This window comes from Sulfurimonas sp. (assembly GCF_023229025.1).
GTDB lineage: Bacteria > Campylobacterota > Campylobacteria > Campylobacterales > Sulfurimonadaceae > Sulfurimonas.
In genome coordinates, this window is sequence record NZ_JALOAA010000007.1 from 1 (window position 1) to 56,856 (window position 56,856).

The following is a 56,856-nucleotide window of genomic DNA, read 5'->3' on the forward strand; positions in this document are numbered from 1 at the left end:
AAGCTAAAATCGATATGTTAATCCAAAAAAGAGATGAAGCAAAAAAAGCAAAAGATTTCGCAAGTTCGGACAAACTCCGTGATGAGATTTTAGCCTTTGGTGTTAGCATAATGGATACTGCGCAGGGGACTTTTTGGGAGAAGGTGTAGCCTCACCTCTCCTTTTTTATTCTATTTTTATATCCCGCGTTTATGCGAAGGCGAAGTCCAAAATAGTAAACCTTCGTAATAGCCTTTTTTAGAAGATATGCCACGTATCCACTCACTTTTATAAAACCAAACAACTCGCCAACAGAGTATTTTCCACCTAAGGCTATAAAAATCCCAAGCATACTTGCATCAAACGGCTTGACTCTCTTTTTGTTTATTTTACTTATTATAGCTTCTGCCGCATACTCTGCACTTCTCTCAGCACTCTGCGCCGTAGGAGGAAGTATCTCTCCTTTTGCATCTTTTATTTCAACGCAATCCCCTACTGCAAAGACATTTCCTCGTGTATCTATACTTAGATCTCTATTTGGAATAAACTGAGAGATGCTGTTTTTCTCTACATCCAGCGAGTCGTTTAAATCTGATGCTTTTATACCGCCTGTAAAAATCATAGAGTGATATTTTAGTTTTTGAGAGTCTTTAAAGTAGATATAACTCTCATCCATCCTATCTATAAAAGTCTCAGTTAAGATATTTACATCTAAAGACTCTAACCTTTTTTGGGTATTTTTTATAATAAACTCGCTCATGCCGGGTAAAATAGTTTTACTCGCATCTATGAGATAGATTTTTATGCTTTTTACCCTATCTCCGATAGTTTTTTTATACTCCTCTATCACATGTGCCATCTCAGCTGCAACTTCTACACCGCTTAATCCTGCCCCGCCTATGACTAAGTTTATATCTTCGCTCTCTTTTGTATTTTGCAGTTTTTTATATATTAGATTTTCAAATTCAACTCTAAAATTAAAAGCTCTATGAAGATTTTTTACTCCATAGCTGTGCTCTTTTAACCCCTCTATAAAGGAAAAAAAGTTTGTTTTCGCACCTGTTGCTATGATTAGGTAATCATAATCTATTACAGAAGAAGCGCTCTTTACTAACTCTTTGTCAAAATCAACACTTACTACTTTGTCATGAATAAACTTGACCCTACCTTCAAAGCCGTCACACCACTCTTTTAAGTCAATTGCCAAGTCATGCATATCAAATTTGCCTGCAATATATCCATAAGCTTCAGTTTGAAGATAGTGATATGGGTTTTCATCAATTAGAACGATGTCTATACCGGCATCTTTAGATAAAAACTCAACAGCCCTAAGCCCTCCGTAACCTCCGCCGATAACAACTACTTTTGTATTCAAGTTTTGCCTTTTAGTGCATTAATAGCTAAAATTATACAAAAAAAATCAGGCATAAAATGGATATAGATAAATTAAAAACTCTTCTTGAGAAAAACTCGGATGGATTAACAGATGAGTTTAAGAGAATTTTTCATGGCAGAGGCGGTTTATATGAAGGTTGGAGGCATCTAACAATAGACTCGGTAGATAAGATACTCAGCGTGGCTATATATTTTAAAGAAGCAAATGAAGATGCGCTTTTAGAGATGCTAAAGGATTTTGTAAAAACTTCAAGACACACAACTTTAGTAGTACAACGAAGATACATAAAAGGATCTCTAAGTGAAGTTTTAATCGGGGAGCTTCAAGAGAATCTTTTTGCTCTTGAAAACGGTATAAAGTTTAAACTAAATCTTCTATCAAACCAAAACAGCCTCTACTTTCCTGACATGAAAAACGGCAGAGATTTCGTAAGAGAAAACGCCAAAGATAAAAATGTTCTAAACCTCTTCTCTTACACTTGCGCTTTTAGCGTTGCGGCAAAACTTGGAGGTGCACAGAGTGTCTCAAACATAGATATGAGCAAAAGCGCACTCTCGGTAGGACGCTCAAACCATCATCTAAATGACATTGATACAAAAGGTGTCAGTTTTTTACCATACAACATATTAAAATCGTTCTCTCGCATCAAAAAAAAGGGACCTTTTGATTTGATTATCATCGACCCGCCGACCTTTCAAAAAGGGAGCTTTGAGGCAACAAAAGATTATGAGAAGATTATAAAAAAATTACCGGATATTGCGTCTGATGATTGCATACTCCTAGCTTGCCTAAACTCGCCTGATTTAGACTCAACTTTTTTGATAGAGCTTATACAAGAGTTTGCTCCCGATTTTAGACTTATAGAGCGTCTTGAAAATCCAAAAGAGTTTGCAAGCCAAGATGAAGAGAGGAGTCTTAAAAACCTAGTTTTTAAAAAAACTCTCTAAAGCATAAAAGAGTTAGTTACAGTACTCAGCCAAAAGAGCAGATTTAACATCAAGATACTTCTGATTCCCCTTTAGCTTTTTAACAATCTCAAGCGCAAAACAAATAGCCGTTGCGGGTCCGCGTGATGTCATAACATTGCCATCCTCAACTACCATCTTCTTATCACTAAAACCATCCTCTCTAATCTGCTCCTCTATGCTCGGATAGCATGTATAGTTATGTTTAAGCACGCCCGCTTTATGTAGAGCAAGCGGCGCGGCGCAGATAGCTCCTATATTTTTGCCTTTTTCATCCATCTCTTTGAGTATAGCCTGTACACGCTTATCATCACGAAGAGCAACCGTTCCATCCCATCCTCCGGGTAGGACTATCATATCAAGAGAATCTACATCAACGTCTTCTATCTTAGCATCTGCCAAAACAGTGACGTTGTGTGCACCTTTAACTGCACTTTTATCATCCAAAGAAGCTATAATGACCTCTATTTCTGCCCTTCTTAATACATCTATAATATTTATCGCCTCTATCTCTTCAAACCCATTTGCCAACGGCACTAAAACTTTGCTCATATCTCTCTCCATATATGTAATATTTCCTTTTATTTTATACTTATAATGTTATAATCGGCTTAAAAAGTTAAGGTTGTCTTTTTGGGTCAAATTTTCAAGCTGCTAAGAGTCCATCAATATATAAAAAATCTATTTATTTTTCTGCCTCTACTCTTTTCACTCTCATTCTTTGATGCTCAAAACTGCATAAACACCCTCTTTGCCTTCTTACTCTTTAGTGCTACTGCAAGCAGCATATATATATTTAACGACCTCTTAGATATAGAAGAAGATAGGGTTCATCCAACTAAAAAAAACAGACCGCTAGCAAATGGAAGCATCTCTAAAAAGAGTGCAATAATTTTGATGTTTCTACTCTCATCAACATCGCTCTTTTTATCCTTTATCTTCAATATAGAACTATTTGGAGTTTTATTAATATATTTTTTCTTAAACATTCTATACAGCATAAAGCTAAAACACATCTCGATTTTAGATATTTTTATAATCGCAACGGGTTTTGTGCTAAGACTCTTTGCAGGCTCGGTAGTTACTGACGTTGAGCTATCTATGTGGATAATCCTGCTAACTTTTCTTTTAGCGATATTTTTAGCTTTGGCAAAAAGAAGAGACGATGTTTTACTATCACTTGGCGGTCAAGAGACAAGAAAAAATATAGATGGCTATAACCTTGAGTTTGTAAACGCTTCGATGGTACTTATGGCAGGAGTCGTCATCCTTAGCTACATAATGTACACTATCTCCCCAGAAGTCACCCAGAGACTCAACAGTAACTACCTCTATTTGACATCTTTTTTTGTTATCCTCGGAGTTCTCAGGTATATGCAGATAACCTTTGTGGAGCAAGATAGCGCAAGTCCTACAAAGATTTTAATAAAAGATAGGTTTTTAAAAGTGACAATTATTCTGTGGCTCATTAGTTTTATAGGGATTACAAAGTTTATATGATTGCCTTTAAATATACCGTTTTTGCGCTGATATCGACTGTCGTCAATATCATGTTTCAATATCTTAGTTTTTTGATTTATGATGGTATATTGTCGCTATATGTTGCTATGTTTATGGGAACTGTTGCAGGTTTAGTGTTAAAATATATCTTGGATAAAAAATATATCTTTTTTCACACTCCAAAGAGCAAAAAAGATGACGGTAAGAAGTTCTTTCTCTACTCACTCATGGGAGTTTTCACAACTTTTATCTTCTGGGGCTTTGAGATTGGATTTGACTACATGTATGAGAGCGAAAATGCCAAATATGTCGGCGCGGTAGTGGGTCTTAGCATCGGTTATGTCGTGAAGTATTTTTTAGATAAAAAATTTGTATTTAAGGATTAAATTATGAGTTTAATTAGCTGGGGAATGTACCCAAAAATCAAAAATCAAAAATTTTCTCTAAGAGATACGAAGAGCTTACATGAGTATATTGACAACACTAGTGAGTTTATACCATTTGGAAACGGCAGAAGTTACGGAGATAGCGCCATAAACGAAAATATACTCTACTGCAAGAACTACAACAATTTTTTAGAGTTTGATGAGCAAAACGGCATCTTGACATGTCAAGCAGGCGTGCTTCTTAGCGAAATAGTTGACTCGGTTGTTAAGAGAGGCTGGTTTTTAAAGGTTACTCCTGGAACTAAACTAATAACTGTCGGCGGAGCGATTGCAAGTGATGTGCATGGAAAAAACCATCATATCGAGGGGTGTTTTAGCGAGTCTGTAGAAGAGTTTACAATTATGTTGCCAAACGGAGATACAAAAGTTTGTAAAAAAGGGGATGAGCTCTTTTATGCAACTTGCGGAGGAATGGGGCTAACCGGCGTAATACTCAGTGCAAAACTATCGCTAAAGAAGATAAACTCACAGTTTATAAAACAGACAACCATAAAGACAAAAAACCTCAAAGAGACTTTTGAGGCTTTTGAAAATCACAAAGAGATGCCCTACTCCGTTGCATGGATAGATTGTCTGGCAAAAGATGAGGAGTTAGGGAAGTGTCTGCTTATGGTAGGTGATTTTGCTGATGACGGAAACCTTGAGTACAGAAGCAAAATGAAGCTTGGCATACCCTTTAATTTTCCCTCCTTTGCCCTAAACAAGCTCACTGTAAAAGCCTTTAACTGGCTCTACTACGCAAAAGCAAAAGATGGCATCTCTAAACAAAAAGTAGGTATTGATACATTTTTCTATCCGCTTGATGCCATAGGAAATTGGAACCGCATCTACGGCAAAGGCGGTTTTACGCAGTACCAATTTATACTGCCAAAAGAGCATAGTTATGAGGGTTTAAAAGAGATACTTACTAAGATTTCTGCCTCAGGAAAAGGCTCATTTTTAGCAGTTTTAAAACTCTACGGTAAGGAGAACAAAAATTACCTATCTTTCCCAATAGAGGGCTACTCTTTAGCACTTGACTTTAAGATAGAAGATGGACTTTTTGAACTTCTTAGCGCTCTTGATGAGGTAGTAGTCAAATTCGGCGGTCGTATATATCTCACAAAAGATGTGCGAGTAAGCAAAGAGACGTTTGAGAAGGGTTATCCTCAAATAGAGAAATTTAGAGAGTACAGAAGAGAGAACAACATGGATAAGAAACTACATTCATTACAATCAAAAAGGGTGCAAATATGAGTTATGTTCTAATAATAGGCGCTAAGAGCGACATTGCAAAAGAGGTGGCTAGAACTTATGCCAAAAATGGCTACAACCTCTATCTAGCGGCAAGAGAGAGTGAGTCTTTAGGGGATTTAAAACAAGATATTGAAGTCAGAAGCGGTGTAAAAGTAGAGCTAAAAGAGTTTGATATAACAGCTTACGACACTCATGAAGATTTTTATACAAAGCTTGAGGAGAAACCTCTTGGCGTTATCGTAGTCTCAGGTTACATGACAGAGCAAAAAACAGCACAAAAAAATTGGAACGAGACTCTAAATACCATCAACGTGAACTATACAGGTGCGGTAAGTATCTTAAACATAGTAGCAAATGATTTTGAGAGTCACAGAAGAGGTTTTATAGTAGGTGTCAGTTCTGTTGCAGGAGATAGAGGTAGAAAAGCTAACTATATTTATGGAAGTGCTAAAGCTGCTTTTTCAACATATCTAAGCGGTCTTAGAAACAGACTATATGAGTGCGGCGTACAAGTCCTCACTGTAAAACCCGGCTTTGTAAACACTAAAATGACTGAAAATCTTGATCTGCCGGAAAAACTTACAGCACAGCCTCAAGATATTGCAGAAGATATATTTAACGCGCAACAAAAAGGCAGAAATATTCTCTATACAAAAAGCATCTGGATGCTTATAATGCTAGTCATAAAACATATCCCAGAGTTCATATTTAAGAAAATGAGCATATGATAAAGAGTTATCAAAAAGAGATTAACACCCTCTTTGCAATCTTTGCTCTTAAGATTTTAATTCTTATACTTCTGCCATTAACGGGCGATGAAGCCTATTTTATTAAGTGGGCAGACAACTTAAGTATGGGCTACTACGATCACCCTCCAATGGTCGGTTGGGTTATTTATCTTATGAGTTATATCAGCGATTCTCATATGTTTTTCAGGCTATTTGCCGTCATCACCACATTTGTTACCGCTTTTGTCATCTACAAAATCGCCCTTCTTTATAAAGTTGAAAAAAAGAGTGCTTTTTATGCAGCGCTTATTTTCTTGGCTTCCCCTGTTGACATACTGCTTGTGCTTATGACAAATGATGTCGCCCTGCTCTTTTTTAGCTCGCTAGGAACTCTCTTTCTACTCTATTCGCTTGAGAAAAAGGAGTGGCTGAGATACGCTCTTCTTGCGGGTATATTTTTAGGTTCTGCATTTTTAAGTAAATATTTTGCACTCTTTTTAATGTTATCGCTGCTTATATTTTCACTCTATATCTACAAGTTAAAAGCTATAAAAACTGTACTTGTTGTTACTGTCCTTGCATCACTCTTTATCGCCCAAAATCTTTACTTCAACTACAACAGTTGCTGGAACAACATACTCTTTAACTTCTTTGCAAGAACAGAAGATAGCAGCTACTCCATCGGTACAGTTCTTGGCTATTTTGGACTTATTTTATATATATTAACTCCTTGGGGAGCCTACTATTTACTAAAATCTAGATTCCAGAGAACGCAACTACTTAAACTACTTATCTCCATCCTCAGCCTTGCTTTTTTTATCTTTTTGGTAGTCTCGCTAAAAAACAAAATAGGACTTCACTGGTTTTTAATTTTTATACCGTATATATTTTTACTCTTTGTATTTTTAGAGAGTAAAAAATCTGCCAAGCTTTTTAAATACAACGCTATTTTTACATTTGCTCATGCAGCAATTGTTCTTATTATTTTACTTCTTCCTACGTCACTGCTAAAGGAGCATAAAAAATATTCCGATATCATCATGTACACAAAGCCGCAAGCTATATGCAATGAGCTTGATGCTTTTGACGATGAGAGAATTTTTACATACAGCTACTCAACTGCCTCAGTTCTCTCACACTACTGCAAAAAAGAGATAACGGTTCTATTTAACAACTCAAAATATGGCAGATTTGATGACAAACTATTGGATGTTAGAACTCTAGATAAGAGCGATATAACTCTGTTTAACAAAAGAGAGATTAATGAGAAGCAGCTCCAAGAGGTCTGCAGCTCCTACACACTAAATAGTTTTAAAGTTGAAGGTGCAGATTTTTTTGCAGCCTCATGCCAAAAGTTTAACTATGAAAACTACAAAATGCTATATCTTGATTTTCAAAATGAGAAGTTCTATAATATCCCCAAATGGCTTCCGATTGGCAGATGTTACTTTAAAGAGAGATACTACAGCGGTGAGAGTAGATGAATTTAGCACTCTTTGATTTTGACGGCACACTTACTACAAAAGACTCTCTTGATGAGTTTTTAAAATATAGCGTAGGCAAAAAAGAGTACTTCATTAAGATGTTTAAGTTTCTTCCCTATTTGGTTCTTTGGCAAACAAAAATCATGAGTAATAGTGCAGCAAAAGAGCATCTTTTTAGAATCTTTTTCAAAGGTGTAAGTGAGGAGCTTTTTAAAAAAAGAGCTAGAGATTTCTCTCATGAAAAGCTTGATTTGATTATAAATCAAGAGAGGTTAAATATCTTAAGAGAGCATCAAAGTAACGGCGATAGAGTCGTTATAGTCTCCGCTTCAATGCAGTGTTGGCTACAGCCATGGTGTGATAAAAACAACATAGAACTTCTCTCAACTCGGCTTGAGTTTAAAGAGGGAGAATTTACCGGCAGGTTTTTAACTAAAAACTGCCACGGTAAAGAGAAAGAGAGTCGCATAAAAGAGTTTTTAAAAGTAGAAGATTATAAAGTAGTTTACGCTTACGGAGACAGCTCAGGAGACAAAGAGATGTTAGAACTTGCACATAAAAGCATCTTATATTAGGCAAGAAAGATAAAAGGTGTATCTTTGTATTATTCTATTTTTATATGTAAAATAAAGGAAAACAACTATGAACAGTAACAGCAGTTATGCTATACAAAAAGATGAGATAGATTTAAGAGAACTTTTTAAAACTCTAATAAAACATAAAACAAAAATAATTTTAATAACTTTAGTGGTTACTCTTGTTGCTACTGTTTATGCTTTAATGAAAAACCCAACACCAATTTATCAAGGTAAAGTTTTAGTAGAGATAGGTGAAATTCAGAGTGAGAATTTTGGAACTAGCTATTTTGATAATCCTAATAATTTATCCGCTGTAATATCTACTCAATTTAAAAACTTATCTGCTTCCACTCCCAGAAGTACAAATAAGTTACTCGAACTTGCTACTTCAAACAGCAACAAAGATTTAATAAAAAGAGATTTAAATAAAGCTGTCTCTTTTATACTAGACAGACATAAAGAAAAAGCTAATTTTTATAGTAACTACATAATGACAAAACAGATTGGCGATATAAATATAGATGATTCTCCAATAAATGCACCAAAGAAAAAACTTATCATAGCTGTTGCTTTTATAACAGGGCTAATTCTCTCAATATTTTTGGTATTTTTTCTTGAATTTTTAAGAAATGAGAAAGAACACTTAGTATAATAGCCAAGAGCATCAACTCTCCTTTACCTTTTTTGAGTATAATCACTAAATTTTAATAAAGCTAAAGAGGCAACTTCATGATAGATTACCGGACTATAAAACCTTGGCTATTTAAGCTCGAACCTGAGAGTGCGCATCATCTTGCGGAGTTTGCACTTAGATTGCCAAATATCTGTCAGATACCTTTTAACCCCTTTTTACAATCCCACTTTATAACAAATAATATCCTAAAGCAAGAGCTATTTGGGCGTACATTTTTAAATCCGGTGGGTCTTGGTGCAGGGTTTGATAAAAATGCGACCATGATTCGCGGTATGCAGATTTTAGGATTTGGTTTTACAGAGATAGGCACCGTTACGCCAAAGCCTCAAGAGGGAAATCCAAAACCTAGAATGTTTAGACATATTGAGGAGCAAACTATTCAAAATGCGATGGGCTTTAATAATGACGGACTTCTAAAAGTTCAAAAAAGATTAAAAACAAGATTTCCTTTTACTACTCCTATTGGTATAAATATAGGGAAGAATAAAGTCACCCCCGATGCTGAAGCTATAAACGACTACACAACTCTCATAAAAGCTCTACATGAACTAGGTGATTATCTGGTAATAAACATCTCTTCACCAAACACTCCCGGTCTTAGAGATTTACAAAATGAGGAGTTTATAAAAAGACTCTTTTCTGAGACAAAAACCATAACAAGCAAGCCTATACTACTAAAAATTGCACCCGACATGAGCAAAGAAGATGCGGTGTCATTAACAAAACTAGCAGTAGAGTGCGGTGCTAATGGTATAATAGCTACAAATACAACTATTGACTACTCACTTGTAAAAAACCCAAAAGATATAGGCGGACTTAGCGGTGCAGTGCTTAAGGAAAAGAGCTTTGAGATATTTGAAGCTGTGGCAAAAGAACTCTTTGGCAAAACCACACTTATCTCCGTCGGCGGAATTGACTCTGCTAAAGAGGCATACAGACGCATAAAAGCCGGTGCTTCTCTTGTTCAAATATATAGCGGACTTATTTTTGGCGGACCAGATTTGATAAAAAATATAAATATTGAGCTCACAGAGCTAATAAGAGCTGATGGATATACTAATATCACACAAGCAATAGGCGCGGATAGAAAATAGCATGAAAATTTTTTTAGCACTCACACTAATCTTAGGAACACTAATGTCATCTTCACTACCAAAATATGAAACAAAAACTCTTAAAAACGGACTGCAAATCGTTGTTATTCCACTAAAGAACAACACAAATGTTATCAGTACCGATATTTTTTACAAGGTCGGAAGCAGAAACGAAGTTATGGGCAAAACGGGAATAGCTCACATGTTAGAGCACATGAACTTCAAATCTACAAAAAATCTAGATGCCGGTGAATTTGACAAAGAGGTCAAAAGCGTAGGCGGTATTAATAATGCTTCTACAAGCTTTGACTACACACACTACTACATAAAATCAAGTACAAAAAATCTTGATAAATCACTTGAGCTCTATGCAGAACTTATGCAAAATCTAAATCTCAAAGATAAAGAGTTTCAGCCTGAACGCGACGTAGTGGCAGAAGAGAGACGCTGGAGAACAGAAAACTCTCCGCTTGGCTATCTCTACTTTGCAATGTTTAACAACGCTTACGTTTACCATCCGTACCACTGGACACCGATTGGTTTTATGAACGATATTCAGACATGGGCACTTCAAGATATTAAAGATTTTCACAAAACTTACTACCAGCCAAACAATGCCATTTTAATGGTAACGGGCGATGTTGATCCAAAAGAGGTCTTTAAAAAAGCCAAAAAAGAGTTCGGAGATATTAAAAACGGAACTACAATCCCTGAGTTTAAGTTTGTAGAGCCAGAGCAAGATGGTCCAAAAAGAGTCATAATTAAAAAAGAGAGTGAAGTTGAAATGATTGCTATTACATTTCATATTCCTAACTTTAAACATAAAGACCAAGTGACACTTAGTGCAATTTCTGAAATACTATTTTCGGGAAAAAGCTCTAGACTCTATAAAGAACTCATAGACAAAAAACATCTTGTTAATAGTGTTTATGCTTACAATATGGAAAATATAGATCCGGGGCTTTTTATATTTTTAGCTACTTGTAACCCGGGAGTAAAAGCTGAGGATGTTGAACATGAGCTTATAAAACAGATAGAACTTATAAAAAATAAGCCTGTGTCACAAAAAGAGCTTGAGAAGGTAAAAATAAACTCAAAAGCGGACTTCATCTACTCACTAGAGAGCTCAACCTCGGTAGCAAACCTTTTTGGAAGCTACCTTGTACGTGGAGATTTGACACCACTCTTAACATATGAAGAGAATATTGAAAAAATCAGACAAGAAGATGTACAAGAAGTTGCACAAAAGTACTTTGATTTTGACAAATCAACAACACTAATTTTAAAAAAGGAAACTAGATGAATATAGTAACAGGTTCAACGACTGCGCTAATTACTCCATTTAAAAATGGAAAACTGGATGAACAGACTTATGCGGATCTGATAAAAAGACAGATTAAAAACGGCATAAATGCAGTATGTCCGGTTGGAACTACCGGTGAGAGTGCTACTCTTACTTACGAAGAGGATAAAAGATGCATGGAGATAGCCGTAGAGGTCTGCAAAGGAACTGATACAAAAGTTCTTGCGGGCGCAGGAAGCAACTCAACCGCAGAAGCAATAGAAGCCGCAAAAACAGCACAAAAGTGTGGAGTTGATGCAATATTTTCTGTTGCACCCTACTATGTTAAACCGTCTCAAGAGGGACTGTACCAACACTACAAGGCTGTTGCCGAATCTGTTAGCGAACTCCCTTTTATGCTATATAATGTACCGGGGCGTACCGTTGTTGACATAACTGCCGATACCGTTATAAGGTTATTTGATGATGTTAAAAACATATACGGCATTAAAGAAGCGACAGGAAGCCTTGAGAGAAGCGTGGAACTTCTCTCGCGCAGACCTGAACTTAAAGTTTTCTCAGGTGATGATGCTATTGACTACCCTATGCTTGCTAACGGCGGAGCAGGCATAACTTCTGTTTCAGCAAATCTACTTCCCGATTTAAAAAGTGAGTTGGTACGCCTTGCTCTTAGTGGTGATTTTAAAGCCTCAAAGGCTATAAATGACAAGCTTTTTTCAATCAACAAAGCTCTATTTATAGAATCAAACCCTATCATGATAAAAGCCGCTATGTATATTGCAGGATTACTCAAGACTCTAGAGTACAGACTTCCTCTTGTTGCTCCTAGTGCGCAAAATATGAAAAAACTAGAGAGTGCTATGAAAAATTATGAAATTAAAGGATTATGAAATGAGAGGAAAAACTCTATTTGTTAGTGGCGGAACTCGTGGAATCGGCAAAGCAATCGTATATGCTTTTGCTCAAGAAGGGTGTGATGTGGCATTTACTTATGCAACAAAAGCGGATACTGCAAATGAGATAATTGCTGACATAGAATCAAAATATGGCGTTAAAGCCCGTGCTTACAAACTAGATATTTTAGAACCGTTAACTTACCAAGATGTATATAAACTTTTTGATGAAGATTTTGACAGACTAGACTTTTTTATATCAAACGCTATTATCTCCGGTCGTGCAGTAGTCGGTGGATTTGGTCCTTTTATGAGGCTTAAGCCAAAAGGTTTAAACAACATCTACACTGCAACTGTTGATGCTTTTGTAGTCGGTGCACAAGAGGCTGCTAAAAGAATGGAAAAAACAGGTGGCGGAAGCATTATAAGCATGAGCTCTACCGGTAATCTTGTATATACCCCAAACTATGCAGGGCATGGAGCAAATAAGGCGGCTGTTGAAGCTATGGTTCGTTATGCAGCTGCAGAGTTAGGTGAAAAAAATATACGCGTAAATGCGGTAAGCGGTGGACCGATTGACACTGATGCGCTAAAGGCTTTTCCAAATTATGAAGAGGTCAAGAGTGAAGTGATACGTCGCTCCCCACTATCTAGAATGGGGGTTGCAGAAGATTTGACGGGCGCATGTCTGTTTCTTTGCAAAGATGGCTCATCTTGGCTTACCGGACAGACTATCGTAGTTGACGGTGGAACTACATTTCAGTAAAAATATTTACTAAGATGATGTTATTATCTCTACCATGAAAAACATAGAAAAACTTATTGAGCCTTTAAATCTTATCTATTATGAGTATGAAAAGAGCAGTAACTCTTTTATACTCGATAGAACCTATTCAAATGATCACATATTTGAAGAACTTATCAAAATAACATACTTGTTAAGTAAACATAATATAAATTTTTTTGTGGATGAGAAAAAATCACTTGTACTAAATGCAAAAGATAATGTTTTTTCAAAAATTAAAAGGTACATTAGCTCTTTTGTTGAAAACATACGAAATAGCACTTTAAATATATATGTACTAAATGATAAAAAAGTAAAATGGGCGAAAAACCTCCCTGTTATTAAGATTGAAACTATAAAAACTGAAATCAACTTTTCAAAATATGATGCTATTATCTTTACCTCTAAAAATGCTATTTTGTCTCTAAACTCATACAATAAGTCGTGGAAAACAAAACCCATTTATGCTATTGCTCCTCAAACTGCTAAGGTTGCAAGCAACTTAGGTGCAAAAATAAAATTTGTAAGCAAAGAAAAACATGGAAACGAGTTTGCAGATGAGTTAGTTCCTCTTTTGAAAAATAAAAAAGTACTCTACATAAGAGGTTCAAAAGTTGTTTCAAATCTAGTAAATACGCTTAATACAAGCGGCGTACTCTGTGATGAGGCAATTGTTTATCAAACAGTCTGTGTAGATATTAAAAAAAAGATAAAACTTCCAAAAAACTCCGTAATTATCTTCTCCTCCCCCTCTACCATAGAGTGTTTTTTAAAAAATGCACTATGGGATGAGAGCTATAAAGCGGTCTCAATCGGGCACACTACAAAAAAATATTTTCCACCCAATATAATTCCCTATGTCTCTGAGACTACATCTTTAGACTCTTGTGTAAAAAAAGCGATTGAACTAAGCCGATAATTTTAAACTATTTAGTTTTCATTGGATATAGGGCTGTATAATGAAGGCACCACATCTAAAGGGGAACATATATGAAAACAGTAACAAAAGTTGCATTACTTTCTTTAATGCTAAGCGTGTCAGCAGTAGCAGAGCCAAATCTTCCTGCTCCTATACAAGACGTAGTTAAAATGGAGAAAATAGCTGGTCCTGCAGGGGCGTTTGTAGGAAAAGAGAATTTTCCAAAAGACTACTTTTTAATACCAAAAAACCTTCCTTACCTAGTTGGAATGACGCTTTATGACCCATCTAGCTCTAACTTGGAGTTATCACAAGAACAAATTGACGCCATACTTAAAATAAAAACCGAGTTGATGGCAGAGGCTGCAAAAAAAGCTCTTGTTATTAAAAAACTTGAACTTGATTTAATGCAAAAAGTCTCTTTTGAGCATAAGAGTCAAAATGTAACAGCGCTATATCCTGCTGTCGATGAAATAGCAAAGCTAAGAGCTGAGCTGACAAAATTACATCTAGGCTGCATTGAAAAAGTAAAAGCCGTTCTTACTCCTGAACAGTTTGAAGAGATGCTTGATTATGGTGTAGTAAATATGTTTTAAAGTTTCTTGCCTTACGGCAAGAAGCTAACAAGATGCTATTTTACATCGGTTTTTCTGCTTCTTTAGATTCCAATACCTCATTTTTCAAGTCATTAAGAAGTAGTTTATAAGTGTGTCTTTTAAAAATATACTCTTTTGCATTAAAAAAAGTCTCAAACATTATATTCCAAACACTTGAGAAGTTTTCATCAGTTCTTGCTTCACATAGTTGAAGTTTTATAAGATGATCAAGTTTACTTAGTTTGTTTGCATGTAAGGCATAAGATTTTAAGATTTCATAACTAACACCAACTTTTTGATAATTCATAACTAACTCTACAATAGAGAACTCTTTTTCTGTAAAAGAATCACTTGAGGTTGGTACTAAAATAGAGTCTTTTAGGAGTTTTTCTACTAAGTCTTTGTCTAAATCAAATTTTTTTATAAATTGTTCTTTAGTAAAATATTCTACGTATGAGGGCAGCCCGCTTAAAGTATTCATTAGCGGCTCTAACATTTGAAATGAGCTAGAAAAAGATTTATTTCTATTTTGTATAGAGTAGCGTATCTGCTCGATTGAGCGCCCTAGTTGTTTTTGCATATACTGAATATATTTTATAAGCTCAATATGTTCATCACTATAACGGTGCACATTTGATTTAATCTTTTTTGCTTGAGGAAGTAAACCCTCTCGAATATAATAGAGAATAGTTGATTTTGGCACATCTGTTTTTGCAACTAATTCAGACATTTTATACTCCATTATTACCTCTTTAAATCTTTTTTTAGTACTACAAATTATACCCTATCGTTTTGTAAAGTTCAGTTTAATACCCATTGTCATAGTTCAAGATAAAACATACAATCCTATTTATTTTCATTTAAGCCTAGTTAGATTAAAATTAACGTTAACCTTCACTTAACGTTTTGAATCAAAATCTGTTTTCTATAAGGCAAATTTAAAAAAGGAAGTAGCATGAGCGCTAAAGCAAATATAAAAAATGGGGTCAATGTTGAGAACTTAATAGGAACAATTGAGGCAATTAAAGAAGATCCTGAAATAGCAAAATTTCAATTTCGTTCTCAGACAAATTGGATTAGCGGTGGTCATTGTCAAACTAAAATCAAAGATTTTTATGGAGCTAAAACAGAAAACACCTCCCGCAAAAAAGCATTAATCATAGAGGGAGATGAACCGGCTATTTTACTTGGTTCAGACAATGGAGCAAATGCGGTAGAAGCCTTGCTGCATGCTCTGGCTTCTTGCTTATGTACAGGGTTTGTTTATAATGCTTCGGCTCAAAATATAACTATTAAATCTTTACAATTTAATCTAGAAGGCGACATTAATCTAGAAGCCTTTCTTGGACTCTCAGATGCAAATAGAGCAGGCTATGAAAATATCTCAGTAACTTGCATTGTAGATGCGGATGCTTCCAAAGAGGAGCTAGAAAAATTATTTGAATATGTCAAGAAAACATCTCCTGTTTTAGATATGATTAGTAATCCTGTACCTGTTTGGCTAAAAATGGTATAGATAGATTTAGTACTAAAATGTGGAAGCATAAAAGCTATTTAAAATTCTCAAACATCCATGAGTATGCCCACAAAAATAATTAGGAGAAAATAAAATGGTTACTATAGTATTAAACTATCAGCCCTATGATGGGAGTGATATTACTTGGAATGCCTTGCGTTTGGCAGATACGCTTCATAAAAATGGAGAAGATGTTAATATATTTTTGATGAATGATGCAGTCGATTTGGCAAGAGATAAGAGCATGAAGCCGCAGAGTTATGATTATGACTTAGTCGATATGCTAAAAAAAATGTATGCTGATGGTGTTAAGCTTCAAGCATGCGGTACATGCAATGCGCGATGTGGTATTTTTAAAAATGAGCCTTACTTTGATGAGAATATCTCTTCAACTATGCAAATTTTAGCTGAGTGGGTAATTAAAAGTGATAAGGTACTTACATTTTGAATAAGACAGTATTATTAATATTTTTCGCCATTGTAGGTATCTCAACAGTTAGTTTTGCCGAGCAAAAAACAAAAGATGGCGTTACATTTACGATAAATCAGATAAATGCGACTGCTGTTGGTGCCTTTTATATTGCTAGGGGATTTAGTTTAGAAGAGATTGAACCTTACTCTGAGACTTGTGTCTATACAACTACTTTAAAAAATAACAATGAAATAGATACTATTCATTATCTTCGCAAAAATTGGTTTGCTACAAAAGATGGCATTTCATACCCTATAAGAACAAATGATTATTGGCTAGAAGCAACTAAAGCAAATCCATCTGCATGGATAGCTTTTAGATTAGCCCAAATGCCGGAGGAGCAGGTGTATGAGCCAAAAGGTGATTGGAATCAAGGGATGTTGTCTGTAGATTTACCATTAGGAAGCAGCTTTGATATAACGGTAGTTTGGGATGTAAAAGGTAAACATCATGAACTTACAATAGAAGGAATTAATTGTGTTAAATAATATATATAAATCACTAATAATTTTAGCTTTATTGGGTGCATTAAACTTAAAAGCTAATCAAGCAGGATTAACAAAACACTTTACGGAAGTCTCTCCATCAAAAGTTGCTCCAAGTTTAAAACTAGAAGATACAGAAGAAGAGATTATAAATATAGAAGATTTAAAAGGTAAAGTTGTCATAGTAAACTTTTGGGCGACTTGGTGTCCGCCTTGCAGAAAAGAGATGGGTTCACTTGAGAGATTATACTCAGGTTTAAAGGACAAAGGCGTAGTTGTCTTAGCTGTAAATGTCGGGGAAGATGAAGATCCTGTGCTCTCATTTATGAACGACGTAGAACCACCCCTAACCTTTAATGTTCTCTATGATAAAGATTCAAAAACTATGCAAAAGTGGGGAGCAATTGGACTGCCAAGCACATTTGTAGTAGATAAAAAAGGAGATATTGTTTATAAAGCCATAGGCGGAAGAGATTTTGATGATAAGAATATTTTAGATAAAATCATCTCTTTATTGAAGTAAAAAGTATAAAATCCCGCTGCCAATCTTAATATTATTTTATTAGATTGAGGCGGAATTTTCAACACTATTTTATATCGATTTTTTTCGCTTTTTTAGACTCTGCTTTTTCAAGGGTTATATATAACCTACCGTTTTCATACTTTGCATCTATGTTATCTTTGTTTATATTCTCAGATACTGCAAAGCTTCTAGAGAACATTCCGAAACTTGACTCACAAAGGTAATAATCATCCTCTTTTACTTCGTTTTTATATTTTCTTTGCGCACTTATAGTCAAGTATCCATCTTCTACTTTTATGTCAATATCCTCTTTTTTAACACCCGGTAAATCAACCTCTATGCTAAAAGTATCATCTGAGTGCTTTGCCAAGTTAGCAAAAGGTAGATGTCTAGCCACATTGTCAAATGTATCTTTTACGACATCCATCCCTTTTTCAACCTTCTCTTCAACTTTATTCATAAGCTTTTTTGAACTTTTTACAATATCCATAATTTGCTCCTATTACTTAATCTCTATTTTTTTAGCAGAGTTTTTTATAACTTTAAGTTTTGGGATTATAACTTCAAGTACACCATCTTCACAAGCTGCTCTTATGTTTTCTGCATCTATATTCTCAGGAAGAGTAAAGCTTCTTTGAAACTTACCGTAGCTACTCTCTACTCTGTAATAATCCTCCTCTTTAACCTCTTCTTTTGTCTCTCTTTTTCCGGATATACAAAGAGTATTATCTTCAACGCTTATATCTATATCCTCTTTTTTAACACCCGGTAAATCAACATCTACATGATAAGCCTCTTTGCCTTCTCTTGTATTTACCGAAGGTTTAAAGTCAGCCAAAGCGTCACTCTTGCTCACATCTTCTAGGGAGTTTAAAAAATCATTAAAAAAGTCAACTCCTACTCTTCTTTTATATGACTCTGTGGGAGTTAAATATCTTGAAATCAACATTGCTATCTCCTTGATAAATAATATATTTACTCAAACTCTTTCGTTTAAGTTAGAGATATTATATACCATTTAAAAAATAAGTTATGCTACTTATGTAGCATTTTAGTTGTTTTTTCAAGAAGTTTTTCAACATTTATAACTGTTATGTTTTTTCTGCTTGTTTTTATTACTTTTTCCTGTTTTAACTCTTTGATTGCTCTCTCGATTACATGCCTAACAGTTCCAAGCAGTTTAGATATCTCGCCGTTTGATAGGTTGTTTAGTAGTTTATACTTAAAATGGCTATTTGGATTAATACTCTCGACAAGCAGATGCATTAATCTCTCCTTTACGCTATATAAAGAGAGCTCTGTAGCCAAATTCTCAGTATATCTTATTTTAGAAGCTACATACGGGAAAAAAAAATTCTTAAAAGATGTACTACCGTTGACCCAAAATCTAACTTTTTCTATTGGCAGTCGTAAAACTATGCAATCTTGTAAAACTTCATATATAACCTCATGCGGCTCTTTATCTAGAAGAGATACGATATCAAACATATCCCCTCTTTGATAAATAAAAAGGGTTTGTTCTTTAGAGTTCTCAAAATTTATCTGATATGTTTTTATCTTCCCGTCTAGGACTATATAAAAATATTTCAACAAATCATTGCTTAGAAAGGGAGATGTGCCTTTTGCATACTCCAGAGTTTCTGAATAGTTATAAAACTCCTCTTCAAACTCCTTATCTATGTTATCAAAAATCTCAATTTCTAATGATTTTTTTTTATCCATATCAAGCCCTTTGCTACTAAATAATTAAAGAAATATATATTTTACCATTGTTTGATATAATTAAAAAATCCAACAAAGGAGACCCCCTTGACAAGCGTATTATTAGAGTTTAGCATGTTCCCCACATCAGATGAGTGCAGATACGGCTCATCAGTTTCTAAGCAAGTCGCAAAAGTTATAGACGCAATAGACAAATCAGGCGTGGCATATCAGCTAACTCCTATGGGAACCGTAATTGAAACACAGAGCATGAAAGAAGCTCTTGCTATCATTGAGTTAGCGTATGAACAACTCCAAGAGTGTGATAGAGTCTACTCATCTTTGAAGTTTGACATTAGAAAAAATACAAAAAATAGACTAAAAACCAAGATTGTTTCTGTTGAAAAAACTCTAAATAGAAAAATAAACCACTAAAGGAGCAGCTAAAGCTAGCTACTCCTTTATACTGCTTCTAAAAAACCTACTAAAGTCTGTAGGAAACGGAAAAACTATAGTGTTTGTCTTATCGCTTGAAATATCACTCATAGTCTGGAGATAACGAAGCTGTATTCCCAAATCATTTTGACTAAGTTTATTTGCAGCTTCAAGAAGATTCTCGCTCGCTTCAACCTCTCCTTTTGCATTGATGACTTTTGCACGACGCTCACGCTCTGCTTCTGCCTGCTTTGCAATTGCACGAACCATACTCTCATCAAGGTCAATATGTTTAATCTCGACATTGGAGATTTTAATCCCCCACGCATCGGTCTGTTTATCTAAAATCTCCTGTATATCGTGGTTAAGGCGTTCTCTCTCAGCTAGCATCTCATCAAGCTCATGTCCACCCAAAACAGAGCGAAGAGTAGTTTGTGCTAACTGGCTTGTAGCCATATTAAAATCCTCGACCTGAATGATTGCTTTTTGCGGATCAATGACACGATAATACACAACTGCGTTTACATGCACTGAGACATTATCTTGGGAGATAACATCTTGAGAAGGAACATCCAGAACAATTGTCCGTAAATCTACTCTAACCATCTGCTGAATAAACGGAACTAAAATAATAAGTCCCGGTCCTTTTATGCCCGTAAAACGCCCAAGTGTAAAGATTACACCTCTTTGATATTCACGCAAAATACGAATAGCAACTGCTAAAAAAGCAACTACAAAAAATAGCACATATATTATTGCTATATTAAAATCAAAAAACATTACTTACTCCTTTACTGGTTTGACACTTAAAACAAGTCCATTAAGTTCTACAATCTTAACTCTCTGACCAACAGTTAGTTTATTTTTACTCACGGCACTCCATATCTCTCCTTGATAACGTACTGTATAACCTCTTTCATTAGATTTTATTACCTCAACTTCTGCGCCAATCATATCCTCTGCACCGCTTACTAATTTAACTTTTCTTGAGCTTAAAAAAAGTTTTATTATAAATATAAAAAAAGCAAGGCTTGATATTGCAAAAGCTATAACTAGCGGTATTGAGATAGTATGTCCAAGCGTATCTGCATCAAAAAGCAGAAGTGAACCAAATGTAAAAGCGATAACTCCTCCAATACCAAGCACACCAAAGCCAGCAACAAAAACCTCTGCTATCATAAAGGATATCCCTAATAGTATAAGCAACAATCCTGCATAGTTAAAAGGTATCATATTTAGTGCATATAGTGCGATTACACCCGAAATAGCCCCTACGACTCCAGGAAAAATAGAACCGGGATTCATCAACTCAAAAAATATACCGTATATTGCTATAAGTATAAGAATATAGGCAATATTTGGGTTTGTCACAGTAGATAAGAACTTGATTTTCCAATTAGCTTCAAAATTTTCTATCAGAGCACCTTTACTCCTAAGAACTATGCTTTTGCCCGAGATAATTAGCACTCTGCCATCAAGTTTATCTAGTAACTCATTTGTATCTTGGGCAATTAAATCAATAACACCATACTTTAGAGCATCATTTGCAGATAGACTTTCTGACTCCTCTACCGCCGAGAGTGCCCATGAGATATTTCTATCATTTAGCTGCGCTAAACTTTTAATATATGCCAAGGAGTCATTTATTGCTTTTTTCTCAAGCGTTGAGGTGGAACTACTATTTAAATCATTTGGCTTTTGCGTAGGCATTAAGTTAACCGGAGTTGCAGCTCCCAAGTTAGTAGCAGGCGACATAGCCGCAACATGAGAAGCATAAAGAAGATATGTACCGGCACTTGCAGCTCTAGCACCTTTTGGAGAGACATAAGTGATAACGGGTATGGGGCTATTTGTAATATCTTGAATCATTTGACGCATAGATGAAGAGAGACCACCGGGAGTATCTAGCTCTATTAAAATCATGTCGGCACTTTTTTCTTTTGCAAAAACCATGCTATCTTTTAGATACTCACTACTAGCCGGTCCTATTGCACCTTTTATCTCTAGTTTTACTACAAGAGAGCTAGTTGCAAAAAGCGGTAAAAGAGTTAATAGAAATAAAAAAAATAAACGTACCATATTTCAACCCTTTACAAGTTCAAAATAACACTTAACACTACTCAATCATAACCAATAAGAGTTAACCAAACTAAAAAGAGTACTTTAGTGCCACACTCCCTCTAACATGTAGCTACAATATGGGCACTTACCGTTTTCATCAAGTTCATTTGTTACAAACTGTCCAATATTTCCGCTTCTATTAATTACCCTGTTTTTACAGCTTGGACAATATGTAGATTCAAAATCTCCATTATCTACATTACCGACATAAAGATATTTCAGCCCCTCCTCTTGACCTATCTTATAAGCACGAAGGAGAGTTGATTCTGGAGTGCGAGAGACATCAAGCATCTTGTAAGTTGGATGAAACGCCGAGAGATGCCACGGTATAGCCGTATCAAGCTCTGCTATAAATTTTGCTATGCTTCGTATCTCTTCATCAGAATCATTTTTGCCGGGAATGAGAAGCGTTGTTATCTCTATCCAAATTCCCTTCTCATGAGCATATTTTACAGCTTCAAGTACGGGCTTTAGTCTTGCACCGCAAATCTCTTTGTAAAACTCATCTGAAAAACTCTTGATGTCGATATTCATTCCATCTATATAAGGTTCAAGTAGATCAATTGCTTTTCTTGTCTCATAACCGCTTGTTACATAGATATTTTTTATCCCTTTTGCATGGGCGAGTTTTGCCGTGTCATAAGTGTACTCAAAAAAGACTATCGGCTCATTGTAGGTGTATGCAATTGACTTGCAATCGCTCTCAACTGCCGCTTCAACAATTTTTTGGGGAGGAAATTCACGACCGACTATTTTATGTCCATGCTCCTTTGGATATTGCGATATATCGAAGTTTTGACAAAACTGACATGAGAGATTGCACCCAACCGTTCCTACCGAAAATACTCTGCTCTTTGGCAAAAAATGGAACATCGGTTTTTTCTCTACCGGATCAATATTTACTGCAGCTGCTAGTCCGTAAACAAGGAGTTTAAGCTCCCCATCTTCAACTTTTCTAACCCCGCATATACCGTACTCACCATCATCAAGCTTACATGCATGCGCACATGCCTGACACAAAATCTTACCACTATCGAGCTTTTTACTAAGCCATGCTGTTTGTGACATCTTTTGCTCCTTAATTTTACTTCATAAATTGAAACTGAGGCTTGGCACTTTCGTGTCAGACTCAATAAGTTATCAATAAATCAGCGGAACGAATCTGAAGCCGTAATGCTCGTTACTATAAAAGCTTCCATCCGCTTTTTTTATAATTTCAAAAACTGAATTTTGAATCGGAATAACAAGTTTTCCGCCGACTTCTAACTGCTTAATAAGCTCAAGCGGAAGTTCATCCGCCGCCGCTGAGACTAAAATACGATCAAACTTCTCTCCGACTACGCCTAACTCCTCTTTAGCTTCTACTATCTTAGCATTTTTAAATTTATACTTCTTTAAGTTGCCGCTTCCAAATTTCACAAGCTCACCAACTCTCTCAACTCCTACAACAGAGCCACCCTCTCCTGCAATATAAGCTAAAAGCGCTGTTGTCCATCCTGAGCCGCTTCCTATATCTAAAATTCTATCTCCCTCATTTGGCAAGAGCATCTCAAGCATCATAGCTACAGTTCTTGGCTGAGAGATTGTTTGTCCATTACCTATACTAAGAGGATAATCTGCATAAACATCAATAGAATCTCTATCTGATACAAAATCTGCTCTATCTATATTTCTAAAAGCTTCTATAATCCTACTTGACTTAAGTGCACCGACATCGACAAGATAATCAACCATTTTGTTGTTTGCCTCTTTAAAATATCCATCAATCATGCTTGCTCCTTAAAAGTTATAAAACCAATCTTTTGATTTTCTTGAAAAAGGGTTTTGCGTATAAAACTCATCCTCGTCAAAAGAGAATCTATAGTTTTGCATATACTCATCTACTAGCTTATATGCTTCATTTATCTCTTTAAACTTCTTTTCATTCCCCTCAGGCATATCCGGATGATAGATTCTAGAGAGCTCAAGGTACCTCTCTTTAAGTTCGGATTGTGTTATACGCGTCACAATATCTAAGACTTCTAGTGCCTTTTGTAACTCTTCATAATTCATATATCATACCTCTGCAACTTGTTGTCTAAAGAGTCACTAAATATATAATTTACACCCATCTCAAAGAGCTCCTTTGCGCGTTTTGGGTCATTAACGGTATAAACACCTAGAAAAAACCCTGCTTCTCTTAGCATTTTAACCGTTTTTTCATCTACTGATTTATCATCAAAATGGTAAGCATCCACTTTCAATTTTCTTAAGTACTCAAGGAGATTGAAAGCACCTCTTCCCTCAACCAAAGCAGCTGTAGGCACATCAGGAAGTCTCTTTTTAAATGCTCTCATATACTCATGTCTAAAAGATGAGAGTAAAATATTTTGCCGACTTCCACTATCTTGTATCTCTTTTACAATCGACTCTACAACAATTATATCCTCAAAACAGTCACTTATATCTTTAATCTCTACATTCATAAAGATATCGTTGGCTTTTATAAACTCCAGCGCTCTCTTTAGAGTAAGAAGTGGCTCTTTATGGTTATCATCTCTGTAAAACCAGCTTCCGTAATCTAGCATAGAGAGTTCTTCAAGAGTAAAGTTGCAAACTCTATATGGCTCTTTATCTTTAAAAGCGGCAATTTTTGCTACATCCGTGGTTCTCTTTAACGTATCGTCATGCATGACAACCCCAACAGCATCTCTGCTTAGCTGTACATCTATCTCAATAAAATCGCATCTGCCAATACTCTCTTTAAGAGCCGTTAACGTATTTTCAGGAGCAACCAAGCGGGCACCTCTATGAGCGGCAACAAGAGAAGTGTGATTTAATAGTTCCAAGAATTTCATACACTATTCTATCATTTATTTCATACCAACTCTGCTTTTGTGGTAAAATTGATGCAAAACTAAACAGAGGCGCTTATGCAAACAAGTAAGAGAACTATCTACTCTTGGGCACTTTACGACTGGGCTAACTCTGCCTATGCCACTACCGTGATGGCAGGTTTTTTCCCGCTCTTTTTTAAATCTTACTACAGCGCTGATGTAGCAGCTACCACAAGTACCGCCCATCTTGGATTTGCAAGCTCAATTTCTAGCCTTATTATCGTGCTAATCGCTCCGCTGCTTGGATCAATTGCGGATGTTCATTCACTTAAAAAAAGATACCTTTTCCTCTTTGCTTATCTGGGCATCTTGATGAGTGCTATGCTCTCGCTTGTCGGAGTAGGAGAGTGGCAAGCGGCACTTTTTTTATATATACTTGGAAATATAGGCTTTATGGGCTCAAACATATTTTATGACGGACTTTTACAATCTGTCTCAACCAAAAAAAATGTAGATTTTGTCTCGGGACTTGGTTTTTCACTCGGTTATCTCGGTGGAGGCGTCCTCTTTAGTATAAACGTATGGATGTTCCAGGATTTTGCATTTTTTGGATTTGAGAATCAAGCTGCTGCTATAAAAGCATCGTTTGTTAGTGTAGCACTCTGGTGGGCGCTATTCTCAACTCCTCTGCTTCTGTTTGTAAAAGAGGAGAAAAGCAGACACGTTAGCACAACAACAAAACTAAAAGGTGGGTATTTAAGACTAAAAAAAACTTTTTCCAAAATCAGACAACTCAGACATCTCTCCCTCTTTTTGGTAGCTTACTGGCTCTATATAGACGGCGTAGATACTATTATAAGAATGGCGGTTGATTATGGAATGGCGCTTGGCTTTGACTCGTCAAATCTTATTTTGGCTCTCTTGCTTGTTCAGTTTGTCGGATTCCCCGCAACACTTGCCTTTACACATATATCAATCTATCTAAGTACAAAAGGTGCGATTTTTCTTGCCCTTTTTATATATCTTCTTATAATCATATTGGCTGTTAGCATGAAAGAGGTCTATCAATTTTATATTCTTGCTGTTATGATTGCCCTTGTTCAAGGCGGTATTCAAGCACTTAGCCGCTCCTACTACTCAAGAATGATTCCAAAAGAGTATGCGGCGGAGTTTTTTGGTTTTTATAACTTCGTAGGCAAATTTGCCGCAATTTTTGGACCGCTTCTTATCGCTGTTGTAGCACTTCTTAGCCAAAACTCAAGAGTCTCTATCGCTTCTATCTCTATTTTATTTATTGCTGGAGGAGTTTTACTATATTTTGTAGATGAGAAAAAGGGAGAAAAAGAGCTACATGACGCACTTATGTAGAAGTCTCTAGCTCACTCCTTATGGCTTCTCTTACCTTAATTATTATCTCACTATAATCCATTGAACGCGGTTCTATAGGTTTTAAGAATGTTACCTTTATCTTTCTAGGTCTTGGAAAAAGCATTCCTGCTCCAAGAGCTTCATAGCTGCCGTCAATTACAACGGGGATTATTGGCACGCTAAATGTTTTAGAGAGCATCGCGAAGTATGGTCTAAACTCCAAAAGTTTTCTATCACGAGTTCTTGCACCCTCGGGAAAAATTACTAAATTATTTTTACTTTTTATAGGAAGCGCACAGTAAATCATTGTCTCTTTTAAGTTCTCATTTGCATCTATTAAAATAGTCTGCCCATGTTTAGATATCGGCTCTAGTAGCTTAGTCCCAAAAACCTGCTTATATGCCAGAAAAAAGGTTTTTTTTAAGATTTTATAAGGAAGAGCAGACTCTATTAAAAAACCATCAAGCATACTTTGATGAGACGGCGCAATAATACATGGAGAAGATACAAGATTCTCAACTCCTCTTATCTCAAGACGAAAGTATAGCCTAAAGAGCGGATTGAGAATACTCTTGTAAAGAGACATGATTAGCGGAGAGTATATTAACTTCTCATCAATCTCTTCTCTTAAAAGCTCTTCCCAATCAGGCATTACAGGCTTTACATATAAGCAGTGCTCTTTTACATAAATATAAAGAGACTCAAATATCATCATGCCAGAGAAGAGCGCCTCATCCATCTTTACTCCAAAACTCTCTTCTATAAATACAAAAAGTTCTACATAATTAAGTGAGTCAAGTTCAAGATCAAGTTCTAGATGGCAAGATAGAGAAACTCTCTTTTTAGTCAAAGACTCTATGTATGATTTTAAAACTCTATAAACCTCATCGTCTGGCTCATGCAACTCATTTGATGCACATTTGGCAAGCTTATCAGTTATAATTTTAAAGCCCTTTATCTTTTTCGGCTGTGGAGCTTTCATATTATAAAGCTCAATAGCGTACCACCTTATCTCCTCTTTTATATTTATGATTTTTGCCTCTTTTAGCGCATCAAAATCGGGATAGACAATCGCAAATGGATACCCATCATGCATGACAACTGAAATATCTTTAATATAGCGTGTATGCGAGAGAACTGCCTCTTGTATCTTTTTTAAATCCATTTTATTAACCTGCTCCAATATTAGGTTAATGATACCTTAGAGATTAAGATAATGTCAAGCCTAAATTAAGAGCCAAAAAGTTAAAATACAGAATTAATTAATAAGGCTGTTTTTGTTAAATCTACCTAATATTTTGGCATCTTCACGTATTGTTTTAGCTCCTATTATGTTTTGGGTAATACTAAATCCCGATTACTTTACAGATATGGGTTATCACGTTACATGGAACTACTACTTTGCTTCACTTCTGTTTGTATTAGCAAGCGTGACTGACTTTTTTGACGGCTATATTGCAAGAGAGTGGAATCAGATGACAATCCTTGGCGCGATTATAGACCCGCTAGCTGATAAAATGCTTATAATTGCCGCATTTTTAGGACTTATGATGATTGGCGAAGCGAGTGCATGGGCAATATATATCATAATAATCCGTGAACTCTTTATAACAGGCATCCGTACGGTAGCCGTAAGTGAAGGGTTAAGTGTAAAAGCTTCATGGTCTGGAAAAGTAAAGACTGTGGTTCAGATGATTGCCATCGGATTTTTACTTATGCACTGGCCTCTTGGAAGTGAACTTCTTTGGCTTGCCGTAGCATTAACACTCTACTCAGGCTTTGAGTATCTCTGGGGATTTAGAGCCGCACTTTTGGGAGTTAAAAAATAATGAGTTTTTTAGTATCTTTAATAGTAATCTCCGCACTTATATTTTTTCATGAACTCGGTCACTACTTTGCAGCGCGTGCTATGGGAGTTTACGTAGAGGTTTTTAGCATAGGTTTTGGTCGAAGGGTTGCCTCCTTTAAGAGATGGGGAACTGAGTGGAAAATTGCAATTATACCGCTTGGCGGCTATGTAAGAATGAAGGGTCAAGACGACTCTGACCCTACAAAGAAGAGCTATGATGAAGATAGCTATAATGTAAAAACACCCTCTCAAAAGATTTTCATCCTACTTGCCGGTCCGCTTGCAAACTTTGCTTTGGCATTTGTTCTTTACTTTGTTATTGCTCTTGGCGGACCGAACATCCTCTCCCCTGTAATAGGGGAAGTCGTAAAAGATTCTCCGGCATTTGTTGCGGGGCTTGAGACGAACGATAAGATTCGCTCTATAAACGGCACTCCAATTACCACATGGAAAGAGATGGCAAAAGTTATTGAGACATCTGAAGGCTTACTAAGTTTAGAAGTAGAGAGAGCCGGATATATCCATTTTATAACTCTAAGCCCAAAAATAACGCAGACTACAAATATGTTTAATGAGGTTATTGAGAAAAAGATGATTGGCATAGGAAGTGCGGGAGTTTCACATAAGCTTGAACTTAGTGCTAGCGAAACACTCTCTTATGCAACCGAGCAGACCGCCTTTGCCTCTACATTGATATTTACCGGACTTAAAAAACTCATAGTAGGAGAGGTTCCCGCCAAGGAGCTAGGCGGAATAATCACCATAGTAAAACTAACATCCGACGCGACAGATGCAGGCTGGATGAGCGTGCTCTTTTTTGCAGCTCTAATCTCCGTAAACTTAGGGGTTTTAAACCTGCTTCCAATTCCGGCACTCGATGGCGGACATATCATGTTTAATCTCTATGAACTCCTCTTTAGACGAGAAGTAAATGAGGAGATTATGGTAAAATTAACCATTGCCGGTTGGGTGATACTTTTTTCACTTATGGGGCTTGGACTGTATAACGATATTAATAGACTTGTGGGGTAGAGAATGAAAAATGAGATGAATGACGAAGAGTACAAAATATATATAGACGACATAATAAGAAGAGTTGAGTTTGCAAGAGTGCGCTTTAATGAAAAGCATATCGTTAAAATCGTTGCAATTAGTAAATACTCAAGCTCAGATGAGATAGCAAAGCTCTACCGTATAGGGCAGCGTGCTTTTGGGGAGAACAAGGTTCAAGATTTACGCGCAAAAAGCAAGGAGCTTGATGAGCTTCCGCTTGAGTGGCACTTTGTAGGAAATCTGCAGAAGAACAAAATAAATAATCTGTTAGATATCAACCCTGCTCTTTTTCATGGGCTTGACTCGTTGGAACTCGCACATGAGCTGCAAAAAAAACTTGAAGCTAGAGATATGACACTTGAAGCACTTCTTCAGATAAACTCTGCAAAAGAGGAGTCCAAGCATGGCGTGATGCCCGAAGATGCTGTTGCTATCTATAACCAAATAAAAAAAGAGTGCCCAAACATTCACCTTCGCGGTGTTATGAGCATCGGCGCGCACACTGAAGATAAAGCGGTAATTAAAAAGAGTTTTGAGACAACTTATAGCATCTATAAAAAGCTAGAGGATGCAACGATATGCTCCATGGGCATGAGCGGGGATTTTGAGCTGGCTATCGAGTGTGGCTCTAACATGGTCAGACTTGGCTCTATTATGTTTAACAGATAGTTTCTCTCTGTTTTTAGTAACATAAAATTTAAATTTTTACTATACTCTTAACAGCTATTTTTGTTTTAAGTGCTATAAAACATACTAAAGTGTAAAATACACCCTATTTTTTGACAAAACTGTCATAAAAACTATATTTTAATACTGGAGAACTTATATGCAAAACAGAATAAAAATTGCAATTGCCGGCTATGGAAACCTTGGAAGGGGAGTAGAGTTATCTATCTCAAAAAATCCGGATATGGAGTTGGTTGGAGTTTTTTCCAGACGTGATCCAAAAAGCGTAAAAACGCTATTTTCAGAGACTGAAGTTTTCCATGTTGATGCTATTTTAGAGTTTAAAAATAGTATTGATGTTTTAGTACTTTGTGGTGGCTCTAAAGATGATTTACCTATTCAAGCTCCAGAGTTTGCAAAATACTTCAATATCGTAGATAGCTATGATACACATGCTAAGATTCCTGAGTACTTTTCGAGCGTAGATAAACCTTCATGTGAAAACAACAAAGTGGCTATGATAGCTATAGGATGGGATCCGGGGATGTTTTCCGTAAACAGACTTTATGGAGAAGCAATTTTACCAGAAGGAGAAACTTACACGTTTTGGGGCAAAGGTCTTAGTCAAGGACACTCTGATGCCATTAGAAGAGTAAACGGAGTTAAAGATGGAGTTCAATACACTCTGCCCTCAGCACAAGCCATAGAAAAAGTACGAAGCGGTGTGCGCCCTACTCTCTCAACAAAAGAGAAACATACCAGAGAGTGCTATGTTGTCTTAGAAGATGGTGCAGATGCCGCAGCAGTTGAGTCCGAAATCAAAAACATGCCAAACTACTTTGAGCCTTATGACACTACAGTACATTTTATAAGCCAAGAGGAGTTACTAAAAAACCACAATAAAATGCCTCATGGTGGATTTGTAATAAGAAGCGGAAGCTCAAGCAAGCAAAATAGTCAAGTAGTAGAGTATTCTCTAGCACTAGAGAGCAACCCTGAGTTTACGGCAAGTGTAATGGTCGCTTATGCAAGAGCAACATATAGACTCTATAAAAAATGTGATTTTGGAGCAAAAACAGCATTTGATGTTGCTCCGGGACTTTTATCTATTAAATCGGCGCAAGAGTTAAGAGCAGAACTTTTATAGAAAATATTTGAGCATTTTATCTTCTATAGTGCTCAAACCTGCTATACGCCACTTCTAGCTTTAAATCTTACTGCATTACTAAGAGAATTATCGATACACTCCATCTGATACTCTACCATTTTATAAAATGGGTTTAGAAATCTCTCAAAATCATTTTTGCTTAAATTTTCAATTTTGTCTCTATGTAATAGCTCTAGCACGCTCAAAGTTGACTCTATTGTTGAGAGACAATACTCCCGAGGTTGCTCTTTAATCTTAAACTCTGAGAGCTTTTTGTTATCAAAACTTATATGTTTTAGTGTGTGGAGATTTTTACTCTCTTTTAACATCTTAAGCGAACATGCCCAAGTTGAGTCTATAATAAAAATAGCTATATCTTTTTTTACATCCAAAGAGCCATTTTGCAAGTTTTCTTTGCTTATATTTATTGCATCTTTTGAGGGGTAAAGTATATAGCTTTGAGATGTTTTGATGATGCTGTTAATCTCGTTATGATTTGTAAAATCAATGCCTACAAAAAGTTTTGAGTTCTTAAGAGAGAGATGCGTCAGATGACCTGTGCCGTTTTTTACTTTTTTAAACTCTTTTGGATGCATAAGTATCACAAACTTTGTCCTTGTCTCTACCTCATGAACATGCTTACACATACATGAACTTTTGGGTCTGTAACAACTGTAACATCTCTCTCTATCACCATAAAGTGTTTGCATTCTCAACCTATAAAATAATAGGAATTATACTAAAATATCGCATGGATTTTAAAAAAGAGTTTGACCTTATTATTGTCGGCGGTGGTGCTGCGGGAATGATGGCTGCAATAACGGCGGCAAGAGAGAAAAAGAGTGTACTACTCTTAGAAAAACTTTCGCAAATTGGCTCAAAACTAAAGGCTACAGGCGGCGGACGTTGCAACCTGACAAACACTCTGACAAACGAGGAGTTTATGAACAAATTTGGACGTAACGGCAGATTTATGCAAGATGCCCTTAAAGAGTTTGATCATAATGCTCTTATGAGATTTTTTAAAGAGATTGGGGTTGAGACCCATGCGCCTGATGGCTTTAGAGTATTTCCGACTTCGCACAGTTCTCAAACGATTATATCAGCACTTTTAGAGGAGATGCAAAGAGTCGGGGTAGAGATTTTAACATCTCAAAAGGTTGAAAAACTTCTCCATAAAAATACGCAGATAATCGGAGTCAAAACTGCTGATAATATTTTCTACTCAAATAGTGTCATAGTCGCAACAGGCGGTCTGGGCTACCCAACCCTTGGAGCCGAGGGAGACGGGCACAATATGGCTATAGAGCTAGGGCACAAAGTAACAAAGCTACACCCTGCCATGATGCCCCTTCATGTAAAAGAGAGATGGGTTGAGAATTGCCGTGCCGATACCATCCCCAAAGTAGAAGTTAGAGTCGATATGAAAAAGCACTCTAAGATTAAAGCTACTGGAGATTTAATATTTACAAAAAACGGCATAAGAGGTCCTGTAGTTCTAGACATTGCAAGGGAGCTGACTCCTTTGTTGGATAAGTATGGCGAAGTGCCAATTTTGCTAAACCTTGCAAAAGGGATGAACGAAGAGCAGATAACAAAGCATCTAAGGGATGAGGTTTTAAAAAAGCCGCATGCAACTATTTTTGAGCTTATAAATACTATTCTTCCCGCCCCTTTATCCGCAGAAATCTCTATTTTAGCCGGTATTGACAAAGAGCTGACATACGGTAAAGTCTCTGGAGCACAGAGGGCAAAACTTATAGAGCTTTTGGCTTGGACACCGCTAACTGTTACAGGGCATGACGGCTTTAAGATGGCTATGATAACACGCGGTGGAGTGGAGTTAAAAGAGATTGATCCAAAAACAATGCAAAGCAGACTCTTAAAGGGTCTCTATTTTTGCGGCGAAGTTATGAATCTTGACGGACCATGCGGAGGCTATAACCTACAGTGGAGTTTCTCCAGCGGATTCTTAGCTGCAAAATTTAATAAAAATACCTAATAGAAGCAAATCCATAAACTTTTGTCTGTGCAATTTTCTCTAAGTGCTCTTTTGTCACAATCCCGCCAAGTGCAAAAACATCTATCTTGCATATCTCAAGCAGCTCTTTTAAATCATTAATGCCTTTAGGTTTGCCCTTGTTTGGTGAAGCAAATATTGGGCTGTATGTAACCGCATCTGCACCTAATTTTTGAGCTAACAAAACTTCCCCCTTAGTATGCGTGCTTATTATGACTTCTAATCCCAAACTCTTTGCATCTTCTATCTTTGCAAACTGTGTTGATGCTAGGTGCACTCCTGTTACAGCAAGCTTTTTTGCCAACTCCACATCTTGATGTAAAAAGCTCTTAACTCCCACATTTTCAGCACAAAGCTTTGCAAAAAGTGCTGCTAGGTTGCTATAGTTAGGATTTGATTTATCCCTATAAAGCGCATATGAAGGGTTATGTTTTTTAATCTGCAAATCCAATCTTGAGCAAAAGATTTCTGGAATATCCGTGTATAACTCTTTAGATGTTATTAGGTATTTTTGCATTTTACGCACCCATTTATTAAGATGAATTTTTTTAAAAAAACTTACTACTGCGTAGATTATACCTTATAGCAATTAATAGAGCTTTTAGTGACGCTAGTGTGACACTTTTTATTATTAGTTTTTAACTTCTTATCTTATAAACTGCGTCTTATAATTTTAAAGAATAGGAGCTGTCATGGTTGAAAATATTTTAAAGAGAGATGGCACGTATAAAGAGTTTTTGTCTTTTAAAATCGAAGACGCTATTAAAAAAGCTTTTAAATCTCAAAATGTAACTTATGATAGTGCAGTATTCTTCAATGTTCTTGATAAGCTAAAAAGCAAAAGAGTTGTTGCGGTAGAAGATATTCAGGATTTGATAGAAAAAGAGCTATATACCCTTAGATACTTTGATGTAATGCGCTCATTTATGGTCTATCGCCATACGCATAAAATGCAAAGAGAGCATGTGCTTGATGAAGATACTACCTATATAAACTCTACTCAAACTGTCGAAGAGTATATCTTAGGAACTGACTGGCGCATTAAAGCCAACTCAAATACAGGCTACTCCAATGCAGGACTTGTAAACAACACAGCAGGCAAGGTAATAGCAAATTACTGGTTGGATAAAATCTACTCAAAAGAGGAAGGTTATGCACACCGTAACGGTGATTATCATATCCATGACCTAGACTGCTTGACCGGCTACTGCGCGGGATGGTCTCTTCGTGTCTTATTAGATGAAGGTTTTAACGGGGTTAGAGGTAGAGTTGAGAGTAGCGCGCCTAGACATTTTCGTGAAGCTTTGGGGCAGATGGCAAACTTCTTAGGCATCCTCCAATCTGAGTGGGCAGGCGCTCAAGCGTTTAGTTCATTTGACACATATTTAGCACCATATGTATTTAAAGATAAGCTACCGTACAATGAGATTAAAAAAGCAATCAGAAGTTTTGTTTACAACCTTAATGTACCGGCACGCTGGGGGCAATCTCCGTTTACGAACATTACTATTGATTGGACTGTACCAGATGATTTAAAAGATCAAACTCCAACATCAATGCAGCTTCATCTTTTTAAAAATGTTTTAGATAGCGAACTTGAAGAAGAGGCAAAACAAAGAGGAGCAAACTCTCTTAAAGATATGACATATAAGCATTTCCAACCGGAGATGAACCAGATAAACAAAGCGTATTATGAGATTATGACAGAAGGTGATTTAACAGGTCAGCCATTTACGTTTCCAATCCCGACTGTAAATATTACAGAAGATTTTGACTGGTACGGTGAAAATACCGACATTTTATTTGAAAATACTGCAAAAGTAGGCTCTTCATATTTTCAAAACTTTATCGGTTCACAGTTCAAAAGAGACGAAAATGGAAACTTGGTAGAAAATCCTGAGGCATATAAACCTGGACATGTACGTTCTATGTGTTGTCGCTTGCAGCTGGATCTGCGTGAACTTCTAAAACGTGGCGGTGGACTCTTCGGTTCTGCAGAGATGACAGGCTCTATTGGTGTTGTAACAATTAATATGGCTCGCTTAGGCTTTCTTCACAAAGGCGATAAAACGGCTCTTTACAAGCGTCTTGATGAACTTATGGAGCATGCAAAATCAACACTCGAGAAAAAACGCGTCTTTATACAAGAGATGTATGATAGAGGACTCTTCCCATACACGAAGAGATACCTTCCAGGATTTAAAAACCACTTCTCAACTATCGGTGTTAACGGTATCAATGAGATGATTAGAAATTTCACAAGTGATGGTTATGATGTTAGTGATGAGAGAGGTATAGAGTTTGCTATTGAGATTCTAAACTACATGAGAGATAGAATGGTAGAGTTTCAAGAAGCAACAGGAAATCTTTACAATCTAGAAGCTACACCTGCAGAAGGTACTACTTATAGATTTGCAAAAGAGGATAAGAAGCGTTATGGGGATTCAATCCTTCAGGCTGGAATGGGTGAAAATATCTACTATACAAACTCATCTCAAATTCCTGTTGATTTAACAAATGACCCGTTTGAAGCATTGACACTTCAAGATGACCTTCAGTGCAAATATACCGGTGGAACTGTTCTTCACCTCTATATGCAAGAGAAGATAAGCTCTACAGAAGCTTGTAGAAAACTTGTTAAAAACGTAATAACAAACTTTAGACTTCCATATATAACGGTAACACCGCTATTTTCAGTTTGTCCAAAACATGGATATATAGCGGGCGAACATGAGTTTTGTCCAAAATGTGACGAAGAGCTTTTGGGCGAAGTCACAATCGCATCTTAGTAAAGGAGGTAAAAACAATGAGCAAAAATGAAGCTTTAACTATGTTAAAAGATAGAAGACAAAAGTGTATCGTTTACACAAGAGTTATGGGTTATCACAGACCTGTTGAGAGTTTTAATGTAGGGAAAACTGGTGAGCACAAACAGAGAAAACAATTCACTGAGTGCTAATGTAATATATGATTTAACATCATTCACCCACTTGGATTATCCCAACCACCTATCTTGTATAGTGTGGTTTAGTGGGTGCAATATGCGCTGCAACTACTGCTACAACAAAGATATAGTTTTTGCCAAAAATGGCAAGTACAGTTACGACGATATCCTCGATTTTTTAAAAACTAGAGTAAACCTACTTGAAGCAGTTGTTTTATCCGGCGGCGAAGCCACCTCTTATGATTTAGTTCTGTTTTGCCGCAAGATAAAAGAGCTTGGATTTAAGATTAAACTAGATACTAACGGTACAAACTTTCTGCATGTAAAAGAGCTACTTGAGTTAAACCTTCTAGACTATATCGCACTTGATTATAAAGCTCCTAAGGCAAAATTTACTCAAATTACACACTCAAACAAATTTGATGAGTTCTCAAAAACTCTAGATTTTTTAATCGGCGGCACAATTGAGTTTGAAGTCAGAACTACACTTCACTCTGATCTACTTAGCGTTGATGATATAAATGAGATTATTGTTGATTTAAAGAGCCGCGGTTATAAAAACAGATACTACATACAGGAGTTTTTAGATACCGGAGTCAATATTGGTGATATAAAAGCTCCAAGCAAAAAGCTAGATAGATCTCTTCTTTGCAGCGATTTGGAAATTACCTTTAGATAATCCCAAACCTACTCCAAGAAACTTACAGTCACGTCGATTTTTTCAGAGCCCCTTAAGAGTGTCAAAATCAGACTCTCCTCTATAAAGGCAAGCTCTGTTTTAATGTCATATATACTTTTTACTTTAGTGCCGTTTATTGCTACGACACTATCTTTAGCTTCAATCTCTGCTTTTTGTGCCGGTGAATCCTCAACAAGCTTGTTGACACTCAAGTTACTATCATCCTCAAAATAGATACCTAATTTTTTTGCTTTTTTGGTTGTTACGGCTGATGGATAGAGGAGATAATCAGCTATACCGGGTTCAGGGTCCGTAAGATTAAGGACTATCACTCCATCCTCAACTCCTCTTCTTTTGGCTCTGTTTGGAATTCCATGTCCATGCATTATATGTCCGTTACCGGCTAAAACGGCCATAGAGTGCTCGGGGTTTTTCTGCAAGAAACTTGCCATATTCTCTGCCATCGACTCATCCCAAAGTAGCTGTGCATGATAAAATTCATCGAAATCTTTAAAGCTTTTTGATTGATGCATACCGAATATGCCTCTTAGTTGATCTCTATATTTTTGATTATCAAAATCTATTGAGCTTGGAATCAGAGCAAGTTCATCACTTGAGAGCGCTTCAAAACCGCCGTTTACAACTTTTTTTGTTATATCTCTGTCAATATTTAGCGCTACAATCGGTAAGTGTTTCTCTTTTGCAAAAAGGATAATCGGACGATAGAGTTCATAATCATACTTCCATCTCTTAAAATACTCTGTCTTTAGTAGCATCTCTTTTTCACTTATTTTTCCTGCTATGTAGTCATCTAAATATTTTTGGAACTGCTTTTGAAACATCTCCATACCTATTGAGAGACGAGGATTATGCTTATACATGGCTTTAATTATTTTAAGTTGATTTAGATGACTTGAAAACTCAGTATGCTTCTCCCCAATATATACGACTCTATTTTTTGCTATATTATCAATTACTTCATTTAAGTTCTGCGTCTTTGCTTTTATTGCGTATGAATCGCTGTTTATATTATAAACAACACCTCTTTGGGATACTTTGGCTCTCTTATCTATAATCTTCTCATCTTCAAAAACTACTTCGGAATATTTTCCAAGGTGCTTTAGTTTGTAAAAAAAAGATTTTGATATCTTATACATATCAAAAACAGCAACAACATGATGCTCATTTATAGGATTTTTAAACATCTCAATCTTAGCATCGCCTTGCATTTTAAATGAGATAGAGATTTGATTTAAAAGCTCATTTTTAGCACCCAAAATAAATACATTGCTATTTTTAAGCTCTTCAAATTTTACCTCATCGGCATATTTAAAGTTTTTAAATATCTTTTTAAACTTTGAAAACTTCTCCTCATCAGCTCTATCTATAACAACAAGAACGTTTGAGCCGATTATTTTTGAGATTACAGGTGGAGCCTCAAGCGGGTGCAATCTTCTAAAGAGTTCATAATCCTCATCTATTACCATTTTAACAGGCTCCACGTCAAGCTCAAAACGTTGCCTCTTCTTACTTAAATCAATTTTTGTAGTAAGACACTCTCTATCTGAGCATATAGAAACAGGAATAAAATCTGCCTTGTTGTTGCTTGTAATATCAAACTCTAGTATATATCTATTTTCCACAAACATCAGACTTGTGTTGTTAATAACAAAATCAAGTGCCCCCTTCTCATATATCCAATTTTTAAAAAAAACATCCAGCTTCTGATTTGATGCCTTCTCATATATCTCTCTTAAATTTTCATATGTCGCCTCTTTAAAAGCATAATTTTCAAGCAGCATCTTTGTTCCATCAAGAAATGCTCTCTCGCCGATTTTTTGCTCTAACATATAGAAAAAGAAAGCTGACTTTTCATAGCCGATTGCATTTTTGCTGTTTTTAGTTTTACTCTCAAAATCAATCGGCGCTATCTCATTGCTTAGGCCTACATGTGAGTTATATTTAATTAACATATCTTTTCTATATTCAACTGCTCTATTCTCTTTTTTTGCATATAGGTAATCGGCATAGAATGTAGTCATACCCTCAACCCAGTTCCCTTTACGTGGTGCTTGAACATAGTTTCCAAACCATTGATGAGCTATCTCATGACCCAGTGAGTTATTTAAAACATAATCTTTATCAATAATCTGCTTGCCAATTAGAGTATATGTCGGCATAGAGTAACCGGCTGGAAACTGTGTCTCGACAATTGAGAAGTTATTAAAAGGCACAAAGCCAAACATATCTTTGTAAATGGCAAAGTACTCCTGCGCATTTTTAAAATATATATCAGAGAGATTTGAATCTTGAGAGTACAAATATGTGGATAAGGTCATTTTATCTTTTGTAAGTATTTGACTCTTATGATAATTTTTTGATGCTATAAGATTTATCTTATCTAGCTGATGATCAAAGATAAAACGGGTAGTGCCGTTTTTTGACTCTATTTTGGTAGCTTCTGTAATAGCTAAAATTTCGGAATTTGAGATAACTGTTTCATATTTACACATAAGCGCTACTCTTGGATACCAATTATCGAGTAAAATAGCGTCTGAATTAATTAAGTTAAACTTATGCGTAAACGAGATTTCAACTGCTCTGTTTTTACTCTCTTTTACAAGAGTCGGTATATTTTTCTCAACACTAAGCTGTGCGCCCTTAATCTCTGAAATATTTGCCTTTGTATCAAGCAGTTCTACTCTCGGCTGGTCGGTAGAGATAACAGCTTTTCCCCCAACTGTACCTCTCTCCATATCAATGTCGATATCAAGAGTGTATTGACACTCATGTCCATAAATAACCGATGCTAGTAGTGACGATAATAGAAGTAGTTTTTTCATAATTTTCTTGCCCTTTTATATAAGAATTCATATTCTAGCTAGAAAAAGAATATGAATTACAACAACTTAAAATGATGAATATCAAGAGAATTTATTTTAGTTATTAGATAGAATACAGGTATGGAAAAAAAACTAAACAAAAGAGAGCGCTATAAAGCTCAATTAAAACCCATCGACTACTATAAAGATTTTGAAGATATTGATTTTGAGAGCCTAAATGAAGTAGATAGGTTTTATCTTCAAGATTTTGGAATATTCAATACCAACTTTTTAGAAGATGAGTTTACTATTCGCATTCGTATCCCAGGCGGAAGAATAAGTGCACAAATTTTTCAAAAAATAGCTGATATAGTAGATGAGTATGATTTAACCATTATCTTAACGGCTAGATCAGGCATACAGCTTCACGATGTAGAAGCAGATGATGTTTTAGCCATCCACAAACGAATAAATGCACTTGGCGTATCTACATGGCAGAGTTTTGGAGATAATGTTAGAAACATTATCGCAGACCCTTATGATGGATGTGGAATCTTTTGTGAGATAGAAGTTTATGATATTGTTATGCAGATGCATGACTACATTATAGAAAATCCTCGCTATGTAGGAATGCTTCCTCGCCGTATCTCAATAGGAATATCAGGAAATCGCTCAAACGTTACCTCATTTTTTGCAAACGACATCTATTTTGCGTTGGCAAAAAAAGATGATTTATTTGGATTTAATGTCTACATGGGCGGTAAAAATACGGAAGTTGCTCGTAGTGCCGACATCTTTTTAAAAGAGGAGGAGATCTTTGAGTTCTTCAAAGCTTTTCTAGAAGCTTTTTACCTTCATGGTTCACGTTTTTCACGCTCTAAAACTCGCATATTTCATATGATAGAAGATATCGGGATGGATGGATTAAAAGCGCATATTCAAAAAGAGTATAAAAAAGAGTTTCAGTCTCAGGGCGAACTCATACTAGAGAAAAAAGAGTTTTCAGATTTCCATAAACTAAAAGATGGCAGTTATGGTTTTTGCTATCAGACTAACTTCTCAAGATTAACAACCGATGAGATTAAAGATATTGCCTCTTTTGCAACACAAAACAGCCTTGAGATAAGACTTGGAATAGATCAAAATATCTATCTAACAGGTCTTAAAGAGCCATCCTCCCCTCTAAAGTCTCAAGCGGTAAGTCAAACAGTAGTTGCATGTGCGGGTAATCTCTGCCCATACGCTGTTTGGAGCATTAAAGATGAGACCTCATATCTTCCGCTTGATAAGATAAATGAGCACCAGATACAAGTTGGATTTTCGGGCTGTGCAAAGGGTTGTGGCAGACATAGACATACCGATATAGGTCTAATCGGTCTAAAGACAAACAACTTTGGAGATACCGAAGGGGGAGCTAGAATATTTTTGGGTGCTCTTCACTCAAATGGCGCATCTGTAGGGCGTCAACTCTTCTCTATGGTACCGTTTGTTCATCTAAATGAGACGGTATCTTTAGTTATAAAGCTCTTTGAGCTTAGCGGGTATAGAGATTTTGAAGAGTATGCTAGCAATGTTTTAATAAACTATAGCGAAGAGTTCTTATCTTTATGGGTTTTGGCAAACCTTGAAACAAATAAAACCATAGCAGTTGCTAAACTAGATAAAGCACAAAACTTTGAGTATGAAAAAGAGCTACTTAAAAAAGAGTTTTCAGAGCTTGATTTTTGGGAGCATGTGAATGAGGATTTTCATGATGCAGTTAGCTACCTCAGTAAAAAACTATGGACAATAGAGGGAGAAGACCCACACTATAAACCAAAAATAGAGAGAACTAACTTTCGTTAAAAGAGAGTTGATAACCAACTCCTTTTATATTTTTTACCAATTTTTTTGATGTTTTGGCTCTAAATCTTCTAATAAAAGTTCGCACTCTCTCATCACTAACCTCTTCACCCCACAAGCTCTCTTTTATTTGCATATCGCCAACAACTCTATTTTTCTCTTCAAGCAAAAGAGATAAAAACCTAATCTCGCTCTTTGAGAGAGAGACATACCTCTCATTTTTATATAAAGAGCAGGTTCCTTTATTAAAAACAAACCCATCACTTAGCTTTATCGACTTTTTGCTTAGTCTAGGAATTATACTTTTGATATACTCTAAAAGTTCATCTGTATCAAAGGGTTTTAAAAAATATTTTGTTATACCGATATCAATGGCACTAAAGAGCTTCTCTTTTTCACTGAATGCGCTTAGTATTATTATGGGAGTTTTTGGGCTAATCTGCTTTATCTCCTTAGCCATGTCAAGCCCTGAGAGGCGCGGCATCATTATATCTGTTATTACAATATCGGGTTTAATTTTTTTAAAAACCTCCAAGCCCTCAACTCCGTCAATTGCAACACTAAAGCTGTAAAAATTATCGCCTATAGCATCTTTTAGGAGTCTTGCAAGATTCTCTTCATCCTCTACAAGTAAGATTTTAATATCTTTTAATGCTCTTTTTTTCATGTTAATCCAATGGAATTTTTATACTAAAAGTCGTAGAGTTTTTTTTACTCTTTACATCAAGCGTACCGCCTAATCCCTGTTCACAAATCATCCTAGACATAAAGAGCCCCAAACCCGTTCCACGACTTTTGTGTTTTGTAGTAAAGTAAGGTTCAAAAATCTTCTCTAAATTCTCTTTTGCTATCCCTCCTGCATTATCCTGCAGTTCAATAAGAGCAAAACCGTTCTTCTCTTTAGCGCTTATTGTTATCTCTCTAAGGAGAATACTATTGTGTTTAAATGCATCTTTAGAGTTATTAATCAGATTTATTATTACTTGTGTTAGCTCATTGGTAATCCCAAGAACCTCTATATCTTCAAGATCTCTTTTTACTACTATCATCTCATCATCTATCATACTCTCTAAAAGCCCTATAGACTCCATTATACTATCTTTGATATTAAAGTAGTGTTTCTCTTTATCGGGAGAAAAAAAGTTTGTAAAATCATCTATTGTCTCAGACATATTTTTTATAATATGTTTACTCTCTGCATAAAACTTTGAAGCATCATCTTCATTACTGTTTTGAAGTGCTTTTTTGATGTTAAATACCGCCAAAGAGAGCTCAGTAAGCGGTTGCCTCCACTGATGTGCAATATTAGCGAGCATTTGACCGAGGCTTGCATGTCGTGACTGCCAAAACATAACACGCTGCTTCTCTTCATTTTTTGCTATCTCTTTTTGCACACGCTCCTCTAGAGTCTGATTTAACTCTTTTAACTCTCTTGTCTGCTCCTCTACCCTCTTCTCTAGGTTTCTATTTAACTCCTCATACTCAGCCTCTTTTTTTAAGAGCTCTTCTCTTAAGAGCATCTCTTTAGTTACATCGTATCTAATTGCAATATACTCTACTATATTTTGGCTCTCATCAAGAATCGGGATAATTGTCGTGTTAACGTAAAATGCAGTGCCGTCTTTTGCTAAGTTTTTAACGGTGTCTTTATATATCCTTTTATCTTTAATGATCCTCCAAAGAAGAGCGAACTTCTCCTTTGGTACATCGGGATGTCTTACTATATTGTGATTTTTACCTATTAGCTCATCTCTTGTATATCCACTGATTGAACAAAACTCATCGTTGACAAAGGTTATTACTCCGTTAACATCCGTTTTTGAGATAATATTGCTTTTTTCAATCGCTTCTTTATACTGTTTTAGCATATAGCACTACTTTAACTCGCTCCAGTTATCCCCGATATTCATACTCGCTTTTAGAGGAATATTAAGCTCCATAATGCTTTGCATAATCTCTTTAAATCTCTTGCCTAGAGCTTCAGCCTCATCTTCATTAACCTCAAATATAAGCTCATCATGAATCTGAAGAAGCATCTTTGCATTTAGCTTCTCATCTTCAATAACTTTGTGAATTTTATTCATACTAAGTTTTATAAGATCACTTGCACTGCCCTGAAAAACAGTATTTACGGACTCTCTCTCATACGCCGCTTTAAACATCGGTGAAGCATTTTTGTAGTCAAAATATCTTCTGCGCCTCAAAAGAGTCTCAACATACCCAATCTCTTTTGAATCCTCTACTATTTGACGGAAATAGGCTCTAACACTCGGGAAGCTGTTGAAGTACTTCTCTATTATCTCTTTTGCTTCCTTAGTCGTTATGCCTAGAGTCTCGGATAGTTTTTTTTGCCCCATTCCGTAAAGAAGTCCAAAATTTACAGTTTTTGCAACATCTCTTTTTGCATCTGCCTCATCTTCGCCAAAAAGAGCTACTGCAGTTTGACGATGTATATCTTTGTCACTCTTAAAAGCCTCTACTAAAAATTTATCCTGTGTAAAATGGGCAAGCAGTCTAAGCTCAATTTGAGAGTAGTCTATACCGATAAGTTTTTTGCCTTTTGGCGCGATGAACGCTTCTCTTATTTTAGCACCGAGCTTAGTTCTAGTAGGAATATTTTGCAAATTTGGATTTTTTGAACTAAGTCTTCCAGTTGCCGTTCCTGTCTGAACAAACGATGTATGAATACGACCCTCTTTATCCCCGCGACTGAGCTTTAAGAGCGGCTCTATATAGGTCGAGAAAAGCTTATACACCTCGCGATACTCTAAAAGATACGGAATAATCTCATGCGCATCTTTTAATGAAGTAAGTACTTGCTCATTTGTGGAGTAGCCGGTCTTTGTTTTCTTTCCGGTTGCAAGACCAAGCTCTTCAAAAAGGATAACTCCAAGCTGTTGTGTAGAGTTTATGTTAAACTCCCTTTTTGCCAACGAGTAGATTTTGTTTGTCAAATCACTTAAACTCTCTTTTACTTCAACAAGAAACTTCTCTAAAAAGCGGCTATCTAGGGCTATTCCCTCTCTCTCCATAGCTAAAAGAGTTTCGATAAATATAAATTCAACCTCTTTTGCCTCTGCAATAAGATGCTCAGCATTTTGAAGTTTAAGCCTCTCTAAAAGTTTATAATAGAGCTTTAACGTAATAACGGCATCTTCCGCAGCATAGCCGCATGCATCTTCTAGCTCAACGCTTGCAAATGTTTCGCCTTTTTTTACAGTATCTTTAAAAGGAATCATTTTGTGATTTAGAAATTTATCCGAGAGTTTATCAAGAGATAGCGCATCTTCAGGATCTGCTAGCCATGCAAGTATCATAGAGTCTGCAAAAATATCTAGACTACTTAGCTGCAAAAATCTGCAAACAAAGTGTAGATCAAACTTTATGTTGTGTCCAATAACACGGGAGTTAAATATTTTTTTTATAGCCTTTGCGGCATCATCACGGCTAATCTGCTCCGTTACCCCAAGGTAGGAGTGCGCAATTGGCACATAATATCCCTCGCTTTGATCAAAACTAAAACTAAAACCGACTAAGGAGTCATTCCTGTAATCTAATCCTGTTGTCTCTGTATCAAAAGCTACTATCGTATCTCTATTTAATAGCTCCAGCACTCTGTAAAGCTCTTTTGGGTCTGTAATAAGCGTTGTTTTAAAACTTAACTCTTTGCTCTTTGGATTCTCAACTTCTACTTTTGCAACCGCCTCTTCATGGGCTTCTTGGGTGACTATTTTTTTTGCTTGAAGCTTTTTTAAAATACTGTTTTGCTCATACTTTACTAGCTCTTCATAGATGTTTAAAAAGGGGTGCTCCACATCCATTTTATACTCTTGAAAGTCAAAACTCTCCAATGCATCTTCTTTGAGTGAAACTAACTCTTTTGACCTATAGGCATCTGCCTTAAACTCAATAAGCTTCTTTTGGATACCGGGAGGTTTTATCTCATCTATATTTGCATATATATTATCAAGAGTCTGATACTGCTCTAAAAGCTTCTGCGCACCGACTTTTCCAATTCCCTTTACACCGGGAATATTATCGGCAGAATCACCTAAAATTGCTTGATAATCTTGAAACTGTTTTGGAGAGATACCATACTTCTCAATGCATGCATCCTCATCCATAACTTTTTTCTTTATTGCATCAACTAAGACAACCTTGCCATCGTCAATAAGCTGGAAAAGATCCTTATCATGAGATACTATCCTGACGTTATAACCCTTCTCTTTAGCAAAACGCACAACAGTAGCAATCATATCATCTGCTTCATAGCCTACTCGCCCAAGAGTTTTGTAGCCCATCTTATCTATCCACTCTATAGCAATAGGAAGCTGCATCATAAGATCTTCAGGCGGTGCTACTCTGTGTGCCTTATAGTTTGAATCTATCTCGTTTCTAAAAGTCGGTCCTTTAGAATCAATAGCAAAAATGAGATAATCACTATCATGCTGTTTTTGAAGTGTAGATATGAAGTTTGTAAAGCCGGTTAAGAGACCGGTAGGAAAACCTTGGCTATTTTTTAGGTATTGTGGAAGCGCATAAAAGCTACGAAAGAAAAAGCCAAATGTATCAATTATTGTGACGGTTTTGCTCATTCTTGCAAACTATCCACTATTTGAGAAATAGACTCTTCTAATAGAGAGATATCGTACCCTGCATCACTCGCCTTTTTCAATCCAAAATTTATAGACATTTCAGAAAAAGGTCTATTTACCGGCACTACTGTTTTTACAATATTTAGAGCCGTTGAGAACTCTTTTACATCCTCGGGAGCAGCCGATGGATTGTCTGAATATTTTATCATCTCAATAAAACTATTATCAAATCCCCAGTGCTTGAAAACTAATGCCGTGACTTCCCCACATGTCGCATTTGAGTAATCCCTCTCAACCATTGCAATGTTATTTGAGTTCTCTATCTCACTAGCAAAACTTATAGCCTCATCATTTTGAATAATCTCACTCGCTATTAGTATCTTTCCCGTCTCCTGCAAAAAAGCAGCCAAGTATAACTCTTCAGCCTTTTGCTTATCTATTTTTCTATACCACTTATAGATCAACACAGCTTGAAGTGAAGATATTTTTGCAAACTCATCTGAGCTAATATTATAAGGCTGCATATCTACGTTTAAAAGCTTTTTAACTGAATTTCCTATCGCAATTGAACGTGTCATGTTCATTCCAAAGAGGCTTACTGCTTGAGCAGCATTTTTTATCTCTCTGCCAAAACCATAAAGCGGAGAGTTTGCAATCTTTAAAATATTTGCAATTATCATTGGGTCATTCTCTATCGCTTTTGCCATATCTTTTATCGTTGAATTTTCATCGGCATAAATTCTATTTATTTCCACAATAGTAGTAGAGAGGGGGGGAAGAGACTTTATACTATCAATAATTGAACTTTTCAAGCAGATACCTTGTTTTTTTTTATTATTATAGCAAGTAAAAATAAAATTTACTGACTATGGCACTCTGTTAATGTTTTTTCTTCTCTTGCCATGTAATCGTAACCGTTATATATCGTATAAACACCATAAACTATAACTGCAAAAGATGATAGACTCATCATCAAATTTCTAAAATTTGTAGCACTTGAGAGCGTTGCTAAAAAACCCAGAGAAAACATAGCAGGAATTGTACTTAGTCCAAATATCGCCATAACTAAAGCACCGTAGATTGGACTTGCCGTACTTGCTGCTGTAATAGCAAAAAAGTAGACAAATCCGCATGGCAAAAGACCGTTTAACATGCCAAGGGTAAAAAAGCTAAAGTTTGATTTTGAGTTTAATACTTTTCTAAATAAATTTTTGTAAAGTGGTGATGAAGAGAAGGAGTGCTCTATTAGGGTTAGAAACTTTATCTTGCCCATCAAAGAGAGACCTGCTAAGACCATAGCTACTCCTGCTACGACTAGCATTACACCGTTTGCCGTGTTGCTAAAGGTCACTACTCCACCAAGGGCTCCAAAAATTGCGCCCAAAACAGAGTAGGTAAAAACCCTGCCTAGCGAGTAGAGAAGATGAGCAGTTGATTGTGAGACTTTTGAGCTCTTAGGGTCTATCTTGATAGTCGAATATGCCAGAACAATACCGCCGCACATCCCTATGCAGTGCCCAAACGAGCCCAAAAAAGCGATGCTAATTATGCTTAAAATATTTACGGTTTCCATTCTCTTTTTCTATTTTCCTAAAAGTTGTTTTCTAATTGCAGGGTTTTGCAACGTCTCGCCTCTTAAAACTCTAAGACGCATTGTATCAAAATCTATAAACTCCTCTGCTCTTTTTTCATAAGCGCCAAAGCCGTAACCCATTGGAGTCTCATCCGTTAGTGAGTAAAAAGCCTCTTTAGCATCTATCCACCTATTTGTATCTCTGCTCATGACCCAGATTTTTGCACTATCTCTAAACTCTTTATCTTCAAGCCATTTAACAAATCCGCCGTGATCATGAAAAAACCAACTTCTGCCGCTCTTCGTAACAACTTGAGAGGCATCCCTTAAATTATCAATGACCATTCCGCAATCGCTATCTTGGTATATGCCAATTTGCATCTCAATTGGAAGCTGCTTAAGATTTCCATCCTTTACTACAATCATCCTTTTAGAGGATGCTAAAGAGAAAAATATAGTTGTAACAACTCCGACAAATAGAAGCAAAATTAAAATAGGCGTAAACTTTTTCATCTTCTTTTTTTTCCTTTTCCCAAATCATCATAAAACAGAAACTTCTCCAAATCTTTTTTTAGAGTTATATCCAGACTATCCAATATCTTCTTTTTACTCTCATGTCTTGGCATATCTTCCTCCTCTTTGCTTTTTTTAGCATCTCTTATTAGGTAGTGATAACGCACAATCTGTTTTGTATAATCACTTATAAACGACCAATTTTTGATTATCTCGTAACTTCTCTCTTCATGATCTGTAAAGCTGTATTCGCCAAACTCTATATCTTCCTCATCTTTTTTGTAGGCACAAAAAGGTTTGCCGATGTCATGTAGAACTCCCGCGGCAAAAAAACGAAACTCTTTTGCTTTTAAAATATAGTAAACTACTCTAAGAGTATGAAACAAAACCCCATGTTGATGCCACTTATTTTGTGTAAAGAAGAGAGATTCTAAAAAAGGTCTGGAAAAAATATCGTTTTTGACTCTATTCATAAGCTCTCACTTGCCATTGGATGACACACCTCTACCGTCTCTTTTAAATCCTGCTTTTGAATATGCGTATAAACCTGCGTTGTTAATAGTGAAGCATGTCCAAGCAGCTCTTGAACAACACGCAAATCCGCTCCTCCTGATATCAATGAGGTTGCATAGGAGTGGCGCAAAACATGCGGAGATACCCCAATATACTTTTGCGTTATCTTATATGCCGAAATACGACTGAGCCTGCCGCCTTTGTAGTTTGACCAGATAAACTCATCCTCTTTTTTTTTCTCTCTAAGATAACTCTCTAGTGCATCTACTGCAACTTTTGCAATAGGGATGATTCGCTCCTTATCTCCCTTTGCGTGTCTTATGTGAAGCCACTCTCCCTCTATATCTTCTTTACAAAGTGCAAGAGCTTCGCTTACTCTTGCTCCTGTTGCGTATAAAAAAAGAACAAATGCATAATCACGAAGACCCAATAAAGTGCTTCTGTCTATCATGCTTAGTCCGTTTTGTATCTCTGCGTATGAAAGAAATTTTGGAAGAAGTTTTGGGATTTTAGAGAGTTTGAACTTTCTCTTTTGCGTTGAGAATTGGCTACTATAGCAAAAATCGAAAAAAGCATTTATAGCAGAGAGTTTTCTATTTAGTGTTCTTCTGTTTTTATACATACCCAAGGCACTAAATAGCAAAGCGGAGTCCATCTTAACAAGAGGCCTACCAAGCAGCTCTTCAATACCTCTCAAGTCACTTCTGTAAGCCTCAACACTCTTTTTACTAAGAGCCTTTATAACACTTATATACTCAATAAATGCTTCCAACTCATTTGACATTACTTACTCTACCGAGATATATCTGTCATCCACAAAAAAGATTTTTCCGTCAATATAGACATAACCCTCATCTATACACGCCTCATATACTCTATGAGTCTGCAGATCTTTTGAAATCTCTATAATATACCCCTCTTTTTCAAGAGCATACAAGTTATTATTATGAGCAATCATCCCTAAAAAGTGGGCAAAAGGGAATTTTGCTATCGCATTTTGCTCAAGATTTGGCGTCAAAGAGACAATGTCACCCTGTTTTGTGGCTATAAATATATTTTTTCCATCGGCTACAATATCTCTGATATCGTAATCTGCTCTAATCTCTTTTTGTCCTAGCGAGAGTATCTTGTGTCCTGTCGCTGCAATGATTTTATTATCTACAAGATTAAAGTATATTATATTGTTGAATTGTTCTTGAGAGCTAACTATCACGGTTCTTAACTTCTTTTTTGTCTCTGAGTTGATAATAACAACTTTTCCATCAAGTGTAGAGAATATAACTAACTCATCTCTGATATATGGTTTTACTATTTTTGAGTTAACTACTATCGGTGCATCACCCTGCTCTTTTAGAAGAAGGGTCTTGTCTGCTATAGAGTATAGAGCCATCTCATTGTTTACAAAAAGGACGGCAAGAAGGTCATCTTTAACTCCTGCTGTTGCAATAGTCCTCTTTAGTGCAAATTTCTCTACCATCTTATCATCTGTTGCATACTGCAGCGTTAGGTTTCCATCAATTCCGGAACTCATAATCCATCCGTCACTATAACCTAAGAGCTTATCCTCTTTAGGAATTGTTATATCAAGAACTTTGCCCTTAACTATAACTTTTCTATCCTCTACCAATGCTGCCTCTGAGGAGGTGCCCATAATGGTTACATCACTACTTCCACAGTACTCCCAATCATCCTCTACATCTGAAGGTTTGTAAACTTCTTTAGAGCTACATGCAGTAAAAACAATAAACAGAAGTGAAATAAGGGTTATTTGTAAAATTTTCAAAATATTATTTAACCCCGTAGTGCATAAGAACTGCTACTAGTTCATTCAGAGATGACTCTTTAGATACTTTTGAGAGCGCGGCTCTTGCTTTATCTATCTTGTTCTCGTTTAAAAGTATCACCGCACTTTGAACTAGTGCGAGGTCTCTGTATATCGCATCCTGTTTTGAAGCGTACTCTTCAAGAGAAGCCGGATTTGTAGCTGTTTCATACTTTGCTAAGTCGCTTACAATCAATGCTTTTGAGTTTTTTAAACTCTTCATCGTCTCCAAATCATCATTTGCAAGTGCTTGTGAATACAACCAAACATCATGAAGATTTGGACTAACCATTTTAAGCTCTAAAAGCGAGGCACTATCTTCTGGGTCTGTCTGCAACTTTAAAAGTGCGTTGTTTGCTGCTGAAATCTTACTCTCTTGGTTCATATCATATGCAATATTTGCACCGACAATGAGAATAATAATTGCGACTGAAGCTATCATTACATTTTTATATTTTTTTACAAACTTTTCAGTCATAACCGCTTTTTCAAAAAACTTCTCTTCGGAGTTTAGCTCCTCTTTTACCATCTTCATGTTATCTTTTAAGCTCAAAAATATTCCTTTTTCATCTATAATTATTGAAAGTTTAAAATAATATCGCATAGTTTGTTAAAGTTTCATCAAATAGATAGATTTTTTTTGTTACAATCCTACAAAGGGTGCATACAAAACCCTTAATAATAATTAGGACGGTTATATGCAAGTAGATGATAAACTCTTAGCTAGATTAGAAAAACTATCATTTCTAAAAGTTTCAGATGATAAAAGAGAAGAGATTATTGAGCAACTCTCTGAGATTGTGACTTTTGTGGATAATTTAAGCGAGTTAAATACTGATAATGTTGATGATAAATTTGCAATGAACGATGATGCTACTTTTTTAAGAGAAGATACTCCACACTGTAGCACAGATATAAATGAGAGCATTATGAAAAATGCGCCTCTTAGTGATGATGGTTATTTTGTCGTACCTAAGATAATTGAGTAGTAGGTAAATTTTAATAATATAAAAGGAAATTTATTATGAGCAATGAAGCAAAAAAACCGATAGATATAAAAAAGCTACTAAAGAGTGTTTTACACTTTGATTCTTCCGACTTACACCTTGTTCCCGGCAGTGAGCCGCAAATCAGAATTGACAAATCACTAAAGCCACTCAATCTTCCGGTTTTAAGCGCAAAAGAGATTGAAGAGATGGCTTATGCGCTTATTGAAGATAAGCAGAAGAAAATATTTGAAGAGAATAATGAACTTGACTTCTCTTTTGAGCTAGAGAATGTAGGTCGTTTTCGTGCAAACTACTACAGAACTATTGGCGGTATTGCATGTGCCTTTCGTATGATTCCTATCGATATTCCGCCACTTGAAAAGTTTAACAATAACCCTATTTTTAAAGAGCTTGTCAAAAGAGAAAAGGGGCTTATTCTCGTAACAGGACCAACAGGTAGCGGTAAATCTACTACGCTTGCTTCAATGCTTCATGAGATAAACCTTACTGCAAATAAACATATAATTACCATAGAGGATCCGGTTGAGTTTGTCCATACAAATATAAAGTCGCTCTTCTCCCAAAGAGAAGTGGGTTCTGACACAAAATCTTTTGCAACGGCGCTTAAATTCGCCCTTAGACAAGATCCCGATGTTATTCTAGTTGGTGAGATGAGAGATAAAGAGACTATCTCTGCAGCTCTTACTGCGGCTGAGACCGGACATATAGTTTTTGGAACTCTACATACAAATTCGGCACCCGCAACTATAAACCGTATTATCGATGTTTTTGATGCCGGAGAGCAGCCACAGGTAAGAGCACAGCTTGCATCTTCGCTTATCTCGGTTATCTCTCAATCCCTGATGCCTAGAATCGGTGGCGGTATTATTGCAACTCAAGAGGTTTTAATAACAAACCCTGCTATTCAAAACTTAATCAGAGAAGACAAAGTTCACCAAATCTACTCTCAAATGCAGTTAAACCAAGCGGAGACGAGCATGACTACGCAAACAGATCAGCTCATAACCCTGCTTCGCAAAAAAGTCATCTCAAAAGATGTGGCTATTACAGCTTCAAACAGACCTGAAGAGCTGATAAAGATAATTCAAAACCTTTAAAACCTTTTTAAGGTTTGCAACTTGATCTGGTATTGCGGTTATATACCAAAAATATGGTACGATACGCCAAACGTAATTATTAGGATTTTTGATATATGAAGAGTGACAAGATAGAATCTAGTAGAGATTGGAACATTATCTTCTTAGCTTGGTTAGTTGCGACCATTTCAACTCTTGGAAGTCTATTTTTTAGTGAAGTAATGGAGTATCCGCCTTGTATTCTTTGCTGGTATCAAAGAATTTTAATGTATCCTCTTGTTATTATACTTCTTGTTGGATTATTTCCGCTTGATAAAAACATACTTAGGTACTCTGCACCTTTCGTTGTGATAGGGTGGCTAGCTGCACTTTATCATAATCTTTTACAGTATGAAATTATTTCAGAGGATATGACGCCATGTACTCAAGGGATACCATGCTCTACTAAATATATAGATTTTTTCGGTTTTATATCAATACCGATGCTCTCATTTATCGCATTTTCTATTATATTAACTCTGTTATTTTTATTTCTTAAAAGGAAAAACTCATGAACAAACAAAAAGTCATACTGCTCTCAGTAGTCTCACTACTGATTTTATTCGCATTTGGAACTTTTGCATACAACAGCAGTAAATCGGATGAAGCTGCTTTAATTGCTAAAAAAAATGAAGAGAGATTCATTAGAGATTACTCAACAGTAGTTGGCAATAGCGATGCCAAAGTAACCATAGTGGAGTTTCTAGACCCTTCTTGTGAAACTTGTAGAGCCTTTTATCCACTTGTAAAAGATATAATGGCTAAGCATGAAGGTAAAATAAAACACGTTATTAGATATGCCCCTTTTCATCAAGATTCAGATTATGTAGTAAAACTTTTAGAAGCAACAAAAAAGCAGGGTAAATACATAGAGACGCTAGAAGCACTTTTTAGATATCAAAATCAATGGGTAGATCATCATGTTCCAAATAAACAGATGGTATGGAGACTTATGGCACATTTGGGCTTAAACATTGAGCAGCTTAAAGTAGATTTTGAAGACCCTAAGTTGGATGAACTAATTAAGCAAGAGTTGTCTGATGCAAAAGCATTAGGTGTTAAAAAAACACCTCAATTTTTTGTAAACGGCAAAATACTACAAGAGTTTGGGCATAAACAGCTCATAAAATTAGTAGAATCAGAACTTTAAAAAAAGGATTTTAGATGAAATATATCTACACGCTATTTGCGATTTTTACTATTTTAGTTTTTACAGGATGCGATGAAAAACCTAAAGAAGAGCCTCCTCTTGTAAAGGAACATACAACAGTTGAGCAGTCATCATACACTATTGAAGATGTTAGTAGTGGAGCAAAGTATGTGCTAAAAAGAGAAGATGGCGGGTTCGTTGTAGAGGGACATGAGGATAAAGTTATTATGTTTGATATGTATGCTACTTATTGTCCGCCATGTCGAAAAGAAGCACCTCACTTAACAGCTTTGCAGACAAAATACTCGGATAAACTTTTAATCATAGCACTTAATACTTTTGAGGATGTAAGTGACTTGTACATTGATGATAACTTCAGATATACATACGGCGCATTCTATTTTATAAGCAACTCAGCGCATAATAATATAATTATAAAAACTATTTTAAAAGATATAGAGTATGAGCCATCTATGCAAATCCCTTTTAAAGTTGTTCTAAAAAATGCAAAGTACCAGAAATTGACAGATATATATGGCGATAATCCAAATAATAATTTCTATTTAGGTGCTATCAGCAGTAGTGTTATTGAGGAAGATCTCAAAAAGATTTTTCAACAATGACAAAATTAGACAAAAAGTAAAATTTTATTGCTTTTTGTCTTTTCTAAACTTAATCATCTTAAATCGTTCCCCTAGAAAGTTTGGCAATATTAATATTTTGGCTTTTTCTAGCTCCTGCTTATATATCTTCTCATCCACGTTAGCTTTTAAAATCTCTAGAAGCTCCAAGATTCCCATCTCAACAAGTGCTACCATCTGAGGCTTAAGCTCTATAAACTCTACTCCTGCTTCTTCATAAGCATCTTTTACATGAGCAAAAGTAACATCATATGTAATATCAGACTTTGCGAACAGTTCATCTCTTTTTATTTTCTCATCGAAAAACGCAATTACCTCATGTTTTGAATAAACTCTAAGTGAAAAATCAGGGCGGGCTTGCATCTCTCCATAGTCAAAGCTCATAAACTCAAACTTCTCACATGACAGAGCCATCTCTTTTGCAAACTCTTCATACCCAAGAGCTATCTCGCCTCTATCTTTATGGTACTTATTAGCTTTGCTACTTACCCATTCATCATCCACATCAAACTCTATATTGTGACTCTCTACTCTTGCTGATTTGCCTTTATAGTAAAGCTCACAAGGAAATGCGTCAAATATCTCATTTGCTATAAAAAAAGCGTTTTTACATTTTAGTTGGCTTAATGATTTATAGTGAGTAAGCTTTACAGCGTCACCAAACGACTCTTTAAAATAGTTTTTTTGAAACTCTTGAAGCGAATCGAATCTCTCTATAATGACAAAATTAAAACTCCCAAGAAGTTCAGGCTTTAACGTATATATGAACTCTATAACATCTGCTAAAAAATAACCGTGATGTGCACCGATTTCACATATTGTCGCATCTTTAGCCAAAAAACCCTCATCAACTAAAGAGATAATATGCTTTGCTACTGTTCCGCCAAAAAACTTGCTCGTACTTACCGCTGTATAAAAATCTCCGCTTTTACCTATATTTTTATATGTTGCATAGTAGCCCTCATCTGAGTAGAGCCACTCTCTCATGTAGTCGCTAAATTTCATCTCTGTACGTCTCATAAAGTGTTAATAGCTCTAGCTGTTTATCTATCTCATAAATCTCTACATCGCTCTTTTGAATTAGAACCGAGTTTTGTAAAAGTTCTGCATCATACTTTGTTTTGTATCCTGCCTCGTAGAGATCTATAGTATCTGCTAAAAGCCTCTCGTAAATATCTCTATTTTGTACGCTTAACTGTTTTTTCTTCTCAAAATTCTCTATATTTTGACTAACCTGCTCAAAAATAGCTATAAGCTCTCTTTTTTTATCCTCTAAAATAAGCTGTGACTTTAGGTAGTCGACTTTTGAGGACTCTATATCCCTAAAAGTATTTATATCAATAGGAAGCGTAGCCTTAAGTCCAAAATTGTAATAATCCTTCTCATCCGACCCAAACTGAAACTGAGTATCGCTTTTATCCCAATTATATCCGGCTACTAGATTAACTTTGGGGAGATACTTTGCCACAATAACATCTTTAGCATATCTATTTTTAACTATTTCACTCTCTGACATATAAAGAAGCATATTTTTTTCTAAAAACTCATCTTGAGTTAAATATTTTAACTTTGGAATAAATGCTTCTTCATAATTTAAATCGCTTATTGCATTAAATTTTGAAATTAGTCTCTCCTTGCTTGTTTGCAGATCATAAAGTGCCTGAATTGCAATGTTTCTTTCAATTATTGCATTATCCAAAAAGCCGGAATCGAGCTGCCCGTTTAAATAATCCTCTTTTTTCTGTGCAAGATTAATCTCGGAATTCTCAATCACTAAACTCTGCTTATCAATCTTTAAACCTATCTGTTTAATCTGCATCAAAAGTGATACTGCATCTTTTATAAGTTTTCTTTTTGCAACATCAATCGAGTAATCCGAGTAGATTCTAGAAGCCTCTGCAAACTTAATTCCATAGTAAATACCGCCACTTTGAAATATCGGCTGATCCATTCTGATAGAAGCGTTCTCTGTAGTCTGTTGCTCTGTATATGGGTTACTCTTTGAATAACTATAATTTAGATTAAGCGGTGCAATCCAAGAGTCACGAAGTTTTGAGCTATCAGCTTCATTTTTTTCATAATCATATTTAAACTGCGCTTTTTTATTCTCAGATATAAAATCCCTAAGCTCTTCATCGGAAAAAAGTAATGAACTACAAAGAGCTAACAGCGCGATTGAGAGATTCAAAACCTTCATCTACTTCCTCTTTTGTAATTGTTAAAGCCGGTAAAAGTCTAAGAGTATCGCGTCCGGCTTTTAATACTATAGCTCCCTCTTCTCTTGCATTTGAGACTATTTTATTAAGAGTATCAGCATCCCTTACACGCAATCCGCACATCATTCCGATACCTACTTTAGATGTAAAAATATCTTTATGAGCAGCATAAAATTTCTCTAACTCGCTATCAAAATAGTCAATACCTTTTTGAAGCTCTCTATTCTCATCCATCTCGCTTAAAATATCCATAACCTCACATGCAGCGGTTGTGCTTAAGAAGTTACCGCCAAATGTAGAGCCGTGATCTCCTGCACTAAAGAGCTCTTTTAGGGTTGTCATAACAACGCCGATAGGAACACCGCCGCCAAGACCTTTTGCCAAAGTTACAACATCAGGCTCTATCTCATAGTAGTTTGATGCTAAAAACTTTCCTGTTCTATAAACTCCGGTTTGCACCTCATCTATCATCAACAAAACACTCTTTGACTTTAAAAATTTTGCAAGTTTTTGAACTGCAACTTTATCAAGAGGCTCAACTCCACCCTCTCCTTGAACAAGCTCTAACATAACCGCACATGTGTGATCATCGACCAAACTCGCAACATGTTCTATATTGTCCGCATATACAAACCCGTCAGGGTAAGGTCCAAA

The 56,856-nt window shown here is 36.1% G+C and carries 63 protein-coding genes (1 of these 63 only partly in view); 34 read left to right on the top strand and 29 right to left on the bottom strand.

Annotation, left to right across the window (positions count from 1 at the left end):
* Positions 1-151: 151 nt before the first annotated feature.
* Complete coding sequence (locus M0Q20_RS02780; RefSeq protein WP_295058629.1) at positions 152-1,354, bottom strand: FAD-dependent oxidoreductase; 1,203 nt, start codon at positions 1,352-1,354, stop codon at positions 152-154.
* A gap of 56 nt (positions 1,355-1,410) precedes the next feature.
* Between M0Q20_RS02780 and M0Q20_RS02785 the strand changes: the two genes are divergently transcribed.
* Positions 1,411-2,322, top strand: coding sequence for a class I SAM-dependent methyltransferase (locus tag M0Q20_RS02785; RefSeq protein ID WP_295058631.1), 912 nt, complete (start codon positions 1,411-1,413; stop codon positions 2,320-2,322).
* A gap of 12 nt (positions 2,323-2,334) precedes the next feature.
* Here M0Q20_RS02785 and M0Q20_RS02790 read toward each other — a convergent pair whose 3' ends face one another.
* Entirely contained in the window at positions 2,335-2,892 is a 558-nt protein-coding gene (locus M0Q20_RS02790; RefSeq protein ID WP_295058633.1) for a DJ-1 family glyoxalase III, read from the bottom strand.
* Positions 2,893-2,973: 81 nt separating this feature from the next.
* On the opposite strand from M0Q20_RS02790, the gene M0Q20_RS02795 reads away from it, so the two are divergent.
* The 13 genes from M0Q20_RS02795 to M0Q20_RS02855 all read left to right on the top strand — a co-directional run bounded on the left by M0Q20_RS02795 (position 2,974) and on the right by M0Q20_RS02855 (position 14,595).
* Entirely contained in the window at positions 2,974-3,840 is an 867-nt protein-coding gene (locus M0Q20_RS02795) for a decaprenyl-phosphate phosphoribosyltransferase (RefSeq protein WP_295058634.1), read from the top strand.
* Complete coding sequence (locus tag M0Q20_RS02800) at positions 3,837-4,226, top strand: GtrA family protein (RefSeq protein ID WP_295058636.1); 390 nt, start codon at positions 3,837-3,839, stop codon at positions 4,224-4,226. The genes M0Q20_RS02795 and M0Q20_RS02800 overlap by 4 nt, the downstream gene beginning before the upstream one ends.
* A gap of 3 nt (positions 4,227-4,229) precedes the next feature.
* On the top strand, positions 4,230-5,522 hold the full coding sequence (locus tag M0Q20_RS02805; protein WP_295058637.1) for an FAD-binding oxidoreductase: 1,293 nt from the start codon (positions 4,230-4,232) through the stop codon (positions 5,520-5,522).
* The gene (locus tag M0Q20_RS02810; protein WP_295058639.1) at positions 5,519-6,250 is read left to right on the top strand and encodes an SDR family oxidoreductase; all 732 of its coding nucleotides are present in this window, start codon (positions 5,519-5,521) and stop codon (positions 6,248-6,250) included. Before M0Q20_RS02805 ends, M0Q20_RS02810 begins: the two co-directional genes overlap by 4 nt.
* The gene (locus M0Q20_RS02815; protein WP_295058641.1) at positions 6,247-7,734 is read left to right on the top strand and encodes a glycosyltransferase family 39 protein; all 1,488 of its coding nucleotides are present in this window, start codon (positions 6,247-6,249) and stop codon (positions 7,732-7,734) included. Before M0Q20_RS02810 ends, M0Q20_RS02815 begins: the two co-directional genes overlap by 4 nt.
* The gene (locus tag M0Q20_RS02820) at positions 7,731-8,309 is read left to right on the top strand and encodes an HAD family hydrolase (RefSeq protein WP_295058643.1); all 579 of its coding nucleotides are present in this window, start codon (positions 7,731-7,733) and stop codon (positions 8,307-8,309) included. The genes M0Q20_RS02815 and M0Q20_RS02820 overlap by 4 nt, the downstream gene beginning before the upstream one ends.
* Before the next feature lie 67 nt (positions 8,310-8,376).
* Positions 8,377-8,964 (top strand): Wzz/FepE/Etk N-terminal domain-containing protein, encoded by a 588-nt coding sequence (locus M0Q20_RS02825; RefSeq protein ID WP_295058644.1) that lies wholly within the window; start codon positions 8,377-8,379, stop codon positions 8,962-8,964.
* Positions 8,965-9,041: 77 nt separating this feature from the next.
* Positions 9,042-10,100: a quinone-dependent dihydroorotate dehydrogenase gene (locus tag M0Q20_RS02830; protein WP_295058645.1), complete on the top strand. Its 1,059-nt coding sequence runs from the start codon at positions 9,042-9,044 to the stop codon at positions 10,098-10,100.
* Positions 10,101-10,143: 43 nt separating this feature from the next.
* Complete coding sequence (locus tag M0Q20_RS02835) at positions 10,144-11,403, top strand: pitrilysin family protein (protein WP_295058646.1); 1,260 nt, start codon at positions 10,144-10,146, stop codon at positions 11,401-11,403.
* A complete protein-coding gene (dapA, locus tag M0Q20_RS02840) occupies positions 11,400-12,293 on the top strand; it encodes a 4-hydroxy-tetrahydrodipicolinate synthase (protein WP_295058647.1) in 894 nt (297 codons plus the stop codon). Before M0Q20_RS02835 ends, dapA begins: the two co-directional genes overlap by 4 nt.
* Positions 12,274-13,062 carry an enoyl-ACP reductase gene (locus tag M0Q20_RS02845; RefSeq protein ID WP_295058648.1) on the top strand — a complete coding sequence of 263 codons (789 nt, stop codon included), beginning with the start codon at positions 12,274-12,276 and terminating at the stop codon, positions 13,060-13,062. The genes dapA and M0Q20_RS02845 overlap by 20 nt, the downstream gene beginning before the upstream one ends.
* 34 nt (positions 13,063-13,096) lie before the next feature.
* Positions 13,097-13,999 (top strand): uroporphyrinogen-III synthase, encoded by a 903-nt coding sequence (locus tag M0Q20_RS02850; RefSeq protein WP_295058649.1) that lies wholly within the window; start codon positions 13,097-13,099, stop codon positions 13,997-13,999.
* Between the two features lie 71 nt (positions 14,000-14,070).
* Positions 14,071-14,595 (top strand): hypothetical protein, encoded by a 525-nt coding sequence (locus M0Q20_RS02855; protein ID WP_295058650.1) that lies wholly within the window; start codon positions 14,071-14,073, stop codon positions 14,593-14,595.
* 40 nt (positions 14,596-14,635) lie between these two features.
* Here the strand turns inward: M0Q20_RS02855 and M0Q20_RS02860 are convergent, their stop codons facing one another.
* Positions 14,636-15,325, bottom strand: a complete 690-nt coding sequence (locus M0Q20_RS02860) for a MerR family transcriptional regulator (RefSeq protein ID WP_295058651.1) — start codon at positions 15,323-15,325, stop codon at positions 14,636-14,638.
* A 225-nt stretch (positions 15,326-15,550) separates the two neighbouring features.
* Between M0Q20_RS02860 and M0Q20_RS02865 the strand changes: the two genes are divergently transcribed.
* From M0Q20_RS02865 to M0Q20_RS02880, 4 genes are all read left to right on the top strand, one after another.
* Entirely contained in the window at positions 15,551-16,111 is a 561-nt protein-coding gene (locus M0Q20_RS02865; RefSeq protein ID WP_295058652.1) for an OsmC family protein, read from the top strand.
* A gap of 94 nt (positions 16,112-16,205) precedes the next feature.
* Positions 16,206-16,559, top strand: coding sequence for a DsrE family protein (locus M0Q20_RS02870; protein ID WP_295058653.1), 354 nt, complete (start codon positions 16,206-16,208; stop codon positions 16,557-16,559).
* Positions 16,556-17,071: a hypothetical protein gene (locus M0Q20_RS02875; protein ID WP_295058654.1), complete on the top strand. Its 516-nt coding sequence runs from the start codon at positions 16,556-16,558 to the stop codon at positions 17,069-17,071. The genes M0Q20_RS02870 and M0Q20_RS02875 overlap by 4 nt, the downstream gene beginning before the upstream one ends.
* Entirely contained in the window at positions 17,061-17,591 is a 531-nt protein-coding gene (locus M0Q20_RS02880; RefSeq protein ID WP_295058655.1) for a TlpA disulfide reductase family protein, read from the top strand. Before M0Q20_RS02875 ends, M0Q20_RS02880 begins: the two co-directional genes overlap by 11 nt.
* A gap of 64 nt (positions 17,592-17,655) precedes the next feature.
* Here the strand turns inward: M0Q20_RS02880 and M0Q20_RS02885 are convergent, their stop codons facing one another.
* The 3 genes from M0Q20_RS02885 to M0Q20_RS02895 all read right to left on the bottom strand — a co-directional run bounded on the left by M0Q20_RS02885 (position 17,656) and on the right by M0Q20_RS02895 (position 19,313).
* On the bottom strand, positions 17,656-18,081 hold the full coding sequence (locus tag M0Q20_RS02885) for an Hsp20/alpha crystallin family protein (RefSeq protein WP_295058656.1): 426 nt from the start codon (positions 18,079-18,081) through the stop codon (positions 17,656-17,658).
* 12 nt (positions 18,082-18,093) lie between these two features.
* Positions 18,094-18,540, bottom strand: a complete 447-nt coding sequence (locus M0Q20_RS02890; RefSeq protein ID WP_295058657.1) for an Hsp20/alpha crystallin family protein — start codon at positions 18,538-18,540, stop codon at positions 18,094-18,096.
* 86 nt (positions 18,541-18,626) lie between these two features.
* Positions 18,627-19,313, bottom strand: coding sequence for a Crp/Fnr family transcriptional regulator (locus M0Q20_RS02895; protein WP_295058658.1), 687 nt, complete (start codon positions 19,311-19,313; stop codon positions 18,627-18,629).
* A gap of 114 nt (positions 19,314-19,427) precedes the next feature.
* Here M0Q20_RS02895 and M0Q20_RS02900 point away from each other — a divergent pair, with 114 nt between their 5' ends.
* On the top strand, positions 19,428-19,727 hold the full coding sequence (locus M0Q20_RS02900; protein WP_295058702.1) for an MTH1187 family thiamine-binding protein: 300 nt from the start codon (positions 19,428-19,430) through the stop codon (positions 19,725-19,727).
* An 18-nt stretch (positions 19,728-19,745) separates the two neighbouring features.
* On the opposite strand, the gene M0Q20_RS02905 is transcribed toward M0Q20_RS02900, so the two are convergent.
* From M0Q20_RS02905 to M0Q20_RS02930, 6 genes are all read right to left on the bottom strand, one after another.
* Positions 19,746-20,507, bottom strand: coding sequence for a slipin family protein (locus M0Q20_RS02905; RefSeq protein WP_295058659.1), 762 nt, complete (start codon positions 20,505-20,507; stop codon positions 19,746-19,748).
* A 3-nt stretch (positions 20,508-20,510) separates the two neighbouring features.
* A complete protein-coding gene (locus M0Q20_RS02910; protein WP_295058660.1) occupies positions 20,511-21,806 on the bottom strand; it encodes a nodulation protein NfeD in 1,296 nt (431 codons plus the stop codon).
* Between the two features lie 84 nt (positions 21,807-21,890).
* Positions 21,891-22,916, bottom strand: coding sequence for an AmmeMemoRadiSam system radical SAM enzyme (gene amrS, locus M0Q20_RS02915; protein ID WP_295058661.1), 1,026 nt, complete (start codon positions 22,914-22,916; stop codon positions 21,891-21,893).
* Positions 22,917-22,988: 72 nt separating this feature from the next.
* On the bottom strand, positions 22,989-23,618 hold the full coding sequence (locus M0Q20_RS02920) for a methyltransferase domain-containing protein (RefSeq protein ID WP_295058662.1): 630 nt from the start codon (positions 23,616-23,618) through the stop codon (positions 22,989-22,991).
* A gap of 9 nt (positions 23,619-23,627) precedes the next feature.
* On the bottom strand, positions 23,628-23,900 hold the full coding sequence (locus M0Q20_RS02925) for a DnaJ domain-containing protein (protein WP_295058663.1): 273 nt from the start codon (positions 23,898-23,900) through the stop codon (positions 23,628-23,630).
* Positions 23,897-24,685, bottom strand: coding sequence for a glycerophosphodiester phosphodiesterase family protein (locus M0Q20_RS02930; protein WP_295058664.1), 789 nt, complete (start codon positions 24,683-24,685; stop codon positions 23,897-23,899). Before M0Q20_RS02930 ends, M0Q20_RS02925 begins: the two co-directional genes overlap by 4 nt.
* A 75-nt stretch (positions 24,686-24,760) precedes the next feature.
* Here M0Q20_RS02930 and M0Q20_RS02935 point away from each other — a divergent pair, with 75 nt between their 5' ends.
* Entirely contained in the window at positions 24,761-26,032 is a 1,272-nt protein-coding gene (locus M0Q20_RS02935; protein ID WP_295058665.1) for an MFS transporter, read from the top strand.
* Here the strand turns inward: M0Q20_RS02935 and M0Q20_RS02940 are convergent.
* On the bottom strand, positions 26,025-27,197 hold the full coding sequence (locus M0Q20_RS02940; RefSeq protein WP_295058666.1) for a 1-acyl-sn-glycerol-3-phosphate acyltransferase: 1,173 nt from the start codon (positions 27,195-27,197) through the stop codon (positions 26,025-26,027). The genes M0Q20_RS02935 and M0Q20_RS02940 overlap by 8 nt on opposite strands.
* 112 nt (positions 27,198-27,309) lie before the next feature.
* On the opposite strand from M0Q20_RS02940, the gene pgsA reads away from it, so the two are divergent.
* From pgsA to M0Q20_RS02960, 4 genes are all read left to right on the top strand, one after another.
* Positions 27,310-27,861, top strand: a complete 552-nt coding sequence (gene pgsA / locus M0Q20_RS02945) for a CDP-diacylglycerol--glycerol-3-phosphate 3-phosphatidyltransferase (protein ID WP_295058667.1) — start codon at positions 27,310-27,312, stop codon at positions 27,859-27,861.
* On the top strand, positions 27,861-28,913 hold the full coding sequence (gene rseP / locus M0Q20_RS02950) for an RIP metalloprotease RseP (RefSeq protein WP_295058668.1): 1,053 nt from the start codon (positions 27,861-27,863) through the stop codon (positions 28,911-28,913). Before pgsA ends, rseP begins: the two co-directional genes overlap by 1 nt.
* 15 nt (positions 28,914-28,928) lie before the next feature.
* Positions 28,929-29,603, top strand: a complete 675-nt coding sequence (locus M0Q20_RS02955) for a YggS family pyridoxal phosphate-dependent enzyme (protein WP_295058703.1) — start codon at positions 28,929-28,931, stop codon at positions 29,601-29,603.
* Between the two features lie 157 nt (positions 29,604-29,760).
* On the top strand, positions 29,761-30,747 hold the full coding sequence (locus M0Q20_RS02960; protein WP_295058669.1) for a diaminopimelate dehydrogenase: 987 nt from the start codon (positions 29,761-29,763) through the stop codon (positions 30,745-30,747).
* A 41-nt stretch (positions 30,748-30,788) separates the two neighbouring features.
* On the opposite strand, the gene M0Q20_RS02965 is transcribed toward M0Q20_RS02960, so the two are convergent.
* Complete coding sequence (locus M0Q20_RS02965; RefSeq protein ID WP_295058670.1) at positions 30,789-31,457, bottom strand: tRNA-uridine aminocarboxypropyltransferase; 669 nt, start codon at positions 31,455-31,457, stop codon at positions 30,789-30,791.
* A 41-nt stretch (positions 31,458-31,498) separates the two neighbouring features.
* Between M0Q20_RS02965 and M0Q20_RS02970 the strand changes: the two genes are divergently transcribed.
* A complete protein-coding gene (locus tag M0Q20_RS02970; RefSeq protein WP_295058671.1) occupies positions 31,499-32,749 on the top strand; it encodes an NAD(P)/FAD-dependent oxidoreductase in 1,251 nt (416 codons plus the stop codon).
* On the opposite strand, the gene M0Q20_RS02975 is transcribed toward M0Q20_RS02970, so the two are convergent.
* Entirely contained in the window at positions 32,733-33,284 is a 552-nt protein-coding gene (locus M0Q20_RS02975) for a thiamine phosphate synthase (protein ID WP_295058672.1), read from the bottom strand. The genes M0Q20_RS02970 and M0Q20_RS02975 overlap by 17 nt on opposite strands.
* Before the next feature lie 175 nt (positions 33,285-33,459).
* Between M0Q20_RS02975 and M0Q20_RS02980 the strand changes: the two genes are divergently transcribed.
* Genes M0Q20_RS02980 through M0Q20_RS02990 form a run of 3 tightly spaced genes read left to right on the top strand, consistent with a single transcriptional unit; the run spans position 33,460 to position 36,390 of the window.
* Complete coding sequence (locus M0Q20_RS02980; protein ID WP_295058673.1) at positions 33,460-35,556, top strand: ribonucleoside triphosphate reductase; 2,097 nt, start codon at positions 33,460-33,462, stop codon at positions 35,554-35,556.
* Between the two features lie 17 nt (positions 35,557-35,573).
* A complete protein-coding gene (gene nrdD, locus M0Q20_RS02985) occupies positions 35,574-35,726 on the top strand; it encodes an anaerobic ribonucleoside-triphosphate reductase (RefSeq protein WP_295058674.1) in 153 nt (50 codons plus the stop codon).
* Positions 35,689-36,390: an anaerobic ribonucleoside-triphosphate reductase activating protein gene (locus M0Q20_RS02990; protein WP_295058675.1), complete on the top strand. Its 702-nt coding sequence runs from the start codon at positions 35,689-35,691 to the stop codon at positions 36,388-36,390. Before nrdD ends, M0Q20_RS02990 begins: the two co-directional genes overlap by 38 nt.
* An 8-nt stretch (positions 36,391-36,398) precedes the next feature.
* Here the strand turns inward: M0Q20_RS02990 and M0Q20_RS02995 are convergent, their stop codons facing one another.
* Positions 36,399-39,233, bottom strand: coding sequence for a ChaN family lipoprotein (locus tag M0Q20_RS02995; protein WP_295058676.1), 2,835 nt, complete (start codon positions 39,231-39,233; stop codon positions 36,399-36,401).
* Positions 39,234-39,353: 120 nt separating this feature from the next.
* Here M0Q20_RS02995 and M0Q20_RS03000 point away from each other — a divergent pair, with 120 nt between their 5' ends.
* Positions 39,354-41,057, top strand: coding sequence for a nitrite/sulfite reductase (locus M0Q20_RS03000; protein ID WP_295058677.1), 1,704 nt, complete (start codon positions 39,354-39,356; stop codon positions 41,055-41,057).
* Here the strand turns inward: M0Q20_RS03000 and M0Q20_RS03005 are convergent.
* From M0Q20_RS03005 to M0Q20_RS03050, 10 genes are read right to left on the bottom strand one after another with little or no spacing between them, the layout of a single operon-like run.
* Positions 41,044-41,721: a response regulator transcription factor gene (locus M0Q20_RS03005; protein WP_295058678.1), complete on the bottom strand. Its 678-nt coding sequence runs from the start codon at positions 41,719-41,721 to the stop codon at positions 41,044-41,046. The two genes, M0Q20_RS03000 and M0Q20_RS03005, sit on opposite strands and share 14 nt — an antisense overlap.
* Before the next feature lies 1 nt (position 41,722).
* The gene (locus M0Q20_RS03010; RefSeq protein ID WP_295058679.1) at positions 41,723-42,922 is read right to left on the bottom strand and encodes a PAS domain S-box protein; all 1,200 of its coding nucleotides are present in this window, start codon (positions 42,920-42,922) and stop codon (positions 41,723-41,725) included.
* A 6-nt stretch (positions 42,923-42,928) separates the two neighbouring features.
* A complete protein-coding gene (polA, locus tag M0Q20_RS03015; RefSeq protein WP_295058680.1) occupies positions 42,929-45,649 on the bottom strand; it encodes a DNA polymerase I in 2,721 nt (906 codons plus the stop codon).
* A complete protein-coding gene (locus M0Q20_RS03020; RefSeq protein ID WP_295058681.1) occupies positions 45,646-46,461 on the bottom strand; it encodes an HDOD domain-containing protein in 816 nt (271 codons plus the stop codon). The genes polA and M0Q20_RS03020 overlap by 4 nt, the downstream gene beginning before the upstream one ends.
* A gap of 47 nt (positions 46,462-46,508) precedes the next feature.
* Complete coding sequence (locus M0Q20_RS03025; RefSeq protein ID WP_295058682.1) at positions 46,509-47,222, bottom strand: sulfite exporter TauE/SafE family protein; 714 nt, start codon at positions 47,220-47,222, stop codon at positions 46,509-46,511.
* A gap of 9 nt (positions 47,223-47,231) precedes the next feature.
* Positions 47,232-47,735 carry a hypothetical protein gene (locus tag M0Q20_RS03030; RefSeq protein ID WP_295058683.1) on the bottom strand — a complete coding sequence of 168 codons (504 nt, stop codon included), beginning with the start codon at positions 47,733-47,735 and terminating at the stop codon, positions 47,232-47,234.
* Positions 47,732-48,208 (bottom strand): HD domain-containing protein, encoded by a 477-nt coding sequence (locus tag M0Q20_RS03035; RefSeq protein ID WP_295058684.1) that lies wholly within the window; start codon positions 48,206-48,208, stop codon positions 47,732-47,734. Before M0Q20_RS03035 ends, M0Q20_RS03030 begins: the two co-directional genes overlap by 4 nt.
* The gene (locus M0Q20_RS03040; protein WP_295058685.1) at positions 48,205-49,032 is read right to left on the bottom strand and encodes a tyrosine-type recombinase/integrase; all 828 of its coding nucleotides are present in this window, start codon (positions 49,030-49,032) and stop codon (positions 48,205-48,207) included. Before M0Q20_RS03040 ends, M0Q20_RS03035 begins: the two co-directional genes overlap by 4 nt.
* A 3-nt stretch (positions 49,033-49,035) precedes the next feature.
* Positions 49,036-50,031, bottom strand: coding sequence for a hypothetical protein (locus M0Q20_RS03045; protein ID WP_295058686.1), 996 nt, complete (start codon positions 50,029-50,031; stop codon positions 49,036-49,038).
* A 4-nt stretch (positions 50,032-50,035) separates the two neighbouring features.
* Positions 50,036-50,623, bottom strand: a complete 588-nt coding sequence (locus M0Q20_RS03050) for a hypothetical protein (RefSeq protein WP_295058687.1) — start codon at positions 50,621-50,623, stop codon at positions 50,036-50,038.
* A gap of 145 nt (positions 50,624-50,768) precedes the next feature.
* Here M0Q20_RS03050 and gatC point away from each other — a divergent pair, with 145 nt between their 5' ends.
* The 5 genes from gatC to M0Q20_RS03075 all read left to right on the top strand — a co-directional run bounded on the left by gatC (position 50,769) and on the right by M0Q20_RS03075 (position 53,968).
* On the top strand, positions 50,769-51,059 hold the full coding sequence (gatC, locus tag M0Q20_RS03055) for an Asp-tRNA(Asn)/Glu-tRNA(Gln) amidotransferase subunit GatC (RefSeq protein ID WP_295058688.1): 291 nt from the start codon (positions 50,769-50,771) through the stop codon (positions 51,057-51,059).
* Positions 51,060-51,094: 35 nt separating this feature from the next.
* A complete protein-coding gene (locus tag M0Q20_RS03060) occupies positions 51,095-52,177 on the top strand; it encodes a type IV pilus twitching motility protein PilT (protein WP_295058689.1) in 1,083 nt (360 codons plus the stop codon).
* A 95-nt stretch (positions 52,178-52,272) separates the two neighbouring features.
* Positions 52,273-52,710, top strand: coding sequence for a disulfide oxidoreductase (locus tag M0Q20_RS03065; RefSeq protein ID WP_295058690.1), 438 nt, complete (start codon positions 52,273-52,275; stop codon positions 52,708-52,710).
* Complete coding sequence (locus tag M0Q20_RS03070) at positions 52,707-53,345, top strand: thioredoxin domain-containing protein (RefSeq protein ID WP_295058691.1); 639 nt, start codon at positions 52,707-52,709, stop codon at positions 53,343-53,345. Before M0Q20_RS03065 ends, M0Q20_RS03070 begins: the two co-directional genes overlap by 4 nt.
* A gap of 14 nt (positions 53,346-53,359) precedes the next feature.
* On the top strand, positions 53,360-53,968 hold the full coding sequence (locus M0Q20_RS03075) for a thioredoxin domain-containing protein (protein WP_295058692.1): 609 nt from the start codon (positions 53,360-53,362) through the stop codon (positions 53,966-53,968).
* 24 nt (positions 53,969-53,992) lie between these two features.
* On the opposite strand, the gene M0Q20_RS03080 is transcribed toward M0Q20_RS03075, so the two are convergent.
* The 3 genes in view from M0Q20_RS03080 to M0Q20_RS03090 are tightly spaced (each overlapping or abutting the next) and all read right to left on the bottom strand, a layout consistent with a single transcriptional unit that may run on beyond the window.
* Entirely contained in the window at positions 53,993-54,991 is a 999-nt protein-coding gene (locus tag M0Q20_RS03080) for an SAM-dependent methyltransferase (protein ID WP_295058704.1), read from the bottom strand.
* Positions 54,981-56,183, bottom strand: a complete 1,203-nt coding sequence (locus M0Q20_RS03085) for a TolC family protein (protein ID WP_295058693.1) — start codon at positions 56,181-56,183, stop codon at positions 54,981-54,983. The genes M0Q20_RS03080 and M0Q20_RS03085 overlap by 11 nt, the downstream gene beginning before the upstream one ends.
* A protein-coding gene (locus M0Q20_RS03090) for an aspartate aminotransferase family protein (RefSeq protein WP_295058694.1) crosses the window boundary here: on the bottom strand, positions 56,140-56,856 show its 3' portion. Its footprint extends 465 nt past the window's final position; the window shows 717 of its 1,182 coding nt (coding positions 466-1,182); the start codon falls outside the window, past its right edge; the stop codon is at positions 56,140-56,142. The genes M0Q20_RS03085 and M0Q20_RS03090 overlap by 44 nt, the downstream gene beginning before the upstream one ends.

Bases quoted from the DNA above. Each gene is read 5' to 3' on its own strand.
- M0Q20_RS03040 (WP_295058685.1), bottom strand. From the start codon at position 49,032: ATGTCAAATGAGTTGGAAGCATTTATTGAGTATATAAGTGTTATAAAG.
- M0Q20_RS03000 (WP_295058677.1), top strand. From the start codon at position 39,354: ATGGAAAAAAAACTAAACAAAAGAGAGCGCTATAAAGCTCAATTAAAA.
- M0Q20_RS02940 (WP_295058666.1), bottom strand. From the start codon at position 27,197: ATGGATTTAAAAAAGATACAAGAGGCAGTTCTCTCGCATACACGCTAT.
- M0Q20_RS03080 (WP_295058704.1), bottom strand. From the start codon at position 54,991: ATGAAATTTAGCGACTACATGAGAGAGTGGCTCTACTCAGATGAGGGC.
- M0Q20_RS02895 (WP_295058658.1), bottom strand. From the start codon at position 19,313: ATGGATAAAAAAAAATCATTAGAAATTGAGATTTTTGATAACATAGAT.
- dapA (WP_295058647.1), top strand. From the start codon at position 11,400: ATGAATATAGTAACAGGTTCAACGACTGCGCTAATTACTCCATTTAAA.
- M0Q20_RS03075 (WP_295058692.1), top strand. From the start codon at position 53,360: ATGAAATATATCTACACGCTATTTGCGATTTTTACTATTTTAGTTTTT.
- M0Q20_RS02980 (WP_295058673.1), top strand. From the start codon at position 33,460: ATGGTTGAAAATATTTTAAAGAGAGATGGCACGTATAAAGAGTTTTTG.
- M0Q20_RS02820 (WP_295058643.1), top strand. From the start codon at position 7,731: ATGAATTTAGCACTCTTTGATTTTGACGGCACACTTACTACAAAAGAC.
- M0Q20_RS02930 (WP_295058664.1), bottom strand. From the start codon at position 24,685: ATGAAATTCTTGGAACTATTAAATCACACTTCTCTTGTTGCCGCTCAT.
- M0Q20_RS03010 (WP_295058679.1), bottom strand. From the start codon at position 42,922: ATGCTAAAACAGTATAAAGAAGCGATTGAAAAAAGCAATATTATCTCA.
- M0Q20_RS02800 (WP_295058636.1), top strand. From the start codon at position 3,837: ATGATTGCCTTTAAATATACCGTTTTTGCGCTGATATCGACTGTCGTC.
- M0Q20_RS03070 (WP_295058691.1), top strand. From the start codon at position 52,707: ATGAACAAACAAAAAGTCATACTGCTCTCAGTAGTCTCACTACTGATT.
- M0Q20_RS02905 (WP_295058659.1), bottom strand. From the start codon at position 20,507: ATGTTTTTTGATTTTAATATAGCAATAATATATGTGCTATTTTTTGTA.
- M0Q20_RS02890 (WP_295058657.1), bottom strand. From the start codon at position 18,540: ATGTTGATTTCAAGATATTTAACTCCCACAGAGTCATATAAAAGAAGA.
- M0Q20_RS02995 (WP_295058676.1), bottom strand. From the start codon at position 39,233: ATGAAAAAACTACTTCTATTATCGTCACTACTAGCATCGGTTATTTAT.
- M0Q20_RS02790 (WP_295058633.1), bottom strand. From the start codon at position 2,892: ATGAGCAAAGTTTTAGTGCCGTTGGCAAATGGGTTTGAAGAGATAGAG.
- M0Q20_RS02965 (WP_295058670.1), bottom strand. From the start codon at position 31,457: ATGCAAACACTTTATGGTGATAGAGAGAGATGTTACAGTTGTTACAGA.
- M0Q20_RS02920 (WP_295058662.1), bottom strand. From the start codon at position 23,618: ATGATTGATGGATATTTTAAAGAGGCAAACAACAAAATGGTTGATTAT.
- M0Q20_RS02835 (WP_295058646.1), top strand. From the start codon at position 10,144: ATGTCATCTTCACTACCAAAATATGAAACAAAAACTCTTAAAAACGGA.
- M0Q20_RS02970 (WP_295058671.1), top strand. From the start codon at position 31,499: ATGGATTTTAAAAAAGAGTTTGACCTTATTATTGTCGGCGGTGGTGCT.
- M0Q20_RS02785 (WP_295058631.1), top strand. From the start codon at position 1,411: ATGGATATAGATAAATTAAAAACTCTTCTTGAGAAAAACTCGGATGGA.
- M0Q20_RS02860 (WP_295058651.1), bottom strand. From the start codon at position 15,325: ATGTCTGAATTAGTTGCAAAAACAGATGTGCCAAAATCAACTATTCTC.
- M0Q20_RS03005 (WP_295058678.1), bottom strand. From the start codon at position 41,721: ATGAAAAAAAGAGCATTAAAAGATATTAAAATCTTACTTGTAGAGGAT.
- M0Q20_RS03085 (WP_295058693.1), bottom strand. From the start codon at position 56,183: ATGAAGGTTTTGAATCTCTCAATCGCGCTGTTAGCTCTTTGTAGTTCA.
- M0Q20_RS02935 (WP_295058665.1), top strand. From the start codon at position 24,761: ATGCAAACAAGTAAGAGAACTATCTACTCTTGGGCACTTTACGACTGG.
- M0Q20_RS02825 (WP_295058644.1), top strand. From the start codon at position 8,377: ATGAACAGTAACAGCAGTTATGCTATACAAAAAGATGAGATAGATTTA.
- polA (WP_295058680.1), bottom strand. From the start codon at position 45,649: ATGAGCAAAACCGTCACAATAATTGATACATTTGGCTTTTTCTTTCGT.
- M0Q20_RS02900 (WP_295058702.1), top strand. From the start codon at position 19,428: ATGTTCCCCACATCAGATGAGTGCAGATACGGCTCATCAGTTTCTAAG.
- M0Q20_RS02855 (WP_295058650.1), top strand. From the start codon at position 14,071: ATGAAAACAGTAACAAAAGTTGCATTACTTTCTTTAATGCTAAGCGTG.
- M0Q20_RS02830 (WP_295058645.1), top strand. From the start codon at position 9,042: ATGATAGATTACCGGACTATAAAACCTTGGCTATTTAAGCTCGAACCT.
- M0Q20_RS02910 (WP_295058660.1), bottom strand. From the start codon at position 21,806: ATGGTACGTTTATTTTTTTTATTTCTATTAACTCTTTTACCGCTTTTT.
- M0Q20_RS02815 (WP_295058641.1), top strand. From the start codon at position 6,247: ATGATAAAGAGTTATCAAAAAGAGATTAACACCCTCTTTGCAATCTTT.
- M0Q20_RS02845 (WP_295058648.1), top strand. From the start codon at position 12,274: ATGAAATTAAAGGATTATGAAATGAGAGGAAAAACTCTATTTGTTAGT.
- nrdD (WP_295058674.1), top strand. From the start codon at position 35,574: ATGAGCAAAAATGAAGCTTTAACTATGTTAAAAGATAGAAGACAAAAG.
- M0Q20_RS03060 (WP_295058689.1), top strand. From the start codon at position 51,095: ATGAGCAATGAAGCAAAAAAACCGATAGATATAAAAAAGCTACTAAAG.
- M0Q20_RS02955 (WP_295058703.1), top strand. From the start codon at position 28,929: ATGAATGACGAAGAGTACAAAATATATATAGACGACATAATAAGAAGA.
- M0Q20_RS02850 (WP_295058649.1), top strand. From the start codon at position 13,097: ATGAAAAACATAGAAAAACTTATTGAGCCTTTAAATCTTATCTATTAT.
- amrS (WP_295058661.1), bottom strand. From the start codon at position 22,916: ATGTCACAAACAGCATGGCTTAGTAAAAAGCTCGATAGTGGTAAGATT.
- M0Q20_RS02960 (WP_295058669.1), top strand. From the start codon at position 29,761: ATGCAAAACAGAATAAAAATTGCAATTGCCGGCTATGGAAACCTTGGA.
- M0Q20_RS02975 (WP_295058672.1), bottom strand. From the start codon at position 33,284: ATGCAAAAATACCTAATAACATCTAAAGAGTTATACACGGATATTCCA.
- M0Q20_RS03065 (WP_295058690.1), top strand. From the start codon at position 52,273: ATGAAGAGTGACAAGATAGAATCTAGTAGAGATTGGAACATTATCTTC.
- M0Q20_RS02805 (WP_295058637.1), top strand. From the start codon at position 4,230: ATGAGTTTAATTAGCTGGGGAATGTACCCAAAAATCAAAAATCAAAAA.
- M0Q20_RS02865 (WP_295058652.1), top strand. From the start codon at position 15,551: ATGAGCGCTAAAGCAAATATAAAAAATGGGGTCAATGTTGAGAACTTA.
- M0Q20_RS02870 (WP_295058653.1), top strand. From the start codon at position 16,206: ATGGTTACTATAGTATTAAACTATCAGCCCTATGATGGGAGTGATATT.
- M0Q20_RS03035 (WP_295058684.1), bottom strand. From the start codon at position 48,208: ATGAATAGAGTCAAAAACGATATTTTTTCCAGACCTTTTTTAGAATCT.
- M0Q20_RS02885 (WP_295058656.1), bottom strand. From the start codon at position 18,081: ATGGATATTGTAAAAAGTTCAAAAAAGCTTATGAATAAAGTTGAAGAG.
- M0Q20_RS02925 (WP_295058663.1), bottom strand. From the start codon at position 23,900: ATGAATTATGAAGAGTTACAAAAGGCACTAGAAGTCTTAGATATTGTG.
- gatC (WP_295058688.1), top strand. From the start codon at position 50,769: ATGCAAGTAGATGATAAACTCTTAGCTAGATTAGAAAAACTATCATTT.
- rseP (WP_295058668.1), top strand. From the start codon at position 27,861: ATGAGTTTTTTAGTATCTTTAATAGTAATCTCCGCACTTATATTTTTT.
- M0Q20_RS03030 (WP_295058683.1), bottom strand. From the start codon at position 47,735: ATGAAAAAGTTTACGCCTATTTTAATTTTGCTTCTATTTGTCGGAGTT.
- M0Q20_RS02810 (WP_295058639.1), top strand. From the start codon at position 5,519: ATGAGTTATGTTCTAATAATAGGCGCTAAGAGCGACATTGCAAAAGAG.
- M0Q20_RS03025 (WP_295058682.1), bottom strand. From the start codon at position 47,222: ATGGAAACCGTAAATATTTTAAGCATAATTAGCATCGCTTTTTTGGGC.